The organism is Clostridium sp. BL-8, from assembly GCF_002006495.1.
GTDB lineage: Bacteria > Bacillota > Clostridia > Clostridiales > Clostridiaceae > Clostridium.
The window spans coordinates 1-57671 of sequence record NZ_LZZL01000029.1 but is presented as its reverse complement, the minus strand read 5'-3'; the positions used below and the strand labels follow the sequence as shown (position 1 = coordinate 57671).

The 57671-nt window shown below is 31.5% G+C and carries 54 protein-coding genes and 1 pseudogene (1 of these 55 running past the window's edge); 45 read left to right on the top strand and 10 right to left on the bottom strand.

Translation table 11 applies throughout. From position 1 onward, the window contains the following. Both CLOBL_RS11795 and CLOBL_RS11790 read left to right on the top strand, forming a co-directional pair. Window positions 1-99, top strand: partial view of a hypothetical protein gene (locus CLOBL_RS11795; protein WP_077859216.1) — the 3' end only. Its footprint begins 1152 nt before the window's first position; 99 of the gene's 1251 nt are visible here — the last part of the coding sequence; its start codon lies beyond the left edge, outside the window; it ends in the stop codon at window positions 97-99. Window positions 100-313: 214 nt separating this feature from the next. Further along, window positions 314-1132, top strand: a complete 819-nt coding sequence (locus tag CLOBL_RS11790; RefSeq protein WP_077859215.1) for a hypothetical protein — start codon at window positions 314-316, stop codon at window positions 1130-1132. 238 nt (window positions 1133-1370) lie between these two features. On the opposite strand, the gene CLOBL_RS11785 is transcribed toward CLOBL_RS11790, so the two are convergent. Together CLOBL_RS11785 and CLOBL_RS11780 are read right to left on the bottom strand one after the other, a co-directional pair. Further along, window positions 1371-2165: a nitroreductase family protein gene (locus CLOBL_RS11785; RefSeq protein WP_077859214.1), complete on the bottom strand. Its 795-nt coding sequence runs from the start codon at window positions 2163-2165 to the stop codon at window positions 1371-1373. A 278-nt stretch (window positions 2166-2443) separates the two neighbouring features. Beyond that, a complete protein-coding gene (locus CLOBL_RS11780) occupies window positions 2444-3685 on the bottom strand; it encodes an MFS transporter (protein WP_077859213.1) in 1242 nt (413 codons plus the stop codon). Between the two features lie 171 nt (window positions 3686-3856). Between CLOBL_RS11780 and CLOBL_RS11775 the strand changes: the two genes are divergently transcribed. From CLOBL_RS11775 to CLOBL_RS11760, 4 genes are all read left to right on the top strand, one after another. After that, entirely contained in the window at window positions 3857-4675 is an 819-nt protein-coding gene (locus tag CLOBL_RS11775; protein ID WP_077859212.1) for a helix-turn-helix transcriptional regulator, read from the top strand. A 144-nt stretch (window positions 4676-4819) separates the two neighbouring features. Next, window positions 4820-5497 carry a response regulator transcription factor gene (locus CLOBL_RS11770; protein ID WP_077859211.1) on the top strand — a complete coding sequence of 226 codons (678 nt, stop codon included), beginning with the start codon at window positions 4820-4822 and terminating at the stop codon, window positions 5495-5497. A gap of 23 nt (window positions 5498-5520) precedes the next feature. After that, entirely contained in the window at window positions 5521-6564 is a 1044-nt protein-coding gene (locus CLOBL_RS11765; RefSeq protein ID WP_143323863.1) for a HAMP domain-containing sensor histidine kinase, read from the top strand. 220 nt (window positions 6565-6784) lie between these two features. Beyond that, window positions 6785-8164: an MATE family efflux transporter gene (locus CLOBL_RS11760; protein ID WP_077859209.1), complete on the top strand. Its 1380-nt coding sequence runs from the start codon at window positions 6785-6787 to the stop codon at window positions 8162-8164. On the opposite strand, the gene thpR (CLOBL_RS11755) is transcribed toward CLOBL_RS11760, so the two are convergent. Both thpR (CLOBL_RS11755) and CLOBL_RS11750 read right to left on the bottom strand, forming a co-directional pair. Further along, window positions 8161-8703 (bottom strand): RNA 2',3'-cyclic phosphodiesterase, encoded by a 543-nt coding sequence (gene thpR / locus CLOBL_RS11755; RefSeq protein WP_077859208.1) that lies wholly within the window; start codon window positions 8701-8703, stop codon window positions 8161-8163. The two genes, CLOBL_RS11760 and thpR (CLOBL_RS11755), sit on opposite strands and share 4 nt — an antisense overlap. A gap of 397 nt (window positions 8704-9100) precedes the next feature. After that, window positions 9101-9955, bottom strand: a complete 855-nt coding sequence (locus tag CLOBL_RS11750) for an NAD(P)-dependent oxidoreductase (RefSeq protein WP_077859207.1) — start codon at window positions 9953-9955, stop codon at window positions 9101-9103. A 137-nt stretch (window positions 9956-10092) separates the two neighbouring features. On the opposite strand from CLOBL_RS11750, the gene CLOBL_RS11745 reads away from it, so the two are divergent. The 6 genes from CLOBL_RS11745 to CLOBL_RS11720 all read left to right on the top strand — a co-directional run bounded on the left by CLOBL_RS11745 (window position 10093) and on the right by CLOBL_RS11720 (window position 16769). Then, a complete protein-coding gene (locus CLOBL_RS11745) occupies window positions 10093-10923 on the top strand; it encodes a helix-turn-helix transcriptional regulator (protein WP_077859206.1) in 831 nt (276 codons plus the stop codon). A gap of 227 nt (window positions 10924-11150) precedes the next feature. Beyond that, on the top strand, window positions 11151-11939 hold the full coding sequence (locus CLOBL_RS11740) for a TetR/AcrR family transcriptional regulator (protein WP_077859205.1): 789 nt from the start codon (window positions 11151-11153) through the stop codon (window positions 11937-11939). A 237-nt stretch (window positions 11940-12176) separates the two neighbouring features. Next, entirely contained in the window at window positions 12177-13475 is a 1299-nt protein-coding gene (locus CLOBL_RS11735; RefSeq protein WP_077859204.1) for a TolC family protein, read from the top strand. Window positions 13476-13536: 61 nt separating this feature from the next. Next, window positions 13537-14523, top strand: coding sequence for an efflux RND transporter periplasmic adaptor subunit (locus CLOBL_RS11730; RefSeq protein WP_077859203.1), 987 nt, complete (start codon window positions 13537-13539; stop codon window positions 14521-14523). Window positions 14524-14537: 14 nt separating this feature from the next. Further along, complete coding sequence (locus CLOBL_RS11725) at window positions 14538-15191, top strand: efflux RND transporter periplasmic adaptor subunit (protein WP_077859202.1); 654 nt, start codon at window positions 14538-14540, stop codon at window positions 15189-15191. 15 nt (window positions 15192-15206) lie between these two features. Further along, entirely contained in the window at window positions 15207-16769 is a 1563-nt protein-coding gene (locus tag CLOBL_RS11720) for a DHA2 family efflux MFS transporter permease subunit (protein ID WP_077859201.1), read from the top strand. Between the two features lie 100 nt (window positions 16770-16869). Here CLOBL_RS11720 and thpR (CLOBL_RS11715) read toward each other — a convergent pair whose 3' ends face one another. Beyond that, window positions 16870-17421, bottom strand: coding sequence for an RNA 2',3'-cyclic phosphodiesterase (thpR, locus tag CLOBL_RS11715; RefSeq protein WP_077859200.1), 552 nt, complete (start codon window positions 17419-17421; stop codon window positions 16870-16872). 326 nt (window positions 17422-17747) lie between these two features. Between thpR (CLOBL_RS11715) and CLOBL_RS11710 the strand changes: the two genes are divergently transcribed. From CLOBL_RS11710 to CLOBL_RS11670, 9 genes are all read left to right on the top strand, one after another. After that, window positions 17748-18515, top strand: coding sequence for a phage replisome organizer N-terminal domain-containing protein (locus CLOBL_RS11710; protein WP_077859199.1), 768 nt, complete (start codon window positions 17748-17750; stop codon window positions 18513-18515). A 159-nt stretch (window positions 18516-18674) separates the two neighbouring features. Beyond that, window positions 18675-21617, top strand: coding sequence for an SNF2-related protein (locus CLOBL_RS11705; RefSeq protein ID WP_077859198.1), 2943 nt, complete (start codon window positions 18675-18677; stop codon window positions 21615-21617). Window positions 21618-21782: 165 nt separating this feature from the next. Beyond that, on the top strand, window positions 21783-22919 hold the full coding sequence (locus CLOBL_RS11700) for a tyramine oxidase subunit B (protein ID WP_077859197.1): 1137 nt from the start codon (window positions 21783-21785) through the stop codon (window positions 22917-22919). A 33-nt stretch (window positions 22920-22952) separates the two neighbouring features. Continuing rightward, window positions 22953-23264: a (2Fe-2S)-binding protein gene (locus CLOBL_RS11695; RefSeq protein WP_077859196.1), complete on the top strand. Its 312-nt coding sequence runs from the start codon at window positions 22953-22955 to the stop codon at window positions 23262-23264. Between the two features lie 27 nt (window positions 23265-23291). Further along, entirely contained in the window at window positions 23292-24869 is a 1578-nt protein-coding gene (locus tag CLOBL_RS11690) for an FAD-dependent oxidoreductase (protein ID WP_077859195.1), read from the top strand. An 11-nt stretch (window positions 24870-24880) separates the two neighbouring features. Beyond that, window positions 24881-25210: a (2Fe-2S)-binding protein gene (locus CLOBL_RS11685; protein WP_077859194.1), complete on the top strand. Its 330-nt coding sequence runs from the start codon at window positions 24881-24883 to the stop codon at window positions 25208-25210. 1 nt (window position 25211) lies between these two features. After that, window positions 25212-26339: an FAD-binding oxidoreductase gene (locus CLOBL_RS11680; protein ID WP_077859193.1), complete on the top strand. Its 1128-nt coding sequence runs from the start codon at window positions 25212-25214 to the stop codon at window positions 26337-26339. 102 nt (window positions 26340-26441) lie between these two features. Then, on the top strand, window positions 26442-26846 hold the full coding sequence (locus CLOBL_RS11675) for a Rid family hydrolase (RefSeq protein ID WP_077859192.1): 405 nt from the start codon (window positions 26442-26444) through the stop codon (window positions 26844-26846). 506 nt (window positions 26847-27352) lie between these two features. Then, a complete protein-coding gene (locus tag CLOBL_RS11670; protein WP_077859191.1) occupies window positions 27353-28201 on the top strand; it encodes a helix-turn-helix domain-containing protein in 849 nt (282 codons plus the stop codon). 65 nt (window positions 28202-28266) lie between these two features. Here CLOBL_RS11670 and CLOBL_RS11665 read toward each other — a convergent pair whose 3' ends face one another. From CLOBL_RS11665 to CLOBL_RS11650, 4 genes are all read right to left on the bottom strand, one after another. Further along, window positions 28267-29121 carry a GNAT family N-acetyltransferase gene (locus CLOBL_RS11665; RefSeq protein WP_077859190.1) on the bottom strand — a complete coding sequence of 285 codons (855 nt, stop codon included), beginning with the start codon at window positions 29119-29121 and terminating at the stop codon, window positions 28267-28269. Window positions 29122-29197: 76 nt separating this feature from the next. After that, window positions 29198-30091, bottom strand: coding sequence for a DMT family transporter (locus tag CLOBL_RS11660; protein ID WP_077859189.1), 894 nt, complete (start codon window positions 30089-30091; stop codon window positions 29198-29200). 165 nt (window positions 30092-30256) lie between these two features. Beyond that, a complete protein-coding gene (locus tag CLOBL_RS11655; RefSeq protein ID WP_077859188.1) occupies window positions 30257-30727 on the bottom strand; it encodes a MarR family transcriptional regulator in 471 nt (156 codons plus the stop codon). Between the two features lie 166 nt (window positions 30728-30893). Then, window positions 30894-32222, bottom strand: coding sequence for an APC family permease (locus CLOBL_RS11650; protein ID WP_077859187.1), 1329 nt, complete (start codon window positions 32220-32222; stop codon window positions 30894-30896). 478 nt (window positions 32223-32700) lie between these two features. On the opposite strand from CLOBL_RS11650, the gene CLOBL_RS11645 reads away from it, so the two are divergent. The 23 genes and pseudogenes from CLOBL_RS11645 (at window position 32701) to CLOBL_RS11535 (ending at window position 55724) form a co-directional block, all read left to right on the top strand. Then, entirely contained in the window at window positions 32701-34782 is a 2082-nt protein-coding gene (locus CLOBL_RS11645) for a BglG family transcription antiterminator (RefSeq protein ID WP_077859186.1), read from the top strand. Window positions 34783-34797: 15 nt separating this feature from the next. Further along, window positions 34798-35085, top strand: coding sequence for a PTS sugar transporter subunit IIB (locus CLOBL_RS11640; RefSeq protein ID WP_077859185.1), 288 nt, complete (start codon window positions 34798-34800; stop codon window positions 35083-35085). Window positions 35086-35112: 27 nt separating this feature from the next. After that, on the top strand, window positions 35113-36384 hold the full coding sequence (locus CLOBL_RS11635) for a PTS ascorbate transporter subunit IIC (protein ID WP_077859184.1): 1272 nt from the start codon (window positions 35113-35115) through the stop codon (window positions 36382-36384). 185 nt (window positions 36385-36569) lie between these two features. Next, a complete protein-coding gene (locus CLOBL_RS11630) occupies window positions 36570-37133 on the top strand; it encodes an SIS domain-containing protein (protein WP_347472821.1) in 564 nt (187 codons plus the stop codon). Further along, window positions 37123-38022, top strand: coding sequence for a 4-hydroxy-tetrahydrodipicolinate synthase (gene dapA / locus CLOBL_RS11625; RefSeq protein WP_077859182.1), 900 nt, complete (start codon window positions 37123-37125; stop codon window positions 38020-38022). The genes CLOBL_RS11630 and dapA overlap by 11 nt, the downstream gene beginning before the upstream one ends. Before the next feature lie 75 nt (window positions 38023-38097). Next, window positions 38098-38739 (top strand): ketohydroxyglutarate aldolase, encoded by a 642-nt coding sequence (locus tag CLOBL_RS11620; RefSeq protein WP_077859181.1) that lies wholly within the window; start codon window positions 38098-38100, stop codon window positions 38737-38739. A 65-nt stretch (window positions 38740-38804) separates the two neighbouring features. Then, the gene (locus CLOBL_RS11615; RefSeq protein ID WP_077859180.1) at window positions 38805-39626 is read left to right on the top strand and encodes a transketolase; all 822 of its coding nucleotides are present in this window, start codon (window positions 38805-38807) and stop codon (window positions 39624-39626) included. After that, the gene (locus tag CLOBL_RS11610) at window positions 39626-40546 is read left to right on the top strand and encodes a transketolase family protein (RefSeq protein ID WP_077859179.1); all 921 of its coding nucleotides are present in this window, start codon (window positions 39626-39628) and stop codon (window positions 40544-40546) included. The genes CLOBL_RS11615 and CLOBL_RS11610 overlap by 1 nt, the downstream gene beginning before the upstream one ends. Window positions 40547-40568: 22 nt before the next feature. Beyond that, on the top strand, window positions 40569-42083 hold the full coding sequence (locus CLOBL_RS11605; protein ID WP_077859178.1) for a phosphomannomutase/phosphoglucomutase: 1515 nt from the start codon (window positions 40569-40571) through the stop codon (window positions 42081-42083). A gap of 409 nt (window positions 42084-42492) precedes the next feature. Next, a complete protein-coding gene (locus CLOBL_RS11600; RefSeq protein WP_077859177.1) occupies window positions 42493-43887 on the top strand; it encodes an amino acid permease in 1395 nt (464 codons plus the stop codon). 152 nt (window positions 43888-44039) lie between these two features. Next, a pseudogene (locus CLOBL_RS11595) lies at window positions 44040-44198 on the top strand (succinyl-CoA--3-ketoacid-CoA transferase); the annotation flags it as partial. A gap of 321 nt (window positions 44199-44519) precedes the next feature. Next, the gene (locus tag CLOBL_RS11590; RefSeq protein ID WP_077859176.1) at window positions 44520-45548 is read left to right on the top strand and encodes an iron-siderophore ABC transporter substrate-binding protein; all 1029 of its coding nucleotides are present in this window, start codon (window positions 44520-44522) and stop codon (window positions 45546-45548) included. Further along, window positions 45545-46543 (top strand): iron chelate uptake ABC transporter family permease subunit, encoded by a 999-nt coding sequence (locus CLOBL_RS11585; protein WP_077859175.1) that lies wholly within the window; start codon window positions 45545-45547, stop codon window positions 46541-46543. The genes CLOBL_RS11590 and CLOBL_RS11585 overlap by 4 nt, the downstream gene beginning before the upstream one ends. Beyond that, entirely contained in the window at window positions 46540-47571 is a 1032-nt protein-coding gene (locus tag CLOBL_RS11580; protein WP_077859174.1) for an iron chelate uptake ABC transporter family permease subunit, read from the top strand. Before CLOBL_RS11585 ends, CLOBL_RS11580 begins: the two co-directional genes overlap by 4 nt. Continuing rightward, entirely contained in the window at window positions 47571-48371 is an 801-nt protein-coding gene (locus CLOBL_RS11575) for an ABC transporter ATP-binding protein (RefSeq protein WP_077859173.1), read from the top strand. The genes CLOBL_RS11580 and CLOBL_RS11575 overlap by 1 nt, the downstream gene beginning before the upstream one ends. Window positions 48372-48656: 285 nt before the next feature. Next, the gene (locus CLOBL_RS11570; RefSeq protein WP_077859172.1) at window positions 48657-48977 is read left to right on the top strand and encodes a multidrug efflux SMR transporter; all 321 of its coding nucleotides are present in this window, start codon (window positions 48657-48659) and stop codon (window positions 48975-48977) included. Between the two features lie 156 nt (window positions 48978-49133). Continuing rightward, window positions 49134-50198 carry a substrate-binding domain-containing protein gene (locus tag CLOBL_RS11565; protein WP_077859171.1) on the top strand — a complete coding sequence of 355 codons (1065 nt, stop codon included), beginning with the start codon at window positions 49134-49136 and terminating at the stop codon, window positions 50196-50198. Window positions 50199-50573: 375 nt separating this feature from the next. Further along, on the top strand, window positions 50574-51236 hold the full coding sequence (locus CLOBL_RS11560) for an ABC transporter permease subunit (protein ID WP_077859170.1): 663 nt from the start codon (window positions 50574-50576) through the stop codon (window positions 51234-51236). Beyond that, window positions 51217-51897, top strand: coding sequence for an amino acid ABC transporter permease (locus tag CLOBL_RS11555; protein WP_009172299.1), 681 nt, complete (start codon window positions 51217-51219; stop codon window positions 51895-51897). Before CLOBL_RS11560 ends, CLOBL_RS11555 begins: the two co-directional genes overlap by 20 nt. 42 nt (window positions 51898-51939) lie before the next feature. Next, window positions 51940-52677, top strand: a complete 738-nt coding sequence (locus CLOBL_RS11550; protein ID WP_077859169.1) for an amino acid ABC transporter ATP-binding protein — start codon at window positions 51940-51942, stop codon at window positions 52675-52677. 86 nt (window positions 52678-52763) lie between these two features. Then, on the top strand, window positions 52764-53627 hold the full coding sequence (locus CLOBL_RS11545) for a transporter substrate-binding domain-containing protein (protein ID WP_077859168.1): 864 nt from the start codon (window positions 52764-52766) through the stop codon (window positions 53625-53627). A gap of 366 nt (window positions 53628-53993) precedes the next feature. Next, window positions 53994-54770, top strand: a complete 777-nt coding sequence (locus CLOBL_RS11540; protein ID WP_077859167.1) for a class I SAM-dependent methyltransferase — start codon at window positions 53994-53996, stop codon at window positions 54768-54770. A 210-nt stretch (window positions 54771-54980) separates the two neighbouring features. Next, window positions 54981-55724 (top strand): SDR family oxidoreductase, encoded by a 744-nt coding sequence (locus CLOBL_RS11535; protein WP_077859166.1) that lies wholly within the window; start codon window positions 54981-54983, stop codon window positions 55722-55724. A gap of 153 nt (window positions 55725-55877) precedes the next feature. Here the strand turns inward: CLOBL_RS11535 and CLOBL_RS11530 are convergent, their stop codons facing one another. Next, window positions 55878-56291: a MerR family transcriptional regulator gene (locus CLOBL_RS11530; RefSeq protein ID WP_077859165.1), complete on the bottom strand. Its 414-nt coding sequence runs from the start codon at window positions 56289-56291 to the stop codon at window positions 55878-55880. A 164-nt stretch (window positions 56292-56455) separates the two neighbouring features. On the opposite strand from CLOBL_RS11530, the gene CLOBL_RS11525 reads away from it, so the two are divergent. Continuing rightward, the gene (locus CLOBL_RS11525) at window positions 56456-57553 is read left to right on the top strand and encodes an L-dopachrome tautomerase-related protein (protein WP_077859164.1); all 1098 of its coding nucleotides are present in this window, start codon (window positions 56456-56458) and stop codon (window positions 57551-57553) included. Window positions 57554-57671: the final 118 nt, after the last annotated feature.

Here is a 57671-nt window from a genome sequence, read left to right as displayed (position 1 = left end):
CGTAACTATATATCTACAATAAGATGGACTAGAGACAGCAGAAGGCTGTCATGTATAGTTAATAACATAATATATGAATTTTCTTTCAAGAATATGTGATATTGTAATAAGAAATAATGATTAAACAGTTTGTTTACAAATCTGAAATAATTGTCATTATGTCTGAAATATATGGGAGCTATAATAAAAGTATGGAATAGAACTTAACTCTTGTTAGATAAGATTAAAAAAGATAACTCACATGTGGGAATAATATTAAGAAGAAATTAGAGTTAAGATTATTCTAAATACAATATTGAGGAGATTATTTATCATGAAAAAAACAATAATAGTAGCTGCTATTGCTGCAGTAATGGTTACTTCAATTTCAAGTTATGCTGCAACTAATATTAATCAAAAGGCTTCAAATGAAAGTACACAAAACTTGGCAGTAGAGTCTAATGGTGCAGAAGTCACAAATAATCAAGAGAAGTCTAATGGAAACATAGAATATACCAAAATGACATATACTACGGAAAAAGACGGGTCATCTGATATTACTGAAACTTGGGTGAATCCAAAAACTTTTGATTTTAGACAAGATATAATAAGATCAAGTGTTGAAAGTGAAAGTGAAATACCGAAAACTGGTAATGCGGAAAAAGATGCAATGAATGCTAAAAAGATGGCAGCAGCAGCTAATGCTCCAAAGTACACAAGTACTTATACTGAAGATAATGGAAAACGTAATGTGGATATAATAAGAGATGATAATGGAAATCCAGTAAAAGGTACTGAAGATTATGTAACTCAAAAAGAGGCGGATTCTGAGGTACAAATTATACAAAAGAATCAAACATTTGCTGCTCTGAAATCATTATATGCTAATCCAGCAGATTGGAAAGATGAAGGTACAGAGACTACTTCAGACGGAAAAGTATTAAAGAAAATATCATCTGGTGACAAAAATGGAGAGGAAATGCATCTTCTTTATCTTAATGAAGATGGCCTTCCAGTTAAATCAGAATTATATATAAATGGACAACTTGCTGGAGTGGGTACTATGGAATATAAGCTTGTTCAAGATGATGGAAAGATTTTTGATACAAGTGGAGTACAATTGGAGCCACTTAACATAGATCGAAGTAAATAAGAGGAAGCTAGATAAAGCCTATAAAATCTTTAATAATTAATAAAATAAATTCATAATAAAAACATAATATATTTCAGGTTCCAAATGTTATATGTTGCCTACCATTAACTATGACCACTTATATACAGCTTAAATAGCTGCTTACAAGTGGTCATGTTTTTTTATTGTTACAAGTAGATTTACTTATAATGAATTTTAAATTAGATAATAATATTTATTTTAATCTTATAGATTTGCATTACTGATTTATAAAAGTAACCTCTAATGGATTTTTATCAACGAATCTTGGATAAGTATATTTAGGATATCCCACCATAATAGCACCAGTGATTTTCTTATTTTCAGGGATGTTAAATAATTTAAGTAATGGAGAATTATCTTTCATAGCAATTCTTTCAAACATCCCAGCCCAACATGAGCCTAAGCCTAGTGTTGGTGCATATAACTCCAAATATGTTAATGAAAGAATTGAATTTTCTCTTCCTCGTGGAAAGTTTGAATCAGCAGTTGCTAGGACAAGGCTAGATGCTCCACGCAAAATTGTATCAATTCCTTTTTCACGGTATGGTTTTGTAAATTCACTCGATACATTAACCTTTTCAAATTCTTCAATAACAATTTTAACAGCTTTATCAAGTATCTTTCTATCATCTATGATAGTATAAGATATTCCTTGAAGATTATGTCCACTAGGAGCAAAATGTGCAATATTCACAAGATCTATTAATTTTTCTCTTGGGACAGGAGTCTCTTTATATGAGCGGATTGAACGCCTTGAACGAAGGAAGTGTTCTGCCTCTTCAGGGCTTAGTTTTGGAAATTTTTTTGAGCTAGTTTGATTGGCTAATGGTGTTTTTATATTATCAATTGCTTCCCGTGGACATATGGCTACACAATGACCACAGGAAATACACTCTTCACCGCAAATTTCTTTAGGTCCATTTTCACTAAGTTCTAATACACGTTCTGGGCACTCATTTACGCACAAACCACATTTAATACATTTATCTTGATTTACAGTTATTAAATTCATTTTTATCTTCTCCTTTACTTTAAACATATTCCTTTAAGTAATAAGATTTATTTAATAGTATTATCGTATTAAAGATATCTATAATATGCTTAACAATACAAAATTAATGAAAGTAAATTCTTTTTAATACATTATACAATTAAAGAATTCTTTTAAATAGATGATAAATTATCATAGGATAAATAATCACAGCAGTATTATCAATATTAGCAGTAAATAATTATTTAGGAATATGAGCTTGTTATTTTTTTTGATTATGTCTTAAAGTATTTCACAAATTACTGATGAGTTGGTTGATTTCCAGAGGTAAATACACTTGAAGATTTAGCACGATCGTCTCTATTTAAAAGATTGTTAGTGATTAAATAATAAGCACCTGCTAGTAAAAGGACACCGCAGCTTGCAATTGTAATTCCAATAACACCAAATGAATGATATACAGAGGTACTTATCCATGAGCCAAGGGACCCGCCTAAGTAATATCCAACCATATAGAGTGAATTTAATCTACTATGATTTTGGAGACTAAGTTTATAAATCCTTCCTTGATTTAAAGACATATTCATCCTTGAACCAACATCTAAAGTAAATGTTACAAGAATTATAATTATAAGTTTAGACCAGCCTATACCTAAGATTAAAAAAGAGACAAACATTATAGCTAAAGCAAAAAGGTTCCATAAGCTTACTTTTTTGCTATTTGTAAGTTTTCCTGAAAATCCAGCGGCTAACGCACCTGCTATACCTAAAAAGCCAAAGAGTCCAACTATTGCACTTCCATAATTATAAGGAGAACCTTCTAAAATAAAGGACAATGAAACCCAGAAAATATTAAAGGCACAAAAGGCAGCAGCACCAAAAACTATTGTTTCTCTTAATACTTTTTCTTTTTTTAATAATGGAGGTAAAGATAATATGATATTTTTATAGGAACTTTCCTTTTCTACATTATCCTTTGGAAGAGAATAAAATAAATATACTGCAAAAATTAATAAAACTACTGCCGCAAATTCATGAACTCCTCTCCAGCCAATTAATTGGCCTAGAACTCCACCTAGTACTCTTCCGAGTAAAACTCCAAGAAATACTCCGGTTAATAAGTGACCAACTATTATACCTCGTTTTTCTGACGAGATATTTGACGAAACAAATGGGATTATAAGCTGCGCTGAAACACTTGAAATCCCCATAAAAAAGCCTACAATTACTATTAAATTAAAGGTAGAGACTAAAGTCATTAAATATAATAATATAGCTGAACAAATAATACTTAAAATTATTAATAGTTTTCTACTATACCTGTCTCCTAGTGGAACAATGAACAACAATCCCATTGTATATCCTATCTGTATAGATGTTACAAGCTTACCAGATGATGAAGCAGGTATAAAAAAATCATTGGAAATATTGGTTAATAAAACTTGATCGTAGTACAAATTAGCTACCATAATTGCACAAATAATTGATAAAATTAATAATAATTTGTTTGAAAAATTTTTGTTCTCTAAAGCTCTATTCATTTTCACATCTTCCTCTCTATAGCTTATGAAGATAGTGTATAATGAAAGTATTATTTTAAATAGAACCTAAGTTATCATATGATTAATAATACTATGTTTAGCAGATAAGAAGTAAGTGATAAAATTATTCGTATTATCATTAATGATTAAATATAAATGGGAGAGATAATAATGATATCTAAAAACAAGGAACTTGGATTATTTTTAAAAAAGAAAAGGTCAACATTAAGACCAGAACAATTTGGACTTAGTTTCGATAAAAAAAGAAGAGTAAAAGGGCTAAAGAGAGAAGAAGTTGCTGATTTAGCGGGAGTGAGCATTGACTGGTATGTTCGCATTGAACAAGGACAAAATGTTAATCCATCAATCGATGTGTTGCTTTCTTTAAGCAGAGTTTTGCAATTAAATAATGAAGAAAAAAGATATTTATTTAATTTGTCAGATAAAAAGTTGCCTATAGAAGACAGTGCTACCGTTACCATTTCTAATACATTACAAAAATTCTTGGATAATCAAAATCCCAGCATAGCTTATGTTACAGATAGTAAATTAACAATGATTGGATGGAATATGGCGGCACTAAAGGTTTATGGTAACTATGAAGAAATGAATGAAAAAGAGAGAAACTCAGTTTGGAGATCTTTTAATGATGATTATCTAAAGGAGCTGTTAGACAATTGGGAAGGGCATTCTAAATTACGCGTTGAACAATTGAGAGCAAATTACGGCTATTATGAGAATGATAACACAATAAATGCGATTATAAATGAATTAAATGAAAAAAATCCTCTATTTAATAAATGGTGGAATAATCAAGGTATCATGGGAACACCAGAGGGGCAAAAACTTTTACATCATCCTTTAGTAGGAGATTTATATCTAAGTTATATTTCATTTAGATCTACAGAAATAGAGGGGGCAAGTATCACAATTCAAATGCCTATAGATGATGATACAAAAGATAAATTAAAGCAGCTTATGTTAACATAAATTATGTTGTTTGTAATTGTACATAATATATTAGTGGATTTTAAGTGCCATGCTTTGCGTATTGCTAATAAAAACTAGAATTTTAATTCGGTTTATATTGTATTTACATTCATAGTATATATTTACAAGACGGAGGTGAGAAATTTGAATAAAATTTTAGTTATAGATGATGACGGTTATATTAGAGAGCTTATTTGCACAGTACTCAAAAATGAAGGATTTTCTGTGTCAGAAGCTGTAAATGGGAAGGATGCCTTAGAAAAGCTTGGAGAGGAAAAAATTGATCTTTGTGTCCTTGATATTATGATGCCTCAAATGGATGGCTACGAATTTTGTAAACAAGTACGCAGATATTATGAGGATATGCCAATTTTGATGCTGACTGCCAAAAGTGAACTGTCTCAAAAAGTAAAGGGATTTGAACTTGGTGCAGACGATTATTTAACGAAACCCTTTGAGGTTGATGAGTTGCTTGTTCGAATAAAGGCACTTTTGAGGCGCTATAAAGTAGCGGCTTCACAGGTTATTAATATTGGTAATTTAGTCATGGATAAAAGTAGTTACAGCGTTATTAGTAACAATGAACAATGCGATATACCAATGAAGGAATTTGAACTTTTATTCATGCTTGGAAGTTATTCAGGTAAAACACTTTCTCGTGATAGGCTGATTGAAGAGGTTTGGGGCCTTGATTTTGAAGGAAACGAACGAACCCTTGATGTTCATATAAATCGTCTTAGAGAAAGATTTCCATTTGAGGTTTATAAGTTTAAAATTACTACAATTCGTGGACTTGGTTACAGATTGGAGGAAGTGAAGTGAGAGGAAACGAACCTTTGATTTCAATGATACTAATTTTTTTTACAACATTACTTGGTATTACTAGCGGATATTATATTTTCATATTTATTTCAGGGCAATTAGAAAGCATGCCTTTATATCTAATCTTTATTGTTCAAAGTTTTCTTTCAGTTGTGATATATTTTGTAAGCTTGAAAATATATTTTTATTTACACCGGCGATTTACTAATAAGAATAGGAAATTTGATCTTTCACGTTTTCAAATATTAAGTGGAGCTATTGAAGCTATGAACAAGATAGCTTCTGGTGATTTCAATGTGCTTGTCAAAACAAATGAACACGACCCTTTTAATGAGATAGCAGACAATGTCAACAGAATGGCAAAAGAACTGGGCTCTTTAGAAAAACTGCGTCAAGATTTTATATCAGATGTATCACATGAAATACAATCACCGTTAACATCTATCTCAGGATTTGCTGCGCTTTTAAAAAAAGGAAATTTAAGTGAAAGCCAAATATCACATTATGCCAATATAATAGAAACTGAAAGTAGAAGGCTATCTAAATTAAGCGAAAATCTATTAAGATTATCTAATTTGGAATCGGAAGATAATAATTTAAACTTAAAGAAATATCAAATAAATAAGCAGATAGAAAGTATTTTACTCATGCTAGAACCACAGTGGTCAGTGAAAAATATAACACTTGATGTTTCTCTTGAGGAAAACATAATATGTGGAGATGAGGATTTATTAAGCCAGGTATTTATAAATTTGCTTAATAATGCTATTAAGTTTACACCAGAAAATGGGAAAATAGGCGTTAACTTATCAAGCAATGAGAATTCAATTGTATGTAAAATCTCCGATACAGGTATAGGTATTTCACCGCAAGATCAACCGCGAATTTTTGAACGGTTTTACAAAGCAGATAAATCCCGTGACCGTTCTCTAGGTGGAAACGGACTTGGACTTTCAATAGTAAAAAAGATTATTGATTTACATGGTGGGAAAATATCTCTCACAAGTGAAGTTGGAAAGGGGACGGAATTTACTGTTTGGCTTCCTAAGGTAAAATCAAATAAATAGAAATTAATATTTTTATAGCCACAGTCTGAATTAATAGATTGTGGTTTTTCTTTTTGTTTACATTGCGTTTAAATTCGATTTAAATTTAGTTTAAATAGAGATTGTATATTATGTTTGTAGAAACAAAACAGGAATTAGAATTAATAATATTAAAAAAAGATTATGCTTTATTGTTAAATGCTAATTTCATTACTTATACGACATGAAAGGAGTTTTTTATATGGAAAACATAGAAAATATGGATCAAAAATCACTATACTATCTGGAAAAGGCACCTGTTACGAAAGCAATAATACACATGGCTTTTCCTATGATACTAAGTAGTATCACATCAGTTGTCTATAATATCATTGATGCTTTTTTTATAGGTAAGCTTAATAATACTGCAATGATGGCGGCAGTGATGCTGGCACTGCCATTTTCATCAGTATTAATGGCACTTGGGCAAATGTTTGGGGTAGGTTCAGGAACATATATATCAAGACTTTTAGGTGAGGGCAATACAGATGATACCAAAAAAGTTAGTTCAATTAACTTTTGGTCATCAATGCTTATGGGTATTATTTTTATGATGATATGTCTGCCTTTTTTATCTTCTATATTGCCGATTTTAGGAGCAAGTGGTGAAACTCTGCAACATACAAGAAATTTTATTATGATACTTGTTATTGGTTCTCCAGTTATTATTGTTAATATGGCGCTTGAAGCAGCTGTACGTGCGGAGGGAGCATCAACTGTTTCTATGACTGGTACTATAGGTGGTATTATAATTAATATAATACTTAATCCTTTATTCATTTTCGGTCTTAATATGAATGTTATGGGATCAGCGTTGGCGTCTGTTTGTGGTAATATAGCTTCCGTTTTGTATTTTATATATTATCTACAAAAGAAGAGTACTGTTCAGAGTTTGTCAATTAAGTACTTTAAACCAAGTAAAAAAATTTATGGTGAAATTTTTAAGGTTGGAGTTTCAGCTTTATTACTTAGTGGATTTATGGTCATTATAGGTCTGCTTTTCAATAATTATTCCATGATTTATGGAGATAATGTTGTGGCTGGATTTGGAGTTGCACAAAGAGTTGTTCAAATTGTAGATTGTATTGGTATGGGCTTTGCAATGGGAGTTGTACCACTAATTGCATTTGCTTACTCTGCTAATAATCAAAATCGTCTCATGGAAATTGTTAAGAAAACCATATTGTATATTTTGGGTTTAACATTAGTTATAGGAGCAGTTATAAGTATATTCAGGTTACAGATTATTGGTCTTTTCAGTATTGACCCAGAGGTTATTGCCATTGGTGAAATAACTCTCATAGCTCAACTTTCCTCAACTATGTTTGCGGCCCTATGTGAATTTTTTACTGGAATCTTCCAAGCTCAAGGAGCTGGGGTACAATCAAATGTTATGGCCGCTGTAAGAGGTGTTTTATTTATTCCTATTTTGATTGTAGGAAACTTAATATTTGCTGTTAATGGCGTTATTTGGGCTATGACAGCTACAGAGGGAGTATCATGTCTGATAGGAATTATATTATGGCTTAGGGTTAGACAGAAAAATTTGACTGAAATATATGCAAATAAAGAAATGAATTAAATTAAGTTAACTTGATAAATAGGTATGCCGCTTAGTTTTCCATTTATCTCTTTACTTGCCATCAGGCTTATTGCTTTTACTGGAATCATAATTCTTTCAAATTGAATTAGATTATCCAAGCTTACAGATTCTTTATTAAATAACACTCTTCTCCCTAGAGTTATATGAGGCATAAAAAGCTTATCATAAAATGGTATCTTTCCTTCTTTTAATGAGAGGGAAAGCTTCTTGTGAAGCTCAGATAGAGTAGCATTTTCTTCTATTCCAATCCATAAAATATTTGTCTTTTTTTTCTTAAAAATACCTAAGTTATTTATTGACAATTCAAAAGGATTTATGTTTAAAACTGCTTTATCTATAGCTTCTTCTATTTTGGTAATCAGAAGTTCATCAGCTTCACCTATGAACCTAATTGTCAGATGAAAGTTATTCTTTTCTGTAAAATTATCTCCGGTGCAATGTTTTTTTATATCCGACGTTATTTTATTAAAATAATTCTTAGTGTTATTGTCAAAATATATAGCAATGTAGACTCTCAATGGATTTCTTTATCCTTTCCTTTAAGTTATAATAATTATAATTCATATTTAGTAAAGAATGAAGTTGATTCTATAAAGCATATTTAAGGAATAGGGAATTGTTTGAATTTAAACATAGGCAGCTCTGTATTATAAATAAAATTTATTTTAAAACAAAAAGCCAGTTATACCAACAAGTTTTTAGTTCATGACCTTTCACAAAGTCATAAACTAAAAGCTTTGATATAACGGTTTTTCTAGTTAAATTCTTTTATCATTTGAGTAGTAGTCAGCTAGTTGCCCATCATAATTTATAATTTGCCTATTATGATTTTTTTATCTAGAGCTAAACCAACAATTAATTTTATAATTAAAATTAATTGTTATTTATATGCTTTCTAGGTTTTGTAAATTACAACTATAAGGCTCCCATATCTTTAGCAGCATAAATAGAAGGATATTTTGGATGGAAATTTAGTTCCTCTTTAATGCGAGTCGGATCTGCAGTTAATTCCCATAGGTTATTCATAAGCCATCCATCTTCAGTAGGCGTTTGCTCTGGTCCTTCATACAGTTTATATAATTCACCTATAGCAATAGGAGTATCATCTGCAACGTTATATATGCGGCCGCCAATACCAGGTGTGCTGGCAGCAAGTAATAATGCTTGATTGACATCTTCATGATGAATCATAGATTGCTTTCTTAACGGATTCCAGTTAATCATGTAAGGTAAGATATCTTCAATGTGGGGATCACCATCACCATAGACAAATGATAATCTCATAATACGAACATCTAGCCCTTGATCACTATGCAATTTTAGTAAAGCTTTCTCGGCAGCAAGTTTTGTTTTTGGATACATTAAATTAGATGGTATAAGAACATCATCTTCTTTACATAGTCTGTTTACATTCAAATCGCGATATACATTGCCTGTACTGGTAAAAACGAATCTTGTAACACCGGCATCTAACGCTGCTTTAGCTAATTCAATAGTCGCATCTAGATTCACTGCTGTAGCTATTTCTTCATTAATATCACCTCGAAATTGAGCTGCTGTATGTACTACCACATCAACACCTCTTATAGCGTCAGCGAGATTTTTATTATTCAAAAGATCACCTATGACTACTTCAGCACCTTGTTCTTTCAATGTGAGTGCTTGCTCAGCAGTTCTTACAAGAACACGAACAGCATGCCCTTGTTTAAGTAGATATAGTACAAAACGGCTTCCAACTTTGCCTGTTGCTCCAGTTAAAAATATTTTCATATTAATTCACTCCAATCTAAACGGTTTTGTTTAAAAATTATTTTTATGTTATATTACTAATATATCAGGGGTATAATAGTTTAACCATATTGTGGTTATCGTATGATTGAGAGAGGTAGGATAAAGGAGGAAAATAAATGAAAGAGAGTATAGTGCAGCAATCGTTAGGTGAATTTTTACGTGCAAGTAGGCAGCGTATTACACCAGAACAGGTTGGCTTGCCATCACATGGACGCCGCCGAACACCAGGACTTCGACGTGAAGAGGTTGCTCAACTTGCAAACATTGGTCTTTCTTGGTATATATCTATAGAACAGGGGAAAGACGTACACCCATCTCATCAAATATTAGAAAGTCTAGCTTCTGCATTAAGATTATCTGATGATGAACGTCGATATCTTTTTTTATTATCCAAATCAGATGAATTAGAAGAAATAGAAGTTTATAAAGAAGTTAGTGAAGGATTAGAAAGAACTGTTTTCGCATTAGAACCTAATCCTGCATACATAATGAATAAATACTGGGATGTACTATTATGGAATCGTGCAGCAGAATTTTTATTTAGGTTTCCTTCATATTCTGAGAATTTAGATACAAAGCCAAACATATTGCAGTTCTTTTTAACAGATACATTAAAAAGAGAAGCTAACTCAGATTGGGAGGAAAGAGCTAAAATCATGATTGCAAGATTTAGGGCAGATTGTGCTAGATATCCCCAAGATGCAAGATTAAATGAAATGATTGAAAAATTTAAACAGGAAAGTGAATTATTCAGATTATGGTGGCCTCGTTATGAAGTTAAAACCGTTACTGATTGTCATAAAGTATGGAACCATCCTGAAATTGGAGAATTGGAGTTTGAACATGTGAATTTGCAATTATCAAACTATCCTGATTTGAAAGTAATGATTTATACAGCTTCACCTGCTACAGCAGAAAAGATTAAACAATATGTTTCTTGTGATTAAAATTACACTAATATTCTACGATAAAATAAATAGGTGTGTTGCTTTGAAACGAGAGCAGGGATTATCAGTTTTTTTATATCGCTAAAAATTGTTCTAGTATTAAAAAAAGGGTTTTATTGACAGCATAAAAGATAAATGTTACAATACATGAAATTAATAAAACCGATTAGTTATTATTTATTCAAAAAAAATTAGGCTATTAAAATGTAGAATAAGGATTGATATAGATGGAAGAAGATAAAATAAAAAGAATACGAGAAGCGGCTGAGAAAGTTTTTTTGAAAAAGGGATATAAAGAAACAAAAATAAAAGATATAGCAGATGTTGCAGGAATCTCACCAGGTACAATATACCTTTATTACAAAAATAAAAGAGAATTATTTTCTAGTTTAAATATACCAGAAGCTGAGCAGCTTAGACCTAAATATGATAAGAAAAGGCTTGAAATTTTAAAAGTAGCATTAAGCATGTTTGGAATAAACGGATATAATGCTACTTCTATGGAAGCCATAGCTTCAGCTTGTGGATTTTCCAAAGCTGTATTATATCAATATTTTAATAATAAAGAAGAGCTATTTACAGCAATTTTTGAAGAAGAAATTCTTAAGATATTTATTGAATTACCAATGAATGATGAAATAAAAGATTTCCATGAAGTTCTTACAAAGGTAGCATATAAACATTATGAAACCTTAATTGAACCGGAAAAGCTAAATCTTATTAGAGTTATTATGGCTGAGACTGGAAAGTTTCCTCAAATAGGAAAGATACTTTATGAGAATGCTATTGATGTAGCAGCGGAGAAGCTATCAGCCTATTTGGAAAAGTATAATGAGTTAGGAATAATCGATTGTCCAAATACAAAACTCTATGCTAGAAATTTCCTAGGGAATATAGTTTCTTTTGTAATTGTTGATGAACTTATTAATTCTAATAATAGAGAATTTAGCAAAGATGAAATTTTAAAAAGTATAGTGAGTATATTTGAAAAAGGCGTAAAAACTAAAAACGATTAAGATTAATATATTGAAGCAGGCATACAAAAAAGTATATCTGCTTTTTTAATTGTGAGCGGAATTTAAAAAAGTTTTAGAGGGTTAAAGAATAATAATATTTGTAATTAACTAATGAAAAATAAATAAATTTTATTGACAATTAAAGGGAGTGGTACTAGTATATAGGTAAATGAATAAATAAATACTAACCGGTAATTTAAAATTTATAAAAATATAATTATATATGAGGTGAGAAAAATGAAAAGGAATTTTAATAGAATAATTGTGATTGCAATTGTAGCAAGTGTCTTAAATGTAGGTATGGTGCCAGTATTTGCAAGTGATATCACACAAAATCCTAATATTTATGAAGTTGTACAAGCTCAAGCAAATGCAAACACCATTCTCACTTTAGATGATGCTATAAAGTCAGCAATTAGTATTAGTGAGATACTAGCACTTGATGAGAAAAAAATAAGTTATACAAACAAGATTAATGATGTTAATAAACAAATTGATGATGATCCGCAGATGGTAGGGAAACAAGAAATTCCCCTACCTGATAATAGGAAGGATCTTAATGACGATACTCGTGATGTTAAATTAAAACAGTGTAAGCAGCAAAGAGATTTTGATGAAGATAAACTAATACAGAATGTTACTAATGCTTATAATGATCTTGTTACGAGTCAAATGAGAATAGCTAAATTAAAAAAAGATATAGAGCTTAAGAATGAAGAACTAAATATTACAAAAATAAAGAATAGTATAGGTAGTGCCACAGATGTAGATGTAGACGCAAGCTCAAATTCATTAGAGGATTTAAAAAGCAAATTGAAGTCCAGCGAAAGTTCCTTAAAAGATCTCCAGTATAACTTCAAGGTTTTAACAGATAAAGATTTAATGAAGTATAGTTTGGATCAAAATATAAAATATGGCGTATTTAAGATAGACGGCTCAATAGATGAATATCTTGATAATGTTGTAGAAAATTATTTGAAATATAGTACACAATTAGTTCAACTTAATAAAAAATACTTTAATGATTCGGACAATAAAGTAGATGATATACCAGATTCTGATAAACCATCAGATGCGATGCCGGTACTTTCTACTAGTACAGATGATATTGCCGAAAACTTGAAAGCTTATGAAGAATATCAAGGCAGTTTAGATAAATATTATCAAGAAAGATATATGTATGCATTTAAGTTATCAACACGTTTGGGATATTTAAATGGAAAACTAGGCACTTATGAGGGCGAGACTAATTTAGATGAAACAAAGAAACAATTTAAAGAACAATTAAGAAATTTTTATACAATGCTTACTACCACAGAAGATAGTATTAATTTATTAAAGAAAAATATAGAGTTAACAAATAAACAACTTAGAATTGCTAATGTAAGATACGATACTGGATTAATGACTAAAGTAGATTATGATCATCTAGTTGTAAATAGTAAAGATTTGGATATTCAATTAAGAAGTGCAATTGACAGATATAATACTTTAAAGGAAGAAATTCAAAAGCCTTGGATTGCATTTTCAAAATAGTATAAATAACTAGATTAAGATGAATTAATAATAATTTAGTAGGTTAAGGGGGCAAAATAATATGAAAAAGAATATCCCATTGATAATAATTATAACTTTATTACTTTTTTCTACTTTAACTGGATGTAGTAATAATAGTGATGATAGTACAGGGGTTGAAGAGACAGTTAGTAGTCAAAGTCAAGGCGTTAATTATTTTATGTCAGGTAAGATTCAAGCAGATGAAAGTGCAGTTATAACAACTAAAATTAATGCAAGAATATCAAGTTTAAATGTTGATGTTGGATCTGTTGTAAATGCAGGTGATACCATAATTACTTTAGATACGAAGGAATTAGAAGCCCAGGTTTCACAAGCTCAAGCAGCAGTGGAGATAGCACAGGCAACTTTAAATAAGATGAAAAGTGGGTCAAGACCTGAACAAATAGAACAAGCTCAAGCAGCTGTAGAAAGTGCCAAGGCGAACTATGAAAATGCTAAGGCTAATGATGATAGAAATAAAGATGTTTATAACGCAGGTGGACTTTCAAAATCACAACTAGACCAAAGTGAGACAGCTCTTACAGCAGCAGAATCTGTATATAAATCAGCGCAGGCAGCTTTAGATATGCTAAACAAAGGTGAAACTGCTGAAAGTATAGCAGTTTCAGAAGCACAGGTAAAAAGTGCACAAGCAGCTTTAAATACAGCACAAGTTCAATTACAAAATGGAACCATTATATCACCAGTATCAGGTGTAGTTACAGCAAAGAACATTAATAGTGGTGAGCTGGCTACAGTGGGGGCACCATTAATCTCAATTGTTAATCTAGACACTATTAGTATAAATGCATATGTGCCTTCAACATTTGTTAATAAAATATCTGTCAATCAAGCTGTCATAATCAAAATATCTGAAATACAAGATAAAGAATTTGAGGGGGAAATATCAGTAATAGATTCAGCGGTAGATTCGAAGAATAAGAATGTTCTCGTAAAGGTTAAGTTTAACGAGAAAGATCCACTTATAAAACCAGGAATGTTTGCTGAAATAGGAATAAAAGAGTAGGGGTGAAAAATCATATGAGTAAAAAACGTAAAATGTTGATGATTGTTATATTTTTATTAATGATTGGAGCACTTGGTGGAATAGGATTTTATTATTGGTATAATAGTGCTTATTTTGTTACTACGGATGATGCAAGAGTTGATGGTGATCTTATAAAAGTAAGCCCGGAGATTGCAGGAAAACTTCTTGAGTTAAATGTAGATGAAGGAGATAATGTATCTCAAGACCAAATACTAGGAAGACAAGAAATGACTAATCTTCCAGATATAAATGTGGATCAATCCATAATAAGAGCTCCTATTAGTGGAATTGTTATTAAAAAAACTGGACATGTAGGAGAAATTGAAGCACCAGGGCAATCTGTTGCAACAATAGTTGATCCACAAAAATTATATGTTACTGCAGATATAGAGGAGACTAAACTTGCAAGAATAAGGCAGGGAGAAAAAGTAGATATAAATATAGATCAATTTGAAGGAAAAATATTTACTGGAAAAGTAAAATGTGTTGGTAAAGCATCAAATTCAGCTTTTTCTCTTCTTCCAACATCAACTAGTGGTACCTTTACTAAAGTAGTTCAGAGAGTACCAGTTAAAATTGAATTTGATAAAAAGGATGTTGAATTATTGCCAGGTACTAATGCGGTTGTTAAAATCCACATAAAATAATGGGGGGTAATAAATATGAAAGATAAAGAAGAGAAGAAAGTTACCTCCAAGTGGCTAATACTTGTGGTAATTATAATAGGTTCATTTATGTCTACTTTAGATAGTAGTATTGTTAATATTGCTATTCCTAAACTAATGTCAGTGTTTGGTGTATCGTTAGATGATGTTAAATGGGTATTAACAGCTTATACTCTTACATTAGGTGCGGTGGTGCCTGTAACGGGGTACCTTGGTGATACCTTGGGAACAAAAAAGATATTTTTGTTTGCTCTTATTACTTTTACTATAGGATCATTTTTATGTGGAATGTCTTGGAGCAACAATGCTATGATAGTATTTAGAATTATACAGGCGTCAGGTGGTGGTATGATAATACCTGTAGGTATGACTATGATGATGAATATATTTTCTAAAAATGAAATGGGGATGGCTATGGGGTTTTGGGGTATTGCCGCTTTAGCGGCACCTGCTATAGGCCCAACCCTTGGTGGATATATAATCGAAAAATTGGATTGGAGGATAATATTTTATGTGAATGTTCCTATAGGAATAATAGCAATAATTATGGCAATATTCTTACTGCCAGGTGTTAAGAGAAAACCATTCAAGGAATTTGATTATATAGGATTTATGACTTCTACGGTTGGATTAGTTAGTACACTTTATGTTATAGGAGAGCTTTCGGATATAGATTGGACGGATGTAACAAATCCACTTTTACTAGTACTTGGAATTTTTTGTATTCTCCTATTTATAGTAAATGAATTGAGTCATAGAGATCCAATACTAGAGTTACGTGTTTTAAATAACTTTCAGTTTAGCATAAGTCAGGTGATTCAATGTATATTATTTTTTGTATTAATGGGTGGAATGTATGTAATGCCGTTATATTTGGAAAATGTGAAAGGTTATACAGCTATGCAGACAGGATTGATTTTATTACCATCTGCTCTTGGAACGGCAATCATAATGCCAATTAGCGGAAAACTTTTTGATAAAGTCGGTGCAAAAATTCCTGGAATTATTGGATTAACTATTATGTTCTTAAGTTCATATCAACTAGCATATATAAATCAAAATACAAGTAAGCTTTTTATAGAAGTGATAATGACAATACGTGGTATGGGGTTTGCGCTTTCCAATATGCCTATAACAACCGCTGGAATGAATGCTGTTACTGATCCAAAACTGGCAGGAAAGGCATCTGCATTAAATAATACAGTTAAACAAATTGCAGGATCACTAGGTGTAACAATTATGACACTTATGATACAAGGCAGATCAGATTATAATTATGTTAGATTATCAGAACAGGTAACAGCATTTAACCCAGCTGCTAGTGACGCTATTGGCAAAATGGGGAATATGTATGTTATGCAAGGAGGGCTGTCACCTAACACTAGTACTGGAGCAGCAGTAAGTGCAATTACTCAAATGGTTTATGGACAAGCACGTATTGATGGTATGGATTATGCATTAGCAGGAGCAGCTGTTGTCGGAGCAGTGGCACTAATTTTAGTTTTTTTTGTTAGCGGTAAGAAAAAGGAAACGATAGAATCTGTTGCAGTGCAGGAATAATTATATAAATGTCTATTACATTTAAATAGATATAACTAAAAAACTTATAATCTAAATTAGAAATATAATAATAAAATTTATATAAGTAAAAATAGTTCAATTATATTAAAGTTATTAAGTTAACTTTGTAGAGGGAAATACCATTTAGTTTTCCATCTGCTTCTTTACTTGCCATAAGGCTTATTGCTTTTACTGGAATCATAATCCTCTCAAAATTAATTAGATTATCCAAGTCTGGAGATTCTTCATTAAATAACACTCTTCGCCCTAAAGTTATATGAGGCATAAAAAGCTTATCATAAAATGGGAGTTTTCTTTCTTTTAATGAGATGGAAAGTTCCTTGTGAAGCTCAGATAGAGCAGCGTTTTCTTCTATTCCGGTCCATAAAATATTTGTCCTTTTCTTCTTAAAAACACCTAAGTTATTCACTGATAATTCAAAAGGATTTATGTTTAAAACTGCTTTATCTATGGCTTCTTTTATTTTTTTAATTTGAAGTTCATCAGCTTCACCTATAAACCTGATTGTAAGATGAAAGTTATTCTCTTCTGTAAATTTACCTTCAGTGCAGTGTTTTTTTATATCCGATACTATTCTATTAAAATAATTCTTAGTGTTGTCTTCAAAATCTATAGCAATGTAAACTCTCAAAGTTTTTTCATACTTTCATTTAAATTATAGTAATTATAATTCATATTTATATAAGTTGCATTAAAGAGGTTACAGTTTATGATTAGTGTTTGCATTTATATGATTAATTATAATGTAACGGTATTATTTCAACTTATATAGTAAATAAAGGAGATGGATTTTTTATATTAATTTCCAGTGGTGGGCATAAAGAATCATAGACTGATTTTAATATTTTTAATAATTTAAGTAGGAAAATTTATAAATATATTGTTATTTTATAAAGTAAAACATATATCCTAATTGAAAGCATATGAAAGTAAAAAATTTTAAGGAGATTGATGAAGATGAGAGAAAGAAAATATGTTAAATTTAGAGTAGATATGTTTGAAGATACAAAATTTAAGATGATAGATAGAATGCCTGAAAGGGATGTTATTTTTTATATTTGGACTAGACTTGTAGCTTTGGCAGGAAAAGTTAATTTAGAAGGCAGTTTATATATGTCAAAAAATATTCCATATACAATAGAGACTTTAGCTATAGAATTTAATAGAGACGTAGATCAAGTTCAACTAGCATTAGATACCTTTATAAAATTAGAAATGGTGGAAATTAATAAAGACAATATTTATAAGGTGAAAAACTTTGCCAAGCATCAAAATATTAAAGTTAAATCAAAAGATATAGAGGAAGAGATAAAGAAAGAAGCGATTCAATTAAAAAGTGAAGAAACTAAAATTAATGTTAATATCGATAATAAAGAGCTGGAAAATAAGAAAGAAGAAAATGATAATAATTCAAATGGAAAACAAGATGATAAGGAAGAAAATATAAATAATAATATTAACGATAAAAATGAGGATTCAGAATTTATTATTACAAATGTTAATCAAAATGATAATATTACTGATAAGGTCAATAACAATTCTAAAAGTACACCTATACTTTTAGAAATAGAAAAGAGTAAAAAGTCAAGCAAGAGGAAAAGAAAGAATATTGATATTAAGGTTACTGATGAGGAAATTAATGATGATGGTATAGTTAGTATCTATGATGGAGATAAAAAACCTTTAGGAAAAGATGAAACTGTAGTCAGTGAGTGGGCTTTTTAGTTAGCTTTTGCAAGTAAGGGCTTGGATGTTACTATGTTATAATATTATCTATGAAAAATATCATTGTTTTTATAAAAAGGTCTAAATGAGCATTAGAAACAGCTTTAAGGATAAAAGAATATATAAAACTAATGGCTAACCACTGAAGGGAGTGATTCTTTGAAACTTAATGAACTAAAAGAAGTAGTATTTAAATTGGCATCTCATGCTATGAAAAAAGAAGGGGAAGAGGCTTTTAATAAAGGCTTAGTTGTTTATTTTAAAGGTAAAAAGATAGAGAATATATATCATATTTATGGCAGAGTGAAAGATAAAAATAAACTTAAAGAGTTTAATACTCACATTAAAATTAATCTTCAGAAGAAAAAGTTAGATGGAGTAAAATGCTCTTGCGATGAGTTCAAGGAATTTGCTTCAAACGGATATACCTTAATGTGTAGTCATATAACTGCAACCAGCTATAAATTTTTTAGTCTATTGTCAAGGGGAAATGATGAAACAAGAGAGGATTCAGAAAATAGCATTACAGAAAAGTATAGAATATGGGGGAATACAGAAACTACCAAGCTTATTCGAAAAACAGAAAAAGAAGCTGAATATTATGAAGTACTTACAGCTTCAAGAAGTGAAAAACTTATACTTAAGCCGAGTGAACTCAGAATATTTTTAGAAGGAATAGAGAGTAGAAAAATTAAGTTTAAATTTGAGCATATAGAATTTATAGTACCTATTTTACATAAGGATATGCCAATAACTTTTAACTTAAAAGAGGATAATAAACTGATGATTTTATCAACTCAAAAGCAGCTTCCTATACCGCTAAATTCAAATAATGATGTTTATTACTTTAAAAATGAACTATACCTTCCTTCAAAAGATCAGAGTGATAATTATAGAACTTTACATGAAAAACTTAAAGATCATGGAGAAATTATTTATAATAAAGGTATACACAATTATATTAGACTTATTTTAGTTTTAAGCAGTATAACAGAAAATATTAACATTGCAGAAAGCTTAAGAAGTTTTGCATCTAGTGTTTTGAAACCTAAATTTTTGGTATTTAAAGAGGATGGAAACATTTATTGTGATGCAATTTTAAATTATGGAAGCAAAAAAGTTAATATACTAAATAAGATTAGTAGAGAAGATAAATTTATAAGGGATATTAGAAAAGAAGAGAAGCTCCTCTTAGAAATGGAAAAAAGAAACTTTATAAAGATGAAAAATAGATTCATGTTCACTGGTGGAGATGAAGAATTATTTAATATATTAAAAGGCATGGAAGACAGTATTGAAGCTTTGGGAAAGATTACTTTAGGTAATGGGCTTAATGATAAAAAAATATACGATTCAGAATATATAAAAACAGGTTTGTTTGAGAGGGATGGAGAATATAATTTTTCTTATAATATAGAGAATTTAGATAAAAGAGAGCTAAACAGTGCATTTGAAGCTTATAGAAACAAGAGTAGATTTTATAAGACAAGAAACAATGATTTTTTAGATTTTGAAGACGATAGTGTAAGAGATTTTTTTAATCTCTTTGAAGTATTAAACATTAACGATGATCTAGCAAATGGAAATATTAAAGTAGAAAAAGCTAAAGCATTATATTTATATGAAAATATAATGAACAAGGGCTTAGGGAGTATTAAAAGTAATAATGAGTTAAAGGAATTAGAAAATAAGTTAATTAACATAAGTAAAAGAAAAATATCTTTGCCAGATACGTTTGTTGGTGAGCTTAGAGAATACCAAATGAAGGGCTTTAAATGGTTCAAAACCTTAAGTGAATTGGGCTTTGGCGGGATATTAGCCGATGAAATGGGATTAGGTAAGACAATTCAAACTATTGCATTTTTGCTTTCAGAAAAAGGTAAAAGAACCTTAATTGTCTGTCCTACTTCTTTAATTTATAACTGGAAGGATGAACTTCATAAGTTTGCTCCAAGTCTAAAAGTATTAATTGTACATGGGGCACAAAGAATTGAAACACTAAATAATATTCATGATTATGACGCAATCTTAACAACTTACGGAACTTTGAGATTAGATATAAATTACTACGAAGATATTATTTTTGATTACTGCATAATTGATGAAGGGCAAAACATAAAGAATGCTTCAACTCAGAATACAAAAGTCATAAAAGAAATCAAAGCTAAAACAAGATTTGCTTTAACTGGGACACCTATTGAAAACAATCTAACAGAACTTTGGTCTATATTCGATTTTGTAATGCCAGGATACTTGTATTCTAAAGAAGTATTTCAGGAAAAATTCATTTCAAGAGGAGAAGAGAATTTAGAAAGCCTTAAACTTTTAATAAAGCCATTTATTTTAAGACGAACTAAAAAAGAGGTTATGAGTGAACTGCCAGATAAAGTAGAAAAGAAGCTTTTAATTGAAATGACACCTTCTCAAAAGGCTTTATATAGCAATTACATTAAGAGAATAAAGGCAAAAATGAACAATAATAAGGATGGAAAAATTGAGATACTTTCATATCTTACTAAACTTAGACAGATATGCTTAGATCCTTCACTTATATTAGAAGACTACAATGGTGGAAGTGGAAAATTAGAAGAAGCCATTAAGCTTATTAAAGAACATATTGATACTGGCAATAAAGTTCTTTTATTCTCACAGTTTACTTCAGCCTTAGATAAAATTGGAGAGCGCTTAAATAATGAAGAGATTAACTTCTTTCATTTACAAGGAAAGACCAGGCCAAAAGACAGAATTAAACTTGTTAATGAATTTAACAGGAGTGATGCTGTAAAAGTATTTTTGATTTCCTTAAAAGCTGGAGGGACTGGCCTTAATTTAACTTCGGCTAATCTGGTTATTCATTTTGATCCGTGGTGGAATCCAGCAGTTGAAGATCAAGCAACGGATAGAGCCCATAGAATTGGTCAAGAGAAAGAAGTAAAAGTAATTAGATTAATTGCTAAAGGAACTATAGAGGAAAAGATTATACTGCTTCAGGAAGACAAGAAAGAATTAATTAATGATATTCTCACAGGAGAGCTTCAAAATAGCAGTTTGCTTAGCAGTCTGTCAAAAGAAGATTTAATACAGTTGTTTGATAGAGAGTAAGTGCTTTATTAAATTAAAAAAGATTTCGTTCCGATTTTTACAATTTTTGCTTGCATAGATGGAGTAATATAATACTCAAGAAAGGCAAAGAGGTCTAGCTTCAAAGAAGAAGTTAGATCTCTTTTTTTATAAAAAATAATTATATTTATAGGAGGTAATGAGAATATGAACGAAACAAAAATAGATTTCTTATATTTAAATGAAGACGATATGATTAAGGCTGGAGTTAAAGAAATGGCTGGATGTGTAGAGGCCATGGAAGAAATGTTCAAGTTATTAAAAATTGGAGATTATCGTATGGGTGGGCCTAATGGAAATTCACACGGAGTTATGATGGTTTTCCCTGAAGAATCACCATTCCCTAATATGCCTAAGGATGGTCCAGACAGAAGATTTATGGCAATGCCTGCTTATTTAGGCGGTAAGTTTGATATGGCCGGAATGAAATGGTATGGTTCAAATACAGAAAATAGAGATAAGGGGCTTCCAAGATCAATACTTATGTTAACTTTAAATGACAAAGATACTGGAGCTCCAATTGCATATATGTCAGCAAATATTTTAAGTGCTTATAGAACAGGTGCAGTTCCAGGTGTTGGGGTGAAATATTTTGCTAAAGAAGATTCAAAGGTTGTCGGAATTATTGGACCAGGGGTTATGAGTAAAACAGCATTTGCGGCAACTATGGCTGTTAGATCGGAAATTGAAACAGTTAAGATTAAAGGAAGAAGTAAAAAATCAATTGATGGATTTATAAAGTACCTTAATGAAGATTATCCACAAATTAAAGACATCATTGTTGTAGACACAATAGAAGATGCTGTTAGAGATTGTGATATTGTGCATATTGCTACATCAAGCCCAACTGGTGATATAAATGAATATCCATATATAAATGAAGAATGGATTAAACCAGGTGCAATATTATGTTGTCCAGCAGCAGCAAGATTTGATGATGATTTTATTTTAAATAGAGCAAGAACTGTTACAGATAATATTCAATTGTACGAAGCTTGGGAAGAAGAAATGGAGTTCCCAGCATATAATTCTATTCCAATTCCAGCAGTACACTGTATGGACTTAATTGCAGAAGGCAAAATGAGCAAAGAACAAGTTGATGATTTAGGGGATGTATTAATTGGTAAAGTGCCAGTACATCGCAAGGAAAATGAAATTGTTATTTATTCAGTTGGTGGTATGCCAGTAGAAGATGTTGCATGGGGGACTATAGTGTATAGAAATGCTATTGAAAAAGGAATTGGGACTAAGCTAAATCTTTGGGATGAGCCGCAATTAGCCTAAGTTTAATTATTACAATTGAAAGGAGATCTTTATATGAGAATTGAAAAGCATCCAATTTTAGGTGAGCCTAATAAAGGACGTTTAGTGAATTTTGAATTTGATGGGAAAGCATTTGAAGGATATGAAGGAGAACCAATAGCAGCAGCACTAAGAGCTGTTGGTGTATTAGTTCATAGACATACTAAAAAAGGATCACCAAGAGGCATATTCTGTGCTATTGGTAGATGTACAGACTGCGTAATGGTAGTTGATGGTAAGCCAAATGTAAGAACTTGCGTAACACCTCTTGTGGAAGGGATGAAGGTTCAAACACAATATGGTGTTTCAGCTCAAGAAGAAGCATAAAATTTTTATGAAAGGATAGGTATTCGTATGAAAAGATATGATTGTATTGTTGTTGGAGCAGGGCCAGCGGGTCTGTCAGCAGCTATAGAAGCAGCAAAAAGAGGACTAAAGGTTGTTGTATTTGATGAAAATTTTAAGCCTGGTGGACAACTATTTAAGCAAATACACAAGTTCTTTGGATCAAAAGAGCATAGAGCAAAAATTAGAGGCTTTAAAATAGGTGAAGAGCTTTTACAAGAAGCAAATGATGCGGGAGTAGAAGTTGTTTTGAATGCTATAGTTATTGGTCTTTATTTAGATAAAGAAGTTACTGTAAAGATAGATGATGAAGTTATTCATTATAAAGGAGACGCAGTAATAATTGCAACAGGTGCATCTGAGAATATGGTTACCTTCGATGGATGGACACTTCCAGGAGTAATTGGTGCAGGTGCAGCCCAAACAATGATGAATCTTCATGGAGTACAACCAGGAAAGAAAATTCTTATGCTTGGCAGCGGAAATGTTGGAGTAGTTGTAGGATATCAACTTATACAAGCAGGCTGTGAAGTGGTTGCAATAGTAGATGCAGCACCTAGAATCGGTGGATATGGTGTTCACGCTGCAAAGGTGGCTAGATGCGGAGTTCCTTTTTATTTATCCCACACTATAATAAAAGCGGAAGGTGAAGAATGTGTAACTGGAGTTACTATTGGTGAAGTTGATAGCAAATGGCGGATAATACCTGGAACAGAAAAATATTTTGATGTTGATACTATATGTTTAGCCGTAGGACTTTCTCCTATGTCCCAGCTTACTAAAATGGCTGGCTGCATCATGGAGGAAAATCCTAAAAAGGGTGGGTATGTTCCTGTTTGTGATGAATATGGTGAGACTTCAATTAAGGGAATATTTGCAGCAGGTGATGTTTCAGGAATTGAAGAAGCAAGTTCGGCTATGATAGAAGGAAGAATTGCAGGGGTAGCAGCTTCTTATAGATTAGGATTTATTGATAAAGAAGAATTAGAAGAAAAGGCAGAGGAATTGGAAAAGGCTTTATCTAGTTTAAGACAAGGTATGTTTGGTCCAGAAAATAAAGGAAAAGATATTGAAAAAACAGATGAAGGCTTTGAGGTTTCAAAAAATCTTCTTAAGAAAGGATATTTAACTGATGAAGAAGTGACAAAATATCCAGGGGTTAAGTCTATGAAGGGAATACATCCAGTTATAGAATGTTCACAAAATATTCCTTGTAATCCATGTCAAGATGCGTGCCCTAAAAGCTGTATCAAGATTGGAATAAATATTACCTCTCTTCCAGTTGTTGATGAAGAATCAACATGTATTGGCTGTGGAATGTGCGTTGCATCTTGTTCTGGACAATCAATTTTTCTTGTGAATGAAGATTTTGAAGAAGGTTATACTTCAGTTACACTCCCTTATGAATTTTTACCGCTGCCAGAAAGAGGTGCAAAAGGCATTGGACTCGATAGAAGTGGAAAAGAAGCATGTGAAGTGGAAGTAGTAGATGTTAAATCTGTTAAAGCCTTTGATAACACAAACTTATTAACAATAAAGGTTCCAAGTGAAATGGGAATGAAAGTAAGATTCTTTAAGCAGGCATAGGAGGTAAGATTATGAGTAAAGTAAATGATAGATCAAGAGATATAGGTGAATTTATTTCGCAGCCTGATGATGATATGATAATCTGCCGCTGCGAAGAAATTACAAAGGGTGAAATACGAAAAGCAGTACATGATGGTATGTTTACCATAACTGAAATTAGAAGATATTTAAGAACAGGTATGGGTCTTTGTCAGGGACAAACCTGCGGAAAATTGGTTAAGGGGATTGTAGCAAGAGAGCTTAAAATATCACCTTTAGAATTAGAACCAGCAGTATCGCGTGCACCTATGAGACCTATAGAAATGGAAGTCTTCGGAAATGAACAAATAGGAGGTAAATAGCATGAAAAACAGTGCAGATGTAATAATCATTGGAAGTGGTGTAATTGGAAATGCAGCAGCATACTACTTATCAAAAAAAGGCCATTCTGTTATTGTCTTCGATAAAGGTGACAGTATCGGAGATGGAGGTTCAACAAGAAATGGCGGAGGAGTTCGTCAATCAGGACGTGATAAGAGAGAACTTCCACTTGCCATGTATGGTATAAAAAATATTTGGCCTAATCTTTCAGAAGAATTAGGTGTAGATGTGGAATATTATCAAGAGGGTAATTTAAGATTAGGTAAAACAGTAGAGCATATGAAGATACTGACTAATCTTGCAAAGAATGCTCAGGATTGCGGACTTGAGGTAAACATAATCTCTGGAGATGAGGTAAGAGAAATTAATCCATATCTTTCAGAGGAAGTTATCGGTGCAAGCTGGTGCCCTACTGATGGACATGCCAATCCTTTAACTACAACTTTAGGTTTTTATCGTAAAGCAAGGAAATTAGGTGCTCGTTTTATCACAGGAGAAGAAGTTATTGAAATTAGAAAAATAAAAGGAAAAGCTAGGCAGGTAGTAACTAAGAATAATGTATATGAAGGGGAACATATAATTCTTGCAGCAGGCTATGAAAGCCGAAAGATAGCTGCTACAGTTGGTATAGATATTCCAATGAATAAAGTTCTGTTAGAAGTTCTTGTTACAGAAGCTCAAAAGCCAATGTTTTACCAAATGCTTGGTACTGCTGAAGCAGATTTTTATGGACATCAAAGTAAACATGGTTCCTTTGTATTTGGAGGTGCATCAGGTTATGAAGCTCTTAATAAGGATAATGGAACACCAACTACAGCAAGTATTACAGCTTCATGTATATGTAGAGGAATAATGAAGTACTTTCCAGACTTGAAAGATGCCAAGATAGTTCGTACATGGGCAGGCTGGATTGATGAGTGTAAAGATCACGTACCAGTAATAAGTCATGTAGAGGAAGTACCAGGACTTATCCTTGCCTGTGCCTTTACTGGTCATGGCTTTGGAATATCTCCAACAGTAGGTATGCTCCTATCAGAAATGGTAGAAGGAAATGGAACTACTCTTGATATAAGTGCTTTCCGTTATGATAGGTTTAAAGCTAAAATTTAGATATCAAATAATAAAAGATTAATTATTTAGTAATTATAAGATATAGTTTAATTTTTCGGTATGAGATTTTTTGTAAATAGTATCAAAGAAGGAGAATTAATTATGGATTTAACAAGAACAAATTATTCATCAGGCGCTCCACTAGAAGAAAAAACAGGATATTCTAGAATGGTAAAGGTAGGGCCATTTGTTTATATCGGAGGTACTACTTCTGTACAACCTGATGGCACAGTGTATGGTGAAGACAGTGCTTATGAGCAGGCAAAATACATTTTAGAAAAGTTAGTGAAATTATTAGAACAAGCTGGTTCAAAAAAAGAAGACGTAGTTAGAATAAAAGGTTATACAACTGATATGAAGTATGGGGCTGAAATTGCAATGGCTTATTCAGAGATTTTTCATGATATCAAACCGCTTTTTACAATGGTTGGTACTCCTATGCTTAATAGGCCTTCTCAGCTAGTTGAAATAGAAATGGATGCAGTAATTATAACTAAGAAGCAATAAGAAAGCTTAGAAATACGAAAGAAAATACCAAGTCTAAATGGCCAAGGAGATCGACTTGGCTATTTTTTTACAATGATTTATTTGATGAATATATGCCATAATTAACAATCAGCAAAGTTCAATTGATAGATACAACTTAAATCCTTACAGAATTTTTCAAAATGTATAATTATTATTGAAATATATAGAATTAAAAATAAATTTATTCCTATATAACCATGAAAAATGTATTCTCAATATAAAATAAATAATGTATAGTTGATATAAATATATATTTTTGAAATATAATAACCATATGTTAAAATATTGTCAATAATTAATGAATATTTTTGATAATATATTAAAAAATACTTGGTGATAAATAAAAAAAGATTAAAATTAATATGTGCGAATTTTGATTGAATTTCTACTTTTAAAAAATGCTTTTACAGATTAAAGAAAGTTTAATTTATATAAGGCACAATCAAATTTTATGTGCCTAAGAAAAGAAGTGGAGTGAAGGAGCTATGGTTGGAGAAACAAAAGGAAATATTATTAGGCCTAAGCAGCCATACTTTGTAATGGCTACATCTCATTATTATAAGGCGGTTATAATGAATTATGGAATTTCTCATTTCTACTGCTTCCAAAAAGAAGATATTATAGAAAGACCTTTTATTGCAGTACCAGATGGATGTATTGATATCTTATTCTGTTGTGATGATAAGACTCCATATGCACATATATGTGGAACAGTTCTTCGTCCTACAGAGACTCATAATAGTGGAAATAAATACTTCTTTGGAGTGAGATTTTTACCAGGAAGCCCATTTAAATTTAAAAATATCACCATGTCAGATTTGGTTGAACAGGAAATTCCATTTTTAGAAGTGATAAAAGATAATGAATTGTTTGAAAAAATTACCTCAAGCAGAGATTTCAATCATCAGATACATGTATTTTTAGAAAGATATATAAATCTTTATGCTAATTTTAATGAAATAAATAAGTATAAAGATTTAAAAAAATATATGCTTAATAACATTATGCAGACAGCAGGAAAAATTAAAATTAATGAACTTGCAGAGGCAACTGGATATTCAGTTAGATATATAAATAAGACATTTTCAAAGGAGTTTGGATTATCTCCGAAATTATTTTGTAAACTTATGAGGTTTCAATATTTATTAAGTACTTTAAATGAGTTAGATAAAGAGATGTTTGAATCTAATTTAGCACAGATATCTATGGATTTAGGATATTATGACCAGTCTCATATGATTAAAGACTTTCACGAATTTACAGATACAACACCAAAGATGTATATAAAATCATTAAAAGAAGTGCAATATAAAAAGCGAATAATTATCGTATAATAAATATTTCTTATTAAATTTTCTAATCCAAGTATATTTTTGGATTAGAAATTAATTATATTCTCTTATAGTTTTAAAACCATTTCATATTGCTTGACATGTTGTTCAAATCCCAAATTTATTAAAAAATCTTTCATACAATAACATTGACTATCTACATTTAAAACATTGATGCTATGAGATCTTGTATTATTTAATAAATCGGTAAGTATGCTTCTTCCGATGCCTCTACATCTATAATTTTTATCTACTGCTATGTGTGGAATATCACCTGTATTTTTATCAATAAGTCCGTATCCAACAATATTATCATCTATATTGACAATAGAATATATGAAATTATCTGATACAGCATTAATTGAATCAATGGAATTCTGCCAAGATGGTTTAAAATCCCAAAACTCTGCCAGCTTTCGAAAGTAACTTTTAGTAATTAAATTAATATGGTGAACTTTATATGTTAATATGGGCGTAAGGTAATTTTTGTCTAAATTAAAGCATTCAAAATCTCTTGAAATTTCAAAGCCTTGTTTTTTATAAATATTAACTGCAGAAGTATTTGTTTGAATTACTTCAAGCAAATATTGTTCTACTCCTATTTCTTTTAATAATTGCTTGGCATTTAGAAACATATTACTTGTTAGCCCATGCCCTCTATAGTTATTTACGATACCTGTGCCAGTGTCATAAGCAGTTGATTTTCCATTCCATTGCCTAATTGCATTTAAAAGAAATCCAATTAAAATATTATTGTTAAAGACCCCTATTGAAGATTCGGAAGCATAACCTCTTCTTAGTAGCATCTGCTGGAATTTTAAAGGAGATAAATCCATTTTAACTTGATAATCTGAAAATGCATCTAGAAAGGTATTATGTAAGGCTTCAAGATTCGTATTTTCTAAGGTAGTATAAATAAACATCTTTTCTCTCCTAATAATTATTTTATTTATATTATAACTTATTTTTTCATTTGAAATTAAGTTTACTTATGAAATTTTAATTATTTGTATTTTTAATTTTACCATATAAAAATATACCTATTCCTAATAAAATAATAAATGAGCCAATAATTTGGCTATAAGATATAGATTCTCCAAGAATTAAATAGGCTAGAGTACAGGTACCAACGGGTTCACCTAATATACTCATGGAAATAGTTGAGGCACTTAACCACTTAATTAACCAGTTTAAAACTGTTTGCCCAAGTATTGTTGAAATTAATGCTAAGCAAAAGAACCATAACCAATCAGAATTTTCATAGCCTATTAAAGGATACTTTAATATGATTGAATACCCTAATAAAAATACACTGCTGCTTAAATAGCAAATAAAAACATAAGTAAATAAAGATAAATTTTTTCGTATACTTTGTCCAATAAGGAAATATGCTGTAATAACTCCAGCAGCTAATAAAGCAAGTAGATCACCTATTATGGCAATACCGCCAATCTTAAAATCACCAAACCCTATTATACAGCTTCCTAATATAGACAAAAATCCACCAAAGAGAGATAGCTTTTTTAATCTTTCCCCGAAGAAAAAATAACTTCCAACAAAAGCAAATAAGGGTTGCATGGTTACAAGAACTGTTGAACTGGCAACAGAAGTGAAGTTCAATGATTGAAACCAAAGTATGTAGTGTATTGCTAGAAATAAGCCGGATAGAAATATTGCGATTAATTGTTTAAATTCTAATGTTTTTATTTCCAGCAGGTATTTTTTATTTAAAAGAACTATAGGTAAGATTATTAGCGTTGAAAACACTAGTCTATATGTAGCTATTATTGGAGCTGGAGCTGTTGATAATTTCACAAATATAGCAGATGTAGAAATAGCTAAAACTCCAATAAATAAACAAATGTAATGTAAAATTTTATGTGAATTCTTCAATAGATTACGTCCCTTCTAATAAATTAGGTTTTATAAAACCAAGTTTAAATTTCTTTTTCCTTAGGATAATTTTCATTCTATTGAAAGTTACCATAAGAGTGTATATCTAATTTAGAAACTTTAACAGTCTACATAATTTTATTTAGGTCTGAAAGTATAGTTATTCTAATCATTACCATGTCCTCTTAAAAGTGATTTTGAATGTTTCCATTCAGATTCAATGTTATCGCTCATTTTTCTTATAAGTTTTGTAACAATATTTGTTTCATATTCACTGAAGTCATTAAGACAAATTCCTATATTTCTATTTTCTTCATCAATAATATTATCGTAGCATTTAAGCCCTTTCTCAGTTGGATAAAGACGAGTAACTCGCTTATCATTTGTGTCTTTGTCTCGTTTAATGTAGCCTTCTGTTTCTAGCTTTTGAATAGCTTTAGTAGTGGAAGTTTTATCGAGTTTTAGCAACATAGTTAATTCTATGAAGCTAATTCCTGGATTTTCACAAATTCTAGTAAGATAAATGAATTGTCCTTTTTGAAGTTCTAATTCTTTGAATTTTATATCACATATAGAATGTATACAGCGTGATAATGTTCCAATTTCTCTAAGAATATCACTATTTAATTGATTCATAAAAACCTCCCATATATATAGTTGAATTTTCAACTATTGTATAATACATTTGTTGAAAATTCAACTATTATTGCACTGTTTTACCATAATAAATGAACAAGAAATAGAGAAGAGCCGATGATTTCATATATAAAACCATCGGCTTTTCTTATAGATAAGTTTTTTATTAACTTAATTCTAATTGTGGAACAGGATTTCTAAAGAATTTTGTAACACCTGCTAAATATAAGCAGCCAACTAACAGCCAAATTGCTCCGATTAAATGTGCATTTGCATCCAGATTAATAAAAATCCACATGGTTACTGCTAAACCAATCGTAGGACATATTCCATAATTTATTATTTTCTTTTGTAAGCTGATTGGTTCATCATTTTTTAGTAAAAATCTACTGATTACTGCAATATTTAATAAGATAAAGCCTAGTAAAGCACCAAAGCTTACGATTGAAGTAATGAAGTCAAGAGAACAGAAGAGAGAAATAGGTGTTATAATGATTCCTACTAATACAGTAGCAACTATTGGACTTTGTGTTTTTTTACTGACATATGCAAGTTGCTTTGGCAGTACTCCATCTCGTCCCATTGCAAAAAGTACTCTTGCAACTGCAACTTGTGAAGCTTGTGTTGTTGCTATTCCAAAGGAAACTATCAATGTAATTGTTGTTAATATATTAAGCCATGTTCCACCTACAAAGGTAACAACATCTGTGAAAGCAGTATCAGGATTTAAGTCTTGATAATTCGGATAAGCCATTCCTGCAAAAAAAGTAGTTGCAATAAATATTAGTCCAATAATCAAAATCGAAAGTATAATTGCTTTTCCTACAGATTTTTCTGGATTAATAGTTTCTTCTGCCAAGGTACTAATAGCATCATATCCTAAATAGCTAAGAATAACGATACCTGTTGCTTTTAGGATGCTAGACAAGTCAAACTGCTCAGGATTATAAAATGAAATCATGCTAAAATGAATTGTTCCATTAAGTAAAAGTCTTATAGTACATCCTATAAAGGCTATAATCACAATAACTTGTAATGTAAATAGTATCCAACTGCATTTAGACATCAAATCTACACCTAAAACATTAATTACTGTACTAAAGACGATAAATATTAGTATCCAAATCCAAGCTGGAACAGAAGGTATAAGTGCATTACCATAAATACTCCCAATAATAACAACAGTTGCTGGCATTAAGAAATAATCTAATAATATGCCCCAGCCAGTTAGAAAACCTAATGCAGGTGATACACCTTTTTGAACATATACATATACAGAACCTGCTGTTGGAAATTTCTGTGCCATTACCCTGTAACTCATTCCAGTAAAGAACATAGCCACCATTCCTATCAAATAACATAATGCAACCATTCCACCAGATGGTCCTAAATATACACCATACATGCCTGCAGGAGCTAGAGGTATCATAAATACCAAACCAAAAATCACCAGATCGCTTGTTTTTAAAGTTCGTTTCAATTTTCCGTGTTCCATAATAAACGCCTCCATTATATTTCAAATTATAAAAGGCAAGGGTATTCTGCTAAGCAGAGCACCCTTGCCCTAAATCCAATAAAAATTACTTTTAATATATGTTTGTGAGAAGCTTCTTTCTGCTATAATAGCAAAATCTAATTTTTAAAGATTGTAAATTTCGGAACAAAAAATCTGAATTATTTATTACGTACTCACTATTTAATGCTTATAATTTATGAGATTAGAAGTATGCATTTATTCTTTATGTTAACATAAGATTATTCTGTCGATATCTACTTGATGAATGCTTGGAAACCTAGAAATTAACAGGATTTTTTAAATTCTATTTAATTTTTGTATAGCTATTGAACAAAAGTTAAACCCAAATGAAATTGAAAACGACAAACAATTCGAATAGAATAAAATCAAGGAGGGGAGGAAAAATAAAATCCAGGGACAAGATTATAACTAATCTTAATAAGAAGGTAGGGATTAAATGGACAAAGAGCTTGTATCAATTCTTCAAATTTTATTAAATAGTACATTGATAACTACAAAAGGATTGCAGGAAGAAACAAATTCTACCAAAAGACAAGTTGATTACAGATTAAATAAAATTAATGACATGTTTAAAGTTAAAAAAGCTCCGCTAATAACTTTAGGAGCTAATAAAGACATAATTGTTCAAAAAGAGACAAAGGATGTAATTAAAGAAATTCTAAAAAAAAATTATTCAAAAAATACTTATTATTTCAGTAAAACAGAACGGCTTTTATATATGTATTTAATGCTTTTTATAAATATTGAGGATATTTCAATTAATCATTTTATAAATTCTCTAAAAGTAAGTAGGTCAACTGTAAATCTTGATTTTAAAGATTTGCTACCGGATCTTGAGAAAAAGGGCATTGAAGTTAGAAACAATCGTACAAATGGCTATTATTTAGTTGGATCTGAGATGGAAATTAGAAGAGTGCTTATTAAAAATATTATAGAAACTCTTTCTAATGAAGAAAGCTCAAGAATATTTGATATCTTTATTGAAGAGTATAAATTAGATAATTATGAAGATGCTAAAAAAACTATATCAAAGCTTATGAAAAAGCATGAAATTACTTTTGTTGAAGACAGATTAATTGAATTTATCTATATATTCATTTTTCTAAAAGCCAGAATGTTATCAAAGAAGAAAATCATTTCAGAAAATATAGATATTCCTAATATTTCAGCGATGATATCCATGAAGGAATATAAATTTGCTGAGGAAATATTAGAAGTATATGATAGCAAAGATGAGATAAAATCTCACGATATAATGTATATCAGTGCCTGGATTTTAGGTATATCAGTAGGTAATGCTGAAGAGGATACAAAAGATAGAGCTGCAATCTCGGAAATTGTAAATAAAATGATGACAAAGTTTGAGTATTTAAGCGGAGTTTATTATATAAGCCAAGAGAAAATCTTCAAACAACTATATGCTCATTTTAGACCAGCTTATTACAGGCTTTTATTTAAACTGCCTATTTACAATCCACTTTGTGAAAAGGTAAAAGAAGAATACCGATTAGTATACAGAATTGTAAGTAATGCAATGAAAGAATTTTGTGGCCTATTCGGAGAAGAAATTCAAGAAGAGGAATTAGCATATTTAACGATGCATTTCGCAGCTATTTTCTCAAACGGAAAAGAATTTGATATTCTTAGAAAAAGAACAGCATTAATAGTTTGCTCAAATGGTGTTGGCAGTTCAGCTATCTTACATGCAGAACTTGCAAGTTTATTTCCAGAACTATACTTTTTACCACCATTGGAATCCTCTAAATTAAAAGATTTTGCTACACCTGTAGATATTGTGTTTACTACTAATTACAAAGCAGAGGGTTTAGAAATAGATGTACCAGTAATTAAAGTTAGTCCTGTTATGACCCAAAAAGAAAAATATAAGATTACACGTGAAGTGTATATTCAATTGGGTGATATTTTTTTAAAGCAACCTAAAATAGATGAGGTTATGGATATAATAAAGAAATATGCGAAAGTAACTTCTGAAAGTATGCTTTCAAATGAATTATTATCCTATTTTACACAAATAGAAAATTTCACGTCTAAAGGAGAGGAAGGACTTATGCTAAGCGATCTTACTAATGAAACACTAATAAAACTAAAGGTACCAGCTAAAAATTGTGAGGATGCTATAAGGCAGTCAGCATCTGTTCTAGTTGAAAACGGTAAAGTTACAAAAGAATATGTTGATGCTATGGTTAATACAGCAAAAGAATCTGGCGCTTATATAGTAATTACAAAACATGTTGCATTACCACATGCAAGACCAGAAGCTGGAGCAAAAGAAATTGCAATTGGAATTGCGACCTTAGAAAATCCTGTGGAATTTGGCCACAAAGATAATGACCCAGTAAAATATGTCTTTACATTGAGTGCAGTAGATAACAACAGTCATTTACGCGCAATGTCAGAACTTGTGGAACTACTGGAAATGGATGAGTTCTTTAGAACTTTGGATAATGCTAAAGACCCTAAAGAAGTAATAGATTTTATAAAAGCACATGAAGCATAGAGGAGGAAATAAATTATGTATAAAATTTTAGTGGCTTGTAGAGCAGGTGTTGGATCTAGTCTAATGTTAAAAATCAAAACCCAGCAGGTAATAAAGGAAAATAATCTTCCAATAGAAATTGAACATGGTTCGTTAGATTCATTAAATGGATTCAGCGGAGATGCAGTAGAAACCTTGGTTGATGTTGCAGAAGAGTTAAAAAATAAAAACTTAAAATTTGATATTATAGGAATTCATAATATTGTTGATCGCAATGAAATTAAAACAGCATTAGAAAAATTTCTTGCTTCAAAAGAAAAATAAAATTAATAGAATAAAGGGGAGATAGGTATGAATTTTATTATAAGTTTATTAAGCACACCCGCTGTTTTACTTGGTGTAGTTGCATGTATAGGTTTAATTCTCCAAAGAAAATCAGCTACTGAAGTATTTACTGGTGCTTCAAAAACACTTATAGGGTTTTTAGTATTTGGTATTGGTGCTTCAGCCATGACCGCAGCATTACAAAACTTCAATAAGCTATTCCAGTATGGTTTTGGAATAACAGGTGTTATAGCTTCACCAGAGGCTGCTACAGCACTTGCACAAAATACATATGGATTTGCAGTTTCATGTACATTAATTTTAGGCTTTGTATTAAATTTAGTTTTTGCACGTATTACAAGATTTAAAAATATCTTTTTTACAACAGGTCACAGTTTATTCTTTGCTTGTGTATTAGTGCTGATAATGCAGGCACATGGATTTAATAATACAGTTACAATTTTAGTGGGTGGTACTATCTTAGGATTTATGTCAGCAGCATTGCCTCAATTCTGTCAGCCATTTATGCGTGAGATGACAGGTGGAGATGAGCAAGCAATTGGGCACTTTAATATGATTGGTTACGGTTTGTCCGGTTACCTTGGCCGTATATTTTCGAAATATAAGGAGCAGACTACAGAAGCAATTGAATTTCCTAAATGGTTAGCGGTTTTCAAAGATTTTTTAATGGGTCTATCAATAGTTATGTTAATTTTATTCTATGTTGCAGCATTAAAGGCTGGTCAAGCATTTACGCAACAGCTTGCTGGTTCACAGGACTGGTTAGTATTCCCTTTGGTGCAAGCGTTTACATTTGTTGCTGGTATGTCAGTATTAATGACAGGTGTACGTATGTTCTTAGCTGAAATAACTGCTGCATTTGTTATCATATCAGAAAAATATATTCCGGGATCACGTCCAGCATTAGATGTACCAACAGTATTCCCATATGCACCAAATGCAGTTATTCTTGGATTTATAGTATCATATACTGCTGGTCTATTAGCAATCATTGTTATGGCATCGCTTCCTGGTTTATTCCCTGTAGTTATTATTCCAGCTGCTCATATTTGTTTCTTCTCAGGTGGTACAGCTGCTGTATTTGGTAATTCATCAGGAGGATGGAGAGGTGCTGTTTTAGGATCATTTGTTGTTGGATTAATGCTTGCATTCCTTCCAACATTATTGTATCCAGTTTATGGAACCCTTGGTATACAAGGTGCTACCTTCCCTAATATAGATTATAACGTAATTGGAAATGCATTAAATCAAATTTTACAATTAATAAAGCCTATCTAAGTCAATGAATATTATACATGTATGATGCATTAAAAAATTCAAACATAACATGATTCTTTAAAATTTTAGTAGAAAATATTATAGTTTTTATTCTTTGCGTGATAGCTTTATAACTTTAAGGAGGACAAATTATGATTGAAAACACGTTACCTAAATTTTTAAACGTACTATCTAGCGAAATATCAATGTTCATCGATTCAATTGATGAAATAGCTATAAATAAGGCACGTGATCTTATTCTTGAATCAGAAAAGAATAATGGTCGTGTACATGTGACTGGTATTGGTAAACCAGGTCATGTATCAGGATATATTTCTTCATTACTTTCATCTACTGGAACACCTGCATATACATTACATGGTACAGAAGCTGTACATGGTTCAAGTGGACAAGTAGTTCCTGGTGATGTGGTTATAGCTATATCAAATAGTGGTGAGACTCAAGAGCTAAAAGCAACTATTGAAACCTTGAAAGTTAATGGAGCTAAAATTATTGGAGTAAGTGGTAATTCAGACTCGTGGCTAAAAAATGCTTCAGATATATTCTTGTTTGCAGGAGTTGAAGAAGAAGGAGACTTACTTAATAAGGCACCTCGTGCTTCAATTCTTGCAGAAACCATAGCTTTACAGTCATTAAGTATTGCGCTGCAATATGCGAAAGGGCTTGATGCAAAACAATATCTAAAGTGGCATCCAGGCGGAAGCTTAGGAAAATCTATTAGAGAAGGGGTGCAATATCATGAAATATAAGGGCATTATATGTGCAATGATTACGCCTTTAGATGAAAATCAAGATATTAATCCTAAGGCAACACGTGAATTGATTGATTACCTTATTGATAATGGAATTTATGGATTATTTATCTTAGGAACAAATGGAGAATGCCATGTTCTTACAGATGATGAGAAAGTTGAATTTGCCAAAATTGTTATAGAGCATACGAATAATCGTGTCCCTGTTTTTGTAGGAACAGGAGGTAACTCAACACGTGAAGTTATAAGTTTATCAAAAAAAATGGAAGCAATAGGTGCAAATGCATTATCAGTTATAACACCATATTTCGTGCCTCCAACACAACAGGAATTAATTGCACACTACAAAGCAGTGGCATCAGCAGTTAATCTGCCAATTTTGATGTATAATATGCCAGGTAAAACAGGAATTAATATTGAACCAGAATCGGTACGTGAATTAGCTAAGGTTAAAAATATTGTTGGAATTAAGGACAGTGGCGGCAAATTGGAAAACATGAAAGCCTATCTTGAAGTGACTAAAGGTGAAGATTTTGGTGTATTCTCGGGGTCTGATTCACTTATTCTTGATATTCTTAATGCTGGAGGGCAGGGTGCAGTTGCAGCAACCGCAAATTTTCTGGCAGAAATTGATGTAGCTATTTATAACAACTTTATCAAAGGTGATTTACAAGCAGCTCAAAAAGCACAAAATAGCATTGAAGAGCTTCGCCGTATTCTTAAATTCGGAACTATTCCATCTGTTATAAAACAGACTGTTGTGTTAAATGGAATAGATGTTGGACCTGCACGACTTCCAGCAACACAACCTACTGGTGAAAAATTCGAAGAAATCAAGTGTGTAGTTGAAGCTTATAAGGCTACATTTAATAAGAGTTTGTACTAATAAGCTAATTAAAATTTGAGGCATTGAAGAAAATAACATATATATGATGTAGTAATGAATATTGAGGTGAATGATATGAAAAAAATAAATATAACTCAAAAAATGGTAGATGTTGGGGCTCTTGCAATAGTAAGAGCGGAAACAATTGATCGTGCATGTGAAATTGCTGAAGGCTGCATTAAAGGTGGCATACCGGTTATGGAAATGAGTTATACATTAAATAATGCAGGAGAAATCATTGAAGGACTTAACAAAAAGTACGGTGAAGAAATTTGTGTTGGTGCAGGAACAGTTTTAGATAGTGAAACTGCTCGTCATGCTATTTTACATGGAGCTAAGTTTGTTATTGCACCCAACTATAGTGAAGAGGTAGCAAAAATCTGCAATAGATATCAGATTCCATATGCACCAGGCTGTACATCATTAACGGAAGCGGTAAATGCATTGAGTTTAGGTGCTGCATTTATTAAAGCTTTTCCAATCTCAGACTTTTATGGTGCAAAATTAGGAAAAGTATTCAAAACACCAATTCCTGATATGCCAATTCTAGCTAGTGGTGGAATCACTCTTGATAATCTGCATATATGGCTGGAAAATAAAGTAGATATTTGCGGATTTGGAGGCTTATTAACTAAAGGCAGTTCAGAAGATATAGCAGAAAATGCAAAAAAGATTCGTGAAATCATAGACAATTTCAGAAGTTGCACCACAAATTAATTAGATAAAGCTAAAGTTAAGAGCCGCCTAAAAGTGGCTCTTACAAGTATTAGGAGGAATAAGCATTGAACATAGAAGAATTAAAAGCTGTAGCAAAAGCTATAAGAGTAGACATTATCGAAATGTTAACAGAAGCAAAGTCAGGGCATCCAGGAGGGTCATTATCAATAGCAGATATACTGACAGTATTATATTTTGAAGAGATGAATATAAAAGTCGATGAGCCTAAGTGGGAAGATAGAGATAGATTTGTATTATCAAAGGGACATGCAGCACCAGGACTGTATGCAACGTTAGCGGAAAGAGGATATTTCAAAAAAGAAGAACTTAAATCTCTAAGAAAGTTTGGAGCAATACTACAGGGACATCCAGACATGAAGAAAACTCCAGGAGTGGATATGTCGACAGGTTCACTTGGACAAGGACTATCAGCAGCTAATGGAATGGCACTAGCTGGAAAATTAGATGAGAAAGATTATAGAGTGTACACAATAATAGGAGATGGAGAACTTCAAGAAGGACAAATATGGGAAGCAGCTATGAGTTCGGCTCATTATAAATTAGATAATTTAACAGCATTTGTAGATTTAAATGGACTTCAGATAGATGGATCAAATGAAGAGGTCATGAACGTAAATCCAGTAGATAAAAAGCTCGAAGCCTTTGGATGGAATGCCTTAGTTATAGATGGCCATAACTTCGAAGAAATAAAAGAAGCTTTAATTAAAGCAAAAGGAGCAAAAGGAAAACCAACAGTAATAATAGCAAAAACAGTTAAAGGAAAAGGAGTATCCTTTATGGAAAATCAAGCCTCCTGGCATGGAACAGGTCCAAATGAAGAGCAAAGAATACAAGCTTTAAGTGAGCTAAGAAGAGGAGAAGAATAATGAATATAGCAACAAGAGAAGCATATGGAGAAGCTTTAAAGGAATTAGCAATAAATGAGAAGATAGTAGTATTAGATGCAGATTTAGCAAAGGCAACTAAAAGCATAGAATTTAAAAAAGCAGCACCGGAAAGATTCTTTGATATGGGAATAGCAGAAGGAGATATGATTGGAACAGCGGCAGGATTAGCTACTTGCGGAAAAATACCATTTGCAACAACCTTTGCAATGTTTGCAGCAGGAAGAGCATTTGAACAAATAAGAAACTCAGCAGCATATCCAAAGCTAAATGTAAAAGTAGCAGTAACTCATGCAGGTGTAACAGTAGGAGAAGATGGAGGAAGTCATCAAGCAATAGAAGATATATCATTAATGAGAAGCATACCGAACATGGTGGTTTTAAATCCATCAGATGCAATAGAAGCTAAAAAAGCAGTATATGCAGCTGCAGAATATTATGGACCAGTATATATAAGACTTGGACGAGCTCAAGTACCTGTGATTCATGAGGAAAATTATGAATTCAAAATAGGAAAAGGTGAAGTATTAAGAGAAGGAAAAGATGTACTAATAGTAGCCACAGGAATAATGGTTGCAAAAGCGTTAGAAGCAGCAGAGACTTTAAGCAAAGAAAATATAGAAGCGACGGTTGTAAATATGTCCACTATAAAGCCACTTGATGCAGAACTTATAGTAAGTTTAGCAAAGGATATAAAAAAGGTAATTACAGCAGAAGAACACAGCATAATAGGAGGCTTAGGCTCAGCAGTCGCAGAAGTATTATCAGAGGAGTGTCCAGTTAAACTTAAGAGAATAGGACTTAAAGATGTATTTGGACAGTCAGGAACTCCAGAGACTTTACTAAAATATTATGGGCTGACTTCGGACGATATAGTTAAAGCAGCTAAAGATATAAAATGAAATTAAAAAGGGGGGCGTCACAATGACTACAAATTTTTCTGCCTCAGAAAAAGATTTTAGTATAGAACTAAGAAAGTTAATAAATGGTACTGATATTAGAGGAGTAGCTATAGGAACTGAAGAGTATAAAGCAAACTTAACTGCTGAAATTACAGCTTTAATAGGGGAAGGCTTTTTTAAGTGGATGAAAAACAGAGGACAAAATAAAAGTAACTTAAAAGTAGCTTTAGGGATGGACCCAAGATTATCGGGCCCTAAGTTAAAAGATTCTCTAACAGAAGCTTTAATAAAAGAAGGGGTAACTGTATTTGACTGCGGTATGACTACAACACCATCAATGTTTATGACAACTATATTGGAGGATTATAAATGTGATGGAGCAATTATGATTACAGCAAGTCACCTTCCATACTATTATAATGGTTTTAAATTTTTCACTTCAGCTGGAGGGTGTGAAAAAGAAGATATTGAAAGTATAATAGATTTTTCTATAAAAGAAGATAGCTTATTAAAAAGTTCAAGGGGTCAGGTGAAAAGATTTAGTTTAGTGGATGATTACTCAAGGGTTCTTATTGATAAGGTAAGAAAAGATACAGGTTCAGAAAAACCATTAGAGGGAACTAAAATAATAGTTGATGCAGGAAATGGAGCAGGAGGGTTCTTTGCAGACAAGGTGTTAGAACATCTTGGAGCAGATATAAAAGGAAGTCAGTTTTTAAAGCCTGATGGCAGCTTTCCAAATCATATACCTAATCCAGAAAATAAAGAAGCCATGGAGTCTATAAGGAATGCAGTTTTAAGGTCTAATGCAGACCTTGGAATAATCTTTGATACGGATGTGGATAGAGCAGCTATAGTATCAAAAGCTGGAGAAGAAATAAATAAAAATGCTCTTATAGCTTTAATATCTTCAATAGTAATAAATGAAAAAAGTGGAGCAACAATAGTTACTGATTCCATAACATCAACAGGTTTAACAGAATTTATAGCTGATTTAGGAGGAATTCATCATAGATTCAAACGAGGGTATAAAAATGTTATAAATGAAGCTAAAAGGTTAAATGCTGAAGGAGTCGAATGTCCTCTGGCAATAGAGACTTCAGGCCATGCAGCGTTAAAGGAAAACTATTTTTTAGATGATGGAGCTTACCTTATAGTAAAAATTCTAATAGAAATGTCAAAACTCAAAAATGAAGGCAAAGATATTGACTATTTAATAAAAGATTTAAAACACCCTGAAGAAAGTAAGGAAATCAGAATAAAAATAGATTCTAAGGATTTTAAAAATTATGGACAGACAGTGATCGATAAGTTAAAAGAGTTCTCTTATAAAGTTCAAGGCTGGAAGCTTGAACCACAAAATTATGAAGGCATAAAAATAGATTGCACTAAAGAAAAAGGATGGTTTTTGCTAAGACTATCATTGCATGAGCCACTTCTTGCATTGAACATTGAAAGCGATATTACTGGAGGGGGAGAGAATATTCTAGAAATTCTTAAAGCTTTCTTTAAGAATTATGATAGTTTAGATATTTAATTAATAAAAGGCTTAAGGTGAGTTCTAACCTTTTTTAAGCGTGTGAAATGGTATTTATAGACTTCGTCAATGTAACATTATGCTTTAAGGATTTTTTTTGTTTCGTATAAGTATTCTGACTAATTAGGTCAGAACGAAAAATAAGTAAAAGCAAATTGAAGAACCTACAAATAAAAGAATTTACTTTTATTTGTAGGTTTTAATATTTAGAATAGTGATTTGCAATCCAAGTACAAAATAAAGTACAAAATGGTGAGATATGAAAACTACACAATTATTAAAATTTAAAAATTATATATAAAAATTAAAAAAATCTAAAATTGTGGTAATATAGTATTAGGACAAAAAACAAATGTCTGTGTAGAAGAGACAATTTATTAATATACATTTTTGAAAGGGGACATTTTAGGTGGCAGAAAAAGAATTATCACGAGGCTTAAAAGCACGTCATATTGAATTGATTGCTTTAGGAGGAACAATTGGAGTGGGCTTGTTCATGGGATCAGCTAGTACGATCAAATGGGCAGGACCATCAGTATTGCTTGACTACGGAGTAGCTGGCATTGCTATGTATATAATTATGAGAATTATGGGGGAAATGCTTTATCTTGAACCAGTGACAGGTTCTTTTGCAAATTATGCACAGAAATATATAAGTCCTTGGGCTGGATATATGACAGCATGGTGTTACTGGTTTATGTGGATAGCTGTTGGAATGTCGGAAATTACAGCTATTGGAATTTATATGAATTACTGGTTCCCAAATTTGCCAGCTTGGATTCCTGCTTTAATTGGCGTGGCTATTTTAGCTGCTGCTAATATGGCGTCTGTTAAGTTTTATGGTGAATTTGAATTTTGGTTTTCTTTGATTAAGGTTGTTACTATTATAGCTATGCTTATAATTGGATTTGGGTTGATTTTCTTTGGTATTGGTAATAATGGTGTGGCAATTGGGCTTAAAAATCTTACAGCACATGGAGGTTTTTTTGCAGGAGGCTGGAAAGGCTGGTTATTAGCATTATGTATGGTAACAGCATCATATCAGGGTGTAGAACTTATTGGTATCACAGCTGGTGAAGCACAAGATCCCAAAAACACATTAAGAAAGGCAACCAAAAATATTATTTGGCGTATATTGATTTTCTATATTGGTGCTATATTTGTAATTGTAACAATTTATCCATGGAATCAAATTAGTACTCTTGGAAGTCCATTTGTATTGACTTTTTCTAAGATTGGGATTGCTGCTGCTGCGGGTATAGTCAATTTCGTAGTACTTACAGCTGCAATGTCTGGATGCAATAGTGGAATTTATAGTTGTGGGCGTATGCTTTATACATTGTCTCAAAATGGTCAGGCACCTAAATTCCTTGGTAAATTAAACAAGGATGGTGTACCAGCAAATGCTATTAAAACAACGTTAACTTGTTTACTTATAGGTGTAGTTTTAAATTACATTTATCCAAACTCTAAATTATTTGTTTATATCTATAGTGCCAGCGTACTTCCAGGCATGGTTCCATGGATTGTTTTATGTATTAGTCAAATAAAATTTAGAAAAGAATATGCAGCAGAAATGGCAAAGCATCCTTTTAAGTCGAAACTTTTTCCATATGCCAACTATATTGTAGTTGCATATCTTTGCTTAGTTTTGATAGGCATGTGTGTTAATTCAGATACGCAAATGTCATTATTGATTGGAATTATATTCTGCATCATCATTACTATCGGCTATTTTGCTTTAGGTCTCAATAAAGGTAAAAGTAAATTGGAGGAATTTAAAGAAGAGGAATTGTTAAGTTAAGATAAGCTATATAAGTTGCGTTAAAGAATTTACATTACACATGTTGTGTTACTATTCATGTAAACAATAGTAATGTAGTTTCATTATTGCAGCTTATATAGCTTGTAGGTGTAAAAATACCACAATAAATTTTGTGAGGATAAAATAAAGGATGTCTTAATCTTATAATTACAGATAAAGCGGTTATGAAAGTCACAGATAAAGGATTAATATTAATGGAAGTGGCGCCAGGAGTAACGGTTGAAGAGGTAGTAAACCTCACTGATGCTGACTTAATAATAGCTGATGATATTAATGAAATGGAAATGTAATATATATTGTGAATTTTTAATTGCAATATATATGTAAAATTAAAAGCTTTTAAATCGTTATAAATAAGTGTTAATAGTTAAAAAATGCTACTTTATATTTATAGAAAGTAGTATTTTTGTTTTGAATAAATAAGTTGTGTCTGAGGAGGACACTTTTTTGAAATCTCAAAGGTTAAAAAATGCAAGGTTGACAAATTTCGCGGACCACTATAAAATAATACTGAAATGTAAATGATAATTATTTTCATTATCATTTAGTGCTTGAAGATTCAAATATAAATTAAACTCAATACAATCAACATAACAATTAGGAGGGTGATCATGAAATTAAAAGGAATAACGACAATAATTCTTACTTGTACTTTATTAATAACAGGATGCTCAAGTCAGGCAGGACAAAATCAAGATAAATCTAATGTGAGCCAAAGTGCTTCTGTAACTTATCCATTAACAATTAAGCATGCTTTTGGAGAAACTGTAATTGAAAAGCGGCCAGAAAAGGTTGTTACAATTTCTTGGGGAAATCAAGATGTTCCTTTAGCATTAGGAGTTGTACCAGTTGGCGTATCTAAGGCTAACTATGGAAAAGCAGACGAAAATGGTTTATTACCATGGACAGCAGAAAAGTACAAGGAATTAGGTGTAGAAAAGCCTGTTACTTTTGATGATATAGACGGTTTGGATTATGAAGCTATTAGTAATGCTAACCCAGATGTTATATTAGCTGCATACTCAGGAATTACACAAGAGGAATACGATATGTTAAGTAAAATTGCTCCTGTTGTAGCATATCCTAAACTTCCATGGCAAACATATTGGCGTGATCAAATAACAACTAATGCAACTGCAATTGGCAAAAAGGATGAAGGAGATAAATTAGTTTCAAATTTAGAAGATCTAATAGCGGAAAAAACTAGTGAGTATCCTAATCTTAAAGGTAAAAAAGCTGCATTTTGTTACTTTAACCCTGCTGATTTAGGTAAGTTCTACATATACCTCCCAACAGATCCTCGTGCAGCATATCTAACAGATTTAGGATTAGAATTTCCTGATAGTGTTCAAAAATTAGTGCAGACTTCAGATAGCTTTGCTCTTGAAATTAGTTCAGAAAATATTGATAAGTTATCCGATATAGATGTTATAGTGACTTATGGAAATGATACATTATTAAAGCAATTACAATCAGATCCGTTACTTGGAACAGTTCCAGCAATAAAAAGAGGTTCGGTTGCACTTATAGAAGATGGATCAACACTCGCAGCATCTTGTACCCCTAGTGCATTATCTATTCCGAAAACAATTGATGAATATCTAAAGATAATTGGAGAGGCAGCAGATAAAGTACAATGAGAATTACAAAAACAATAGGAATATACTTAGTAAGTATTATTTTTCTAGGTATATGTATAATAGTATCACTAGCGTGGGGGTCAAAAAATATAGAGTTTGGTCAAGCAATTAATGCTTTATTAAATAGTGACGATATGTCTTTTGCTGCATTAGTAGTTCGTGAACGTATTCCAAGAACTATTTTTAGTATTATGGCAGGAGCTTCTCTCGGAATATCAGGAGCTCTTATGCAGTCAATTACTAGAAATCCAATAGCAGATCCAAGTATCTTAGGTGTTAATACAGGTGCATCTTTATTTGTTGTAATTGGGATAGCTTTTTTTAATATAAATTCAGCCAATCAGTATATTTGGACTGCACTGGCTGGGGCAGGGATAACCTCAATATTTGTTTACGGGATAGCATCTATGGGGAGTGGTGGCATGACGCCAATAAAGCTTGCTTTGGCAGGCTCAGCTACCAGTGCAGTTCTAACCTCTTTAGTAAGTGCAATTATACTTCCTAGAAGTGAAGTAATGGATAAGTTTAGATTTTGGCAGGTTGGAAGTGTGAGTGGTGCGACTTGGGAGAGCATTAATTTAATTCTGCCATTTTTAATAGTTGGATTAATAATAAGTATAGTAGCAACGCCAGCACTTGATGTTTTAGCTTTAGGTGATGAGGTTGCAACTGGCTTAGGTGTAAATATAGGGATTATTAGAATTACATGTGCAATTGCAGGAGTTATATTATGTGGCGCAATTACTGCAATTGCAGGACCCATTGGATTTGTAGGATTAATGATACCTCACAGCATACGTCTTATTTTTGGCTCAAATCTAAGGGGATTAGTTCCTATGTCAGCTATCGGAGGAGCAATGCTTTTAACAATTTCAGATGTTTTTGGAAGAGTAATTGGAAGTCCTGGTGAACTTCAGGTTGGAATTATTACTGCATTTTTAGGAGCACCAATTCTCATTATCATTGCAAGGAAAGCGAAGGTGAGAGCTATATGATACAAACTACTCATCCTATGATAAGAGAAGGGTATACTAAAAGGAAAAGACGCATGATCAGTGTTAATATAATTCTACTTGTTTTAACTGTAAGTCTTTGCTTAATTGCGCTTTTATACGGTAAAACTAATTACTCATTAAATACAGTTATGAGAGTGCTTGGAGGAGAACAAATACAAGGAGCAACCTTTAATATAGCAACCTTACGTTTGCCAAGAATGCTTTGTGGACTTTTAGCTGGTTTAGCTTTTGGAATAGCGGGAAATACCTTTCAAACTATGCTAAGGAATCCATTAGCTAGTCCTGATATTATCGGTATAAGTTCAGGCTCTAGTATTGCAGCAGTATTTTGTATATTAGTTCTTCATATGAGTGGAAGCGGTGTTTCTATAGCAGCAGTAATTTCTGGTGTCGTAGTATCAACACTTGTGTATGTGTTATCTAAAGGGGCAGGATTTTCAGGCAGTAGATTAATACTTATAGGAATTGGGATACAGGCAATGATAAATGCGCTTATATCATTTTTGTTAGTTAAAGCTTCGCAATATGATGTGTCAAATGCACTTAGGTGGTTAAACGGCAGTTTAAATGGAATGAGTATGGATGCTGTACCAATTTTATTTATAGTTGTAGTTATATTTGGAGTCATAATTTTATGCTTAACAAAGCAGCTTCAAATATTAGAATTAGGAGATGAGTTTGCTATTACACTTGGTGTTAAGATAAATTTAGTACGAATTATACTGATTTTAAGTTCAGTATGTTTAATTGCTTTTTCAACTGCTGTTACAGGACCTATAGCTTTCGTTGCATTTTTATCTGGTCCAATTTCAGCAAGACTTGTTGGGCTGGGAGCACCAAATGTTTTAGCATCAGGTTTAGTTGGTGTATTATTAGTACTTGGAGCAGACATGATTGGTCAATTCATATTTAGTACAAGATTTCCTGTAGGTGTAGTTACGGGAATTTTAGGGGCGCCATATATGCTATTGCTGCTAATATTTATAAATAGGAGGGGACAGGCATAATGAGTAAGAAACAACAACTATTTGAGGCAAAAAATATAGTAACTGGATATGACAAAAAGATTATAATTGATGGAATTGATATAGCTATTCCAAGCAATAAGATCAGTGTTATTATTGGAGCAAATGCATGTGGTAAATCAACTTTACTAAAAACACTTGCAAGGCTTATTAGGCCTGTTTCAGGAGAAGTTATAATTGATGGTAAAAAAATAACTTCAATGCCTTCTAAGGAATTAGCAAAGGTTTTAGGTCTGCTTCCTCAATCACCAATAGTTCCTGAGGGGATAACGGTTTGGGATTTAGTTTCAAGAGGCAGGTTTCCATATCAATCATTTTTAAGAAGTATGGATACAACTGATTTTGAAGCTATAGAGGAAGCTCTTGAAATAATGGGAATAACAGAGCTTGCTAATCGTAGTGTAGATGAGTTATCTGGAGGACAGCGTCAAAGAGTTTGGATTGCCATGGCACTTGCCCAGCAGACAGATATACTGCTTTTAGATGAGCCAACCACGTATCTTGATATTGCTTATCAAGTAGAGATTCTTGATTTATTAACAGATTTAAATCGCAAAAGAGGAACAACCATTGTAATGGTACTTCATGATATAAATTTATCTGCTAGATATGCAGATTATATATTTGTTCTTTGCAATGGAAAACTTATTAAGCAGGGTACGCCAAAAGATGTTATAACTCCAGAATTAATTGATACAGTTTTTGGATTAGATTGTGTAGTAATACAAGATCCAGTGTCGAATTCACCTTTTATAGTACCAAGAGGAAGACATCATGTTTAACAGATAATACGTATTTAAATTACATTTTAGCTAATTTATATATTAGCGTTTAGAAGATGAACTGTTAAGTGAGACACCGGCAAATTATTAGAAATACTTGATTAAGAAACTAGTGAGGATTGAACTTTGTATTGAATAAAGTTTAGTCCTTTTAGTTTGCGTTTAAATCTTCTTACCATATGATTATATATTGATCTTTGGTAAAATTTGATATAATTAAAATAATGATATATCCGTTATATTTTTTCTTAGATATTAATAAATAAATTAGAATGAGGTGATTAAATGCCATATATATTTTTAGCCTGTGCGATAATGTTTGAAATATGTGCAACAACTTTAATGAAACTTTCCAATGGATTAACTAATATAAGATATTCGATAATTATGTTAATTTGTTATGTTTTTAGTTTGGCATCATTATCGCTATCTCTTAAGAATATAGAAATAAGTGTTGCGTATGCAATTTGGTCAGGAATTGGAATAGCAGTAATATCAGTAATAGGAGTAATAATATTTAAAGAAGATATTTCTTTAATTAAAGTTATATCTATTTTATTAATTATATTAGGAACTATAGGACTTAATTTATCGACTACGCATTAAAAATCTACCAAAGTTATAATGAAAATTTATACAAAATTTGATTTGAATAGGTAATTACCGATGCAGTTATTGTTACAAATACATCGGTCGAATATATTATCCATTAATGCAAATAATAGATAATATTAAGGCTCTAAAAATTGTTAGGTGAGAAAAATGAAAGAACTTAAAAGATTACTAACGGTTATTATAAGGTTAATTTTTATAATTACTATGACATTAAATTTCAGTGTAAAAGCAGTAAGTAATATTACCGGGATTGAATCAAAGAGACCTGTAGAAGTAGGAGTATTAGTTTATAGTGATAATGTATTTAGTTTTCTTGTTGCAGAGAACTTAAAGGATATTGCAAATGAAAAAGGAGATAAGGTTAAATTTACTGTATTTGATGGAGAGGAAAATCCTGCTAGAGAAGGTGAACTTTTAAATAAGATGCTTAATGATAATTATGATCTTCTATTAGTAGACATAGCTGGACAGACGGTACCGGATTTGATAGATACTACAATTAAGAAAGCTAAAGGTATTCCAATAATTTTTTTTGATGTAACACCTGTAAAATTAGATGTAATTAGAAGTTATCCAAAAGCTCTTATAATAAATAATGATTCAAAACAGGCCGGAACCCTACAAGGAAAAATGATTGCAGATGAATGGAATGCCAATAAAGCTATAATGGATAAAAACAAGGATGACATACTACAGTATGTAATGATAAAAGGAAATGAAGAGAGCTTTGCAACCAAAGAAAGGACGATGTATGTTCTAAAAGCAATTAAAGAGGCGGGAATAAAAACACAAGAGCTCGCATCAGTAAATGCTAATTGGAATCAAGATTTATCAGAAGAAATTATAGGATCGTTGTTTATTAAATATGATGGTAAAATAGAAGCTATAGTCGTCAATAATCATTCTATGGCAGTAGGTGCTGTTAAAGCACTTCAAAAGTATGGGTATAATATGGGAGATGAGAAAAAAACTATTCCAATTTTCGCAATCAATATAAGTCCGGAAATTGAAGAAATGATAAAAAAAGGATCCATTGCTGGTACTGTACCTAGGAATCCTCGCACTTATGCAGAAGCTATTTATGCTATTGGAATGAATTTAGTTAATAGTAAAAGTCCCCTAGAAGGTACGAATTATAAATTTGATGAAACAGGAGTTGTAATTAAGTTACCATTTGAAGAATACAAAACTAAAACTACACAAGACAAATAGAACATACGAGGCTTTGGCCTCGTTTTTTTGATTCTTTAATCAAATAATTGAATTGAATTAATTTAGCATTAGGGTATATCTCACATGCGCTTAAGAAAGGCAGATGCGTAAAAAAATATCTAAGAAATTGGAATCATAGAGAATTAACATGTGTGATTTATATGAAATGTAATGCTTGAAGAATAAATTTATAATATAAAATGTGGTAGTTGAGCCTTAAAATACACTAAACCTATTGACATTGTATATAAAGTACTATATCATATTAAAAAGATAGGAAATATGTAAAATGTCTTAGAAAATCTACTGTTAGAGAATTAGATATATTTAGAACACCTAAAAGTATATAAACAAACATGTTGGTAAGGAGATTCTATGGAGATAAACAATACTTTTAATTTAGTTAGTATATTTGCAAAAGCTTCACTTGTGACAATAGAGGTGGCAGTTTTATCTATTATAATAGCTTTTATTATAGGGTTTATATGCAGTATAGCTATATATTATAAAATACCTGTATTAAAAACTATTATTTATATTTATGTGGAGTTTTTTAGAAATACTCCTTCATTAATACAGGCTTATTTCATTTTTTATGGATTACCTAAAGTATTTATGAAGATAGATAGTTTTACTTCATCTGTAATAGTGCTTTCTCTCTTAGGGGGTGCATACATGTGTGAAGCTATTTATTCTGGTACAAAAGCAATTTCAAAAAATCAAAAAGAGCTTGCAATGGCAATAGGGTTATCAAAATTTGATACGTTGAGATATCTTATTTTACCTCAATCAATTTCAATTTCTATTGCTGCATTAAACAACAATGCTATTTTTTTAACCAAAGAAGTATCTACAATGAAAATAATTTTACTTCCTGAAATAGTTTATCAAGCTTTTGCAATAATAAGTTTACGTGCAGATTTGACTGTTCCTATTATTATAATGATGATTATTTCTTATTTGGTTATTTTGATACCAATGTCTTATGGATTTTCAATGTTAGAAAGGAAGATGCGTTTTGCAGAATTTGGGAATTGATAATATAATACAAGCTTTTCCAAGGTTGTTAGATGGTTTTGTTGTTACTATAAAACTATCCGCTATTTCTTTGGTATTATCTATTATTTTAGGATTTATAGTTGGCGTACTTATGACTTCAAAAAATAAATTAGTTAACATTGTATTAAGAGTCTTATTAGAAGCATTTAGATTAATTCACCCTTTAATTTGGTTATTTGTGTTCTTTTTTGGTGTGTCTTATGTTTTTAATATACAAACAGATAATATGGTTGTATCAATTATTGTTTTCACATTGTGGGGAACTTTCGAAATTGGTGATTTAGTAAGGAGCTATATAGAAAGTCTACCAAAAAGTCAGTTTGAATCAAGTGCAGCCATAGGACTTACAAAAATTCAAATGTATAGATATGTAATTTTGCCACAAGTAGTAATAAGAAGCATACCAGCTATAGTTAATTTGGCAACGCGTCTTATAAAAACCACTAATATAGTATTTTTAATAGGTGTTTCAGAAGTGTTAAAGGTTTCGCAAAACATTATTCAGGTAGTATATTACAACAATCCTAATAGTTATATTTCGTTTACGATGTATTTCATCCTATTAATTGTTTACTTCATTATTTGTTATCCTTTATCATTGTTTTCAAAATATTTAGAGAAGAAAGTTTCGGTGATATAAGACACAATCAAAAACGAATTTTGCATACAAGAGGTGAAACACATGTTACTAAGTGTAAAAAATATTAAAAAATCCTATAAAGAAAATACCGTACTTAATGATATTAGTTTTGATGTGGAAAAAGGTGAGGTAATTTCTATATTGGGCCGTTCTGGCTGCGGAAAATCAACGCTTTTAAGATGTATTAACGGATTAGAAGAAATTCAAGGCGGAGAAATATATTTAAATAAAGAGTTGATTACAAAACCTGGGGCTAAATATAAACATTGGTGTGAGATAAGAAAAAAGATAAGTATGGTATTTCAAAGTTATGACTTATTTCCGCACATGAATGTTTTAAATAATATTATTTTAGGACCTATGAAGGTAGAAAAGAAAAGTAAAGATGAGGCTGTAAAAGAAGCTTTAAAGCACTTGGAAAGAGTAGGGTTAGCAGAAAAGAAATTAGCTTATCCAAGAGAATTATCTGGTGGACAAAAACAAAGGGTAGCTATCTGCAGGGCTCTTTCGATGAATCCAGAAATAATATTATTTGATGAGGTTACTGCTGCATTAGATCCAGAAATGGTAAGAGAAGTTTTGGATGTAATTAAAGGGTTAAAAGATCAAGGACTTACTATGCTTGTTGTTACACATGAAATGGCATTTGCAGAAAAAGTATCTGACAAGATTATATTTATGGAAGGCGGAAAAATTGCAGAAGTGAATACACCAGATAAATTTTTCAGATCTCCGGATACAGTTGAAGCAAAAAGATTTTTAAATTTATCAGAGAATTAGTTGTCTAATAATTAGGTATCGAAATAAGATATTTAATGTTTTATATAAAATTTATATTTATTATTTATGGTTTAGGAGTGAATAAAATGAAGAAAACGAAAAAGATTTTAACAATTTTAGCTGGTCTTGCATTAGTAGTAGGAATGGTAGGCTGTGGAAATACAAGTCAATCGGGAACAAATGCACAACCTGGTTCAATAGCTGCAATTAAAAAAGCAGATACAATAAAAATAGGTATTTTTTCAGATGATGCACCATTTTGCTATCAAGATGCTGATGGAAGTTATAAAGGTTATGATGTAGAATTTGGTAAAAGAGTTGCTAAGGAATTACTTGGTGATGAAAATAAAATCACTTGGGTAGTTGTAAATCCAGCAGACAGAGTTGCTTATGTACAAACAGGAAAAGTAGACTTAATGCTTGCAGATTTCACAGTTACAGATGATAGAGCTAAAAGTGTAGATTTCACATTACCTTATGAAAAAGTTTCTATAGGTGTGGTTTCTAGCGAAAAGAATCCTATAACATCTGCAGATCAGTTAAAAGGTAAAACATTAGCTGTTAATACAGGTACTACACAAGATTCGTATTTCTCAACTAATGTTCCAGATGCAAACATAGTAAAAGTAGATGCCGTTTCAGATGGTTTCCAAGCCTTGACTTCAGGTAGAGCAGATGCTTTTTCACAAGATAATACAACAGTACTTGTATGGGCGAAAAAGAATCCTGGTTATGTAGTTGGTATTAAAGAATTAGGTAATAAAGATTATATAGCTGGTGCTGTTAAGCAAGGAAATAACGAATTATTGGATTATGTAAATGGCTTAATTAAAGGTAAATTAAAAGATGAACAATTCTTCCATAAAGATTATGAGGACACATTAAAGGCAAGTTTCCCAGACGATATTACTGCTGATCAAATTGTAGTTGAAGGTGGAGAAAAAGAATAAAAAATAGAGAATAAGTAGTAGGGTTTGCTTAGCAAACCCTATTTTTTATGAGAAAATTTATCAAGTTCATGATACTAGGAACACTATGTTTTTTGGGTTCCTATTGCCTTATCTAATTTCAGTATTTGCAAAGAAAGTTTATATTTTAACGCAATATATAGTATAATATTTGTTAGAATATATAGATATATAAAATAAGAACTAGACTTATAACTTAGAACTCATGTTTTTTATAGATTAAGGCAACAATCAAGGCAGTGACAAGTTACAAATGATAAGTTCAAGTTTAAAGTTGGATATCTATAAAGGTAGTGTAATGGGAATTTAATAATTTCTAATATAATAATAGATGAGGAATATAAAGATATGACAAGTGAACTAGAGAAATACTACAATAAATTTTGCGAGGACAAAAGATTAACAAGAAAATATGGGCAAGTTGAATATATTACTTCAATGAAGTATATTCATGATTATCTAGAGGATAATAAAAATGCAAAAATCTTAGATGTTGGTGCTGGCACGGGGAGATACTCTGTACAACTAGCAAATGAAGGCTATGATGTTACTGCAGTTGAACTTGTAAAGCATAATCTAGGTGTATTAAAGTCAAAAGGAAGTACAGTAAAAGCATATCAGGGAACAGCATTGGATTTATCAAGATTTTCAGATGATGCTTTTGATATGACATTGGTGTTTGGGCCAATGTATCATTTATATACCTTTGAAGATAAAGTGAAAGCACTGCACGAAGCAAAAAGAGTAACTAAACCTGGCGGTGTTATATTAGTAGCTTATTGTATGAATGAATATAGCGTAATAACATATGGTTTTAAGGAAAATAATATTCGTTCATCTATTGATAATGGGAAACTTACAGAGGATTTTCATGTTGTATCAAAACCAGAAGATTTATATGATTATGTAAGAATTGAAGATATTAATAAATTAAACGAGGAAGTAAAACTTCAAAGAATAAAATTAATTGCAGCAGATGGACCAGCTAATTATATGAGAACTGTTATAAGTGCTATGAATGAAGATACCTTTAAGCTTTTTATGGATTATCATTTTTCTACATGTGAAAGACCAGATTTACTTGGAGCAAGCGGACATACTTTAGATATTTTAAGAAAAGAATAGTCAATTTTAATATGTATTTCATATTAATCATAAGCCTATGAAAGTCTAGAAATTAGATTTTTGTGGGCTTTTTTTAAAGAAATCTTATAACTAAGCCTATTAATTTTTAAAAATGCTTGACTTCGTGTTACTCGAAAGGAGTATTTTGAAAATATCATATGATATTACTCATGTGATAAGGAAAAAAACATTAGTAAAGGAGAATCGTACATGAATACAAAAGTAGCTATTATAACAGGTGCAAGCAGCGGAATGGGAGCGGCTACAGCTAGGGTCCTTGCCAATAACGGAATTAAAGTTATGATGGCCGCTCGACGTGAAGAGCGGTTGCAGGAGTTATGTAAAGAAATCAACAACGGAGGGGGAGAAGCCAGCTACAAAGTTACGGATGTTACTTCATATGCAGACATGGAAGCTTTGGCAAACGAAACGATTAAAACCTACGGACAAATCGACATTATGATTAACAATGCGGGAGTTATGCCACTTTCATTTTTCCGAAACCTAAAAGTCAACGAGTGGGAACAAATGATTGATGTAAATATAAAGGGTGTTCTTTATGGGATGGCAGTTGTATATAAGCACATGGAGGAACGCAATGAGGGACATATCATTAATTTTGGCTCAATTGCATCACATGTAATTTTCCCTTCTAGTTCCGTTTATAGCGCCACTAAATCTGCGGTAAAAGTATTGACAGAAGGAATGAGAGCAGAAATTACACCAAATCAAAAGATCAGGACTACCCTTATCTGTCCTGGATCTGTAGCAACCGAATTGAGCAATACCATTACTGATACCTCAATTTTTCCTGAATTAGAGAAATTGGGCAATAAAGAATGGACTCCTCTGGAAGCTAATGATATAGCCAATACGATATTATTTGCCATTCAGCAGCCACCAAATGTGGATATCAATGAAATGATAGTTCGTCCAACAGCTCAAAGTCTGTAAAAAAGATTTTATAGGAATTGAAAAAATTTCTAAATAAACGAATCTAATTTGTTATAAAATTACTTCCAACAACGGAAGCACTAAATGCAAATCAGATAGCCTTTAAGCAATAAAAATTGCAGAGACTATCTGATTTTTTTACGCTAATGAAGATTAATATTTACATCGGTTTTTATTCCAGTTTTCTGGATTTGTATCATCAGGAATTCCATGCTTTATAATATCTGAATAGTGCTTTAACTTTCTTTCCATATATTGAGCTCGTTGCTTTGCTTCCTCTAATTGAGCATAAGCATGTTTACTCTGTTCTAAGATAATTTCGTGGCGAGTAGGAATTGTTGAATCACCTTCTTGACAAAGGTCAATATAGTTTTTAATGCTGTCTATTGACATTCCGCATTCTTTTAAGCACTTGACACATATCAGCCAATTGACAGATTCCTCATCAAAAAGACGAATGTTATTTTTGTCACGTTGTATGGTTGGAACCAATCCTTTGTCTGTGTAAAAACGGATGGTATGTTCAGTGAGATTTAATTTCTCAGCTACTTCCTTTACTGTATACATTTTTCGCCTCCAGATAATAAAAAATTAACTTCGAATTACTTGCAGAAGTTGAAATAATTATATCATAAAATTAAATCTGCTAGAAGTTCTATGAATGGAGGCACTTTAATCTTGTTATAACAGATCTCTAAAGGTCATATTATAAGAATAAAAAGGAGAAATACATGAGACATAAAAAGTTCCCTACAGAAACATTTTTTGGTGATTTGAAACAAGTTTTCACTTTTTATGGAGCAATGCCTACTGGAGTTACTATTTCAGAAAATGGACGTATATTTGTAAACTTTCCTAAATGGGGAGATGATGTCAAGTTCACTGTAGCAGAAATAATTAAAAATAAGTTAGTTCCATATCCTGATTTAAGTACAAATGAGGTAGATTATGATAATTTAGATAAATGTTTTATAAGCGTGCAAAGTGTTGTTGCAGATGGTAGAGGAGCCCTTTGGGTATTGGATACAGCAGCACCAAAATTTTCGAGACCTATAAAAGGTGGAGCAAAACTTGTTTGTGTAGATTTAGCTACTAATAAGCTTAAAAGAAGCTATATTTTTTCTGATGATGTAGTTTTACCTACTACTTATTTAAACGATATGCGTATAGATTATCGTGTTGGAGATGAAGGATATGCATACATTACAGATTCAGCAGATAGGGGACCAGGTGGAATTATTGTAGTTGATTTATGCAGTGGAAAAGCATTTAGACGCTTAAATGGAGATAAATCAACTTCCTATGACAAAAATTTTCTTCCTAAAGTTGAAGGTAAGGTATTACTTAATAGAAGCAATAGTGGAGCAACCTCTAGAATTACAACGTCATCAGATGGAATTGCAATATCTCCTGATGGGGAAGTGCTCTATTACTGCGCGTTAGCAAGTCGAGACTTATATTCTATAGAAACGGAGCTTTTAAGAAACAGAAAGATTACAGACTCAGAATTATCTTCTTGCGTTAAATACTTAGGAGAAAAAGGTGCATCTGATGGTATGATTACTGATTCAAAGGGGAAAATATATGCTGGAGATTATGAAAATAACAGCATTAGAATAATTTGGACAGACGGAACCATGAGAACTATTGCTCATGATCCACGAATACTATGGCCAGACACACTCTCAATAGGCACAGATAAATATTTGTATTTTACGGCAAATCAATTGCATAGACAAGCAAAATATCACTATGGAAAAGATTTAAGAGAAAAACCTTATGTGTTATTTAAAATGAAAATTAACGAATTACCTGCTCCTACAAAATAGTATTTTTTTATTCTTTAGGAATTCATAATAAAGTTAAAGCTGTGGATAACTTATTAAAAAGGTCAATTAAGTAGGTTTTGTGTGTCAAAAAGAATAAAAAATAAATCTTATTCGCCTG

Bases quoted from the DNA above. Each gene is read 5' to 3' on its own strand.
- CLOBL_RS11790 (WP_077859215.1), top strand. From the start codon at position 314: ATGAAAAAAACAATAATAGTAGCTGCTATTGCTGCAGTAATGGTTACT.
- CLOBL_RS11785 (WP_077859214.1), bottom strand. From the start codon at position 2,165: ATGAATTTAATAACTGTAAATCAAGATAAATGTATTAAATGTGGTTTG.
- CLOBL_RS11780 (WP_077859213.1), bottom strand. From the start codon at position 3,685: ATGAATAGAGCTTTAGAGAACAAAAATTTTTCAAACAAATTATTATTA.
- CLOBL_RS11775 (WP_077859212.1), top strand. From the start codon at position 3,857: ATGATATCTAAAAACAAGGAACTTGGATTATTTTTAAAAAAGAAAAGG.
- CLOBL_RS11765 (WP_143323863.1), top strand. From the start codon at position 5,521: ATGATACTAATTTTTTTTACAACATTACTTGGTATTACTAGCGGATAT.
- CLOBL_RS11760 (WP_077859209.1), top strand. From the start codon at position 6,785: ATGGAAAACATAGAAAATATGGATCAAAAATCACTATACTATCTGGAA.
- CLOBL_RS11750 (WP_077859207.1), bottom strand. From the start codon at position 9,955: ATGAAAATATTTTTAACTGGAGCAACAGGCAAAGTTGGAAGCCGTTTT.
- CLOBL_RS11745 (WP_077859206.1), top strand. From the start codon at position 10,093: ATGAAAGAGAGTATAGTGCAGCAATCGTTAGGTGAATTTTTACGTGCA.
- CLOBL_RS11740 (WP_077859205.1), top strand. From the start codon at position 11,151: ATGGAAGAAGATAAAATAAAAAGAATACGAGAAGCGGCTGAGAAAGTT.
- CLOBL_RS11735 (WP_077859204.1), top strand. From the start codon at position 12,177: ATGAAAAGGAATTTTAATAGAATAATTGTGATTGCAATTGTAGCAAGT.
- CLOBL_RS11730 (WP_077859203.1), top strand. From the start codon at position 13,537: ATGAAAAAGAATATCCCATTGATAATAATTATAACTTTATTACTTTTT.
- CLOBL_RS11725 (WP_077859202.1), top strand. From the start codon at position 14,538: ATGAGTAAAAAACGTAAAATGTTGATGATTGTTATATTTTTATTAATG.
- CLOBL_RS11720 (WP_077859201.1), top strand. From the start codon at position 15,207: ATGAAAGATAAAGAAGAGAAGAAAGTTACCTCCAAGTGGCTAATACTT.
- CLOBL_RS11710 (WP_077859199.1), top strand. From the start codon at position 17,748: ATGAGAGAAAGAAAATATGTTAAATTTAGAGTAGATATGTTTGAAGAT.
- CLOBL_RS11700 (WP_077859197.1), top strand. From the start codon at position 21,783: ATGAACGAAACAAAAATAGATTTCTTATATTTAAATGAAGACGATATG.
- CLOBL_RS11695 (WP_077859196.1), top strand. From the start codon at position 22,953: ATGAGAATTGAAAAGCATCCAATTTTAGGTGAGCCTAATAAAGGACGT.
- CLOBL_RS11690 (WP_077859195.1), top strand. From the start codon at position 23,292: ATGAAAAGATATGATTGTATTGTTGTTGGAGCAGGGCCAGCGGGTCTG.
- CLOBL_RS11685 (WP_077859194.1), top strand. From the start codon at position 24,881: ATGAGTAAAGTAAATGATAGATCAAGAGATATAGGTGAATTTATTTCG.
- CLOBL_RS11680 (WP_077859193.1), top strand. From the start codon at position 25,212: ATGAAAAACAGTGCAGATGTAATAATCATTGGAAGTGGTGTAATTGGA.
- CLOBL_RS11675 (WP_077859192.1), top strand. From the start codon at position 26,442: ATGGATTTAACAAGAACAAATTATTCATCAGGCGCTCCACTAGAAGAA.
- CLOBL_RS11670 (WP_077859191.1), top strand. From the start codon at position 27,353: ATGGTTGGAGAAACAAAAGGAAATATTATTAGGCCTAAGCAGCCATAC.
- CLOBL_RS11665 (WP_077859190.1), bottom strand. From the start codon at position 29,121: ATGTTTATTTATACTACCTTAGAAAATACGAATCTTGAAGCCTTACAT.
- CLOBL_RS11655 (WP_077859188.1), bottom strand. From the start codon at position 30,727: ATGAATCAATTAAATAGTGATATTCTTAGAGAAATTGGAACATTATCA.
- CLOBL_RS11650 (WP_077859187.1), bottom strand. From the start codon at position 32,222: ATGGAACACGGAAAATTGAAACGAACTTTAAAAACAAGCGATCTGGTG.
- CLOBL_RS11645 (WP_077859186.1), top strand. From the start codon at position 32,701: ATGGACAAAGAGCTTGTATCAATTCTTCAAATTTTATTAAATAGTACA.
- CLOBL_RS11640 (WP_077859185.1), top strand. From the start codon at position 34,798: ATGTATAAAATTTTAGTGGCTTGTAGAGCAGGTGTTGGATCTAGTCTA.
- CLOBL_RS11635 (WP_077859184.1), top strand. From the start codon at position 35,113: ATGAATTTTATTATAAGTTTATTAAGCACACCCGCTGTTTTACTTGGT.
- CLOBL_RS11630 (WP_347472821.1), top strand. From the start codon at position 36,570: ATGTTCATCGATTCAATTGATGAAATAGCTATAAATAAGGCACGTGAT.
- dapA (WP_077859182.1), top strand. From the start codon at position 37,123: ATGAAATATAAGGGCATTATATGTGCAATGATTACGCCTTTAGATGAA.
- CLOBL_RS11620 (WP_077859181.1), top strand. From the start codon at position 38,098: ATGAAAAAAATAAATATAACTCAAAAAATGGTAGATGTTGGGGCTCTT.
- CLOBL_RS11610 (WP_077859179.1), top strand. From the start codon at position 39,626: ATGAATATAGCAACAAGAGAAGCATATGGAGAAGCTTTAAAGGAATTA.
- CLOBL_RS11605 (WP_077859178.1), top strand. From the start codon at position 40,569: ATGACTACAAATTTTTCTGCCTCAGAAAAAGATTTTAGTATAGAACTA.
- CLOBL_RS11590 (WP_077859176.1), top strand. From the start codon at position 44,520: ATGAAATTAAAAGGAATAACGACAATAATTCTTACTTGTACTTTATTA.
- CLOBL_RS11585 (WP_077859175.1), top strand. From the start codon at position 45,545: ATGAGAATTACAAAAACAATAGGAATATACTTAGTAAGTATTATTTTT.
- CLOBL_RS11580 (WP_077859174.1), top strand. From the start codon at position 46,540: ATGATACAAACTACTCATCCTATGATAAGAGAAGGGTATACTAAAAGG.
- CLOBL_RS11575 (WP_077859173.1), top strand. From the start codon at position 47,571: ATGAGTAAGAAACAACAACTATTTGAGGCAAAAAATATAGTAACTGGA.
- CLOBL_RS11570 (WP_077859172.1), top strand. From the start codon at position 48,657: ATGCCATATATATTTTTAGCCTGTGCGATAATGTTTGAAATATGTGCA.
- CLOBL_RS11565 (WP_077859171.1), top strand. From the start codon at position 49,134: ATGAAAGAACTTAAAAGATTACTAACGGTTATTATAAGGTTAATTTTT.
- CLOBL_RS11560 (WP_077859170.1), top strand. From the start codon at position 50,574: ATGGAGATAAACAATACTTTTAATTTAGTTAGTATATTTGCAAAAGCT.
- CLOBL_RS11550 (WP_077859169.1), top strand. From the start codon at position 51,940: ATGTTACTAAGTGTAAAAAATATTAAAAAATCCTATAAAGAAAATACC.
- CLOBL_RS11545 (WP_077859168.1), top strand. From the start codon at position 52,764: ATGAAGAAAACGAAAAAGATTTTAACAATTTTAGCTGGTCTTGCATTA.
- CLOBL_RS11540 (WP_077859167.1), top strand. From the start codon at position 53,994: ATGACAAGTGAACTAGAGAAATACTACAATAAATTTTGCGAGGACAAA.
- CLOBL_RS11535 (WP_077859166.1), top strand. From the start codon at position 54,981: ATGAATACAAAAGTAGCTATTATAACAGGTGCAAGCAGCGGAATGGGA.
- CLOBL_RS11530 (WP_077859165.1), bottom strand. From the start codon at position 56,291: ATGTATACAGTAAAGGAAGTAGCTGAGAAATTAAATCTCACTGAACAT.
- CLOBL_RS11525 (WP_077859164.1), top strand. From the start codon at position 56,456: ATGAGACATAAAAAGTTCCCTACAGAAACATTTTTTGGTGATTTGAAA.